This is a genomic window from Pseudoalteromonas galatheae (assembly GCF_005886105.2).
Classification (GTDB): domain Bacteria; phylum Pseudomonadota; class Gammaproteobacteria; order Enterobacterales; family Alteromonadaceae; genus Pseudoalteromonas; species Pseudoalteromonas galatheae.
The window spans coordinates 865,001-922,671 of sequence record NZ_PNCO02000001.1; the positions used below are offsets into that span (position 1 = coordinate 865,001).

Consider the following 57,671-nt stretch of genomic DNA (forward strand, 5'->3'; position numbering starts at 1 on the left):
TACTTACGGGGGTAGAGCACTGTTAAGGCTAGGGGGTCATCCCGACTTACCAACCCTTTGCAAACTCCGAATACCGTAAAGTACTATCCGGGAGACACACGGCGGGTGCTAACGTCCGTCGTGGAGAGGGAAACAACCCAGACCGTCAGCTAAGGTCCCAAAGTGTATGTTAAGTGGGAAACGATGTGGGAAGGCTAAAACAGCTAGGAGGTTGGCTTAGAAGCAGCCACCCTTTAAAGAAAGCGTAATAGCTCACTAGTCGAGTCGGCCTGCGCGGAAGATGTAACGGGGCTAAACATACCACCGAAGCTACGGCTGCGTACGTAAGTATGCGGGGTAGGGGAGCGTTCTGTAAGTGGCTGAAGGTGTGCCGGGAGGCATGCTGGACATATCAGAAGTGCGAATGCTGACATGAGTAACGACAAGAGGAGTGAAAAACTCCTCCGCCGGAAGACCAAGGGTTCCTATCCCATGTTAATCAGGGTAGGGTGAGTCGACCCCTAAGGCGAGGCTGAAGAGCGTAGTCGATGGGAAACGGGTTAATATTCCCGTACTTGGTATGAATGCGATGGGGGGACGGAGCAGGCTAGGCAAGCATGGCGTTGGTTGTCCATGTGAAAGGCTGTAGGCTGGTGACTTAGGAAAATCCGGGTTGCTAAGGCTGAGAGTCGAGACGAGCCACTAAGGTGGTGAAGTTGTTGATGCCCTACTTCCAGGAAAAGCCTCTAAGCTTCAGTTCATACTGAATCGTACCCTAAACCGACACAGGTGGTCAGGTAGAGAATACTAAGGCGCTTGAGAGAACTCGGGTGAAGGAACTAGGCAAAATTGTACCGTAACTTCGGGAGAAGGTACGCTCTTGTTTGTGAAAGACTTGCTCTGTAAGCAAACGAGAGCCGCAGTGACCAGGTGGCTGGGACTGTTTATTAAAAACACAGCACTGTGCAAAATCGTAAGATGACGTATACGGTGTGACACCTGCCCGGTGCCGGAAGGTTAATTGATGGGGTTAGCTTAGGCGAAGCTCTTGATCGAAGCCCCGGTAAACGGCGGCCGTAACTATAACGGTCCTAAGGTAGCGAAATTCCTTGTCGGGTAAGTTCCGACCTGCACGAATGGTGTAACCATGGCCACGCTGTCTCCACCCGAGACTCAGTGAAATTGAAATCGCAGTGAAGATGCTGTGTACCCGCGGCTAGACGGAAAGACCCCGTGAACCTTTACTACAGCTTGGCACTGAACATTGACCCTACATGTGTAGGATAGGTGGGAGGCTTTGAAGCAGGAACGCTAGTTTCTGTGGAGCCGACCTTGAAATACCACCCTTGTAGTGTTGATGTTCTAACTTAGGCCCCTGAACCGGGGTTGAGGACAGTGCCTGGTGGGTAGTTTGACTGGGGCGGTCTCCTCCCAAAGAGTAACGGAGGAGCACGAAGGTTTGCTAAGTACGGTCGGACATCGTACGGTTAGTGTAATGGTAGAAGCAAGCTTAACTGCGAGACAGACACGTCGAGCAGGTACGAAAGTAGGTCATAGTGATCCGGTGGTTCTGAATGGAAGGGCCATCGCTCAACGGATAAAAGGTACTCCGGGGATAACAGGCTGATACCGCCCAAGAGTTCATATCGACGGCGGTGTTTGGCACCTCGATGTCGGCTCATCACATCCTGGGGCTGAAGTCGGTCCCAAGGGTATGGCTGTTCGCCATTTAAAGTGGTACGCGAGCTGGGTTTAGAACGTCGTGAGACAGTTCGGTCCCTATCTGCCGTGGGCGTTTGAGAATTGAGAGGGGCTGCTCCTAGTACGAGAGGACCGGAGTGGACGAACCGCTGGTGTTCGGGTTGTGATGCCAATTGCATTGCCCGGTAGCTACGTTCGGAACTGATAACCGCTGAAAGCATCTAAGCGGGAAGCAGGCCTCGAGATGAGTTCTCACTTTGACTTAGAGTCAACTGAAGGGCCGTTGAAGACTACAACGTTGATAGGCGAGATGTGGAAGTGCTGTGAGGCATTAAGCTAACTCGTACTAATTACCCGAGAGGCTTAACCATACAACGCCAAAGTGGTTTATAAGCGACAGAAGTTAATAGACTGAAGTAGACAGAAGAATTTAATAGCTTTTTCCAGATTTATATTAATGAAGGATACTTCATTAATGAACAGAATTTCCTGATGACCATAGCGTTTTGGAACCACCTGACCCCATGCCGAACTCAGAAGTGAAACAAAACAGCGTCGATGATAGTGTGGGCTTCCCATGTGAAAGTAGAACATCGTCAGGGCCTTATTAGAGAAAGCCCGATTCGAGAGAGTCGGGCTTTTTTGCGTTTGAAGTAAAGTACTTCCATGAGTATCTCCCCTTCACGTATCCATGCGCTCATTTCCCCGAACTGCGAAGCGTTGCTTCGGTTTCTTGTCACCCAAACTCAGAAGTGAAACAAAACAGCTCGAAGGCGAGCCCCGCGAAGGGTCGGCCCCGGTCAATGATAGTGTGGGCTTCCCATGTGAAAGTAGAACATCCTACTTCGTAGCGAGCCAGGGCCAAATAAAAGAAACCCGTTGCAGCAATGCGACGGGTTTTTTGCTATGTGGGGCATAGAGATTTGAGATATAAAACCTCGCGAGGTAAACTCGCTCCTACCACAGCATCAGCACTGACCAGTGTGGTCGGAGGTGGTTTACCCGCCGAGCTGTTGGGCTTCCCAAACAAAGAGAGTAAAACATCCTTCTTCGTAGCGAGCCAGGGCCTTATTAAAGATCGCGAGGTGAACTCGCTCCTACCACCACATCAGTACTGAGCTGCATGGTCGGAGGTGGTTTACCCGCCGAGCTATTAGGCTTCCCAAACAAAAAGAATAAAACATCCTTCTTCGTAGCGAGCCTGGGCCCAATTAAAGGTCGATTAACAGCATTCATCCATGATTCTAATCGACATTAGTACATCCATGTACGTCAAACCCGTTGCAGAGATGCGACGGGTCTTTTGCTGTTTGGGGTTTAGAAAAGCTCGCAAAATCAACACATCGCGAGATAAACTCGCTCCTACCACAGCATCAGCACTGAGCTGCATTAACGTAGCGGTTTTTTGTTTTTCCGATTTATAGCTCAGCATAGCGACACACAACATTTATACCAATCAGCTTAAATATCTGAGCTAATATAGGTTATGTAAAATCACCGGTTAAACAACGTTGAAGCCAAACCTATCAGAACAGCTTTTAGCACTTTCTCGAAAAGTACAAAGCGCTCGAAAACGCATGCGATGACTTGCGGTGTCATTATTTTATGAGGGTAATAGCAGAACCGATACTGCTAAGTGCCTTAATACCAATTCGTTTAATGACGTGATCTATTTTGAGGCGAGAAAAGCTTGTTGATAACACCGCTACTACACCCTACTCACACTAAGGTGCCGGCGTCCATGTCGGCAAGGGCAAAAATCTTACTATTTAGTTGCTCTAAATAAGAAATTTTTAACGGCGTTAATATAATATTTCATCCTTCAAATTGGTTGGAAGATTAATAATGTTGGTATTAACTGCTCTTTGCATTCTCCCTGTCTAGGGAATGTTCCAGTCACTATGAGCCATCAGCGATCACTCTTATCTCCCGTTGCCTGTTCATAGAATTATGTGATGTAGCCCCTCGCGATGGAAGCCTATTAAAAGTAGCCAATGGTGCATTTCCTAGTGCGATCTCTACCTCAAAGTGAAATGCCTTAGGATTTTCTGGAGCATAATTCTCTTTAGAGAAGAAAAAGCAAGGATCACCACCAACACCCCAGCGGACACCCTTTTTCAAAATATATGAAGCACCTGGAATATTCTGCCACTGCCGCCCTGGTTGCCTGTATTGATAGCGCTGACGGATATCAATGGTTCTTCCCATAGTGAGTGGGCGTCTTACAATATAATCAGGGTTAAATGTTGAGTGATCGTCAGTTACGGAGGCGCTCTGAGAACCATTTGGAGGCATAAAAAAGCTTTGGGGTACCCTACTTAATAATTGGTTAAAAGGAGGATCATAAGCCCTAGCAGTAGGATACCATACATGCTCTCTAGTTAGGCAGTGTGTAAAGGTGTTTACATCGCCGTTGGTACTGTCAAATGTGAATTGATGCTTAAAAATATACCGTGCATTATCAATCCTTATCATACCATGGGTGGGATCTCGAAATTGGTACCATTGTAATTCAAAATCCTGAAAAGCCATATTGTAATTCGTTGGACGGGCAAAACTATCTATATTCAATGCGTTGCCTAAGTATACTAATGCAGTTTGATATTTTAGAAGTTTATCCACTGGCAAAGCGTGGATTTCCCCCTCTATATTTTCGGCCGTCCGATTATTGATATTTCGATTATTTGGGCTATTTTGCGCATTACCACCTAGCAATAGAATGATATTGTTAAGTGAGGAGGCACTCTGGCGAAAACCATCATTGGCGTTTCCAATGTGGTTCATAAAGTTACGCATAGAGACAATTGGCATAGTAAACTTTCCGTATTGTGTTCAATTCAATGGTGTATTTTTTTTACTTTTAGTTAAAATATAGTTTACTTGAATAGAAAGCCAGAAAATATTTACATTGAAAATATCTTGAGTAGAAGCTCAGAGTACTCGATACCAAATTGGAGTTGGTTGCTCCGAGCTTTAGTGATTTATTCATTCAAAGGCAAAACGATGGTGAATTGACAGCCTTCATTAAGTGCACTTGCTACACTGATCCGTCCTTTTAGTATTTTGATCAGCTCACTGGTAATAGCGAGACCAAGGCCTGCATTATGTTTACGATTACTATTACTATTTTTGGCTTGAAAACTCGCATCAAAGATATGTTGTAGGTCTGACGCACTGATACCAATACCTGTATCATTTACTTTGATATATGCATAACCCTCACACTCTTCTAGTACTAAACTAATTTCTCCACCAGCTTCAGTGTGTCTAATGGCGTTATCTATTAAGTTTGACAGCACTCTATCTAGTTTTCCTATGTCACTGACAATCACCAAAGTACTTTGAGGTGGGGATACGACTATCTGTAATTGGTTGGCTTCAGCCCTTAACTTGAATTTTGCTGCGACGTCATACATTAACTCCAGCAGGTTAAAGGGCTCAACATGGAGTTTGGTATGTCCGGCTTCTAAGTGAGCTAGCTCAAAAATTTGTGCGATAAGATGATTCAGTTGATTTATATTTTTGCTGGCAATTTCGATGTGTGGAACGATATTTTTGTCACTCGTTTGTTTTTCTATTAGTTCTATGTAACCTTTCAGTGAAGCAAGTGGTGTGCGAAGATCGTGGCTTAGTTGGGAAAGTAACTCTCTACGTTGTTCATCTTTGAGGTTAAGTGTTGCTAATTGCTGCTGAATTTTATCCAGCATAGCATTGACGCTGCGACCTAGCTGATGTATCTCATCATGCTCCTCGGGCCAGTTTATTTGCGCATCTTGACTTATATTAAACTGGTTTTGACTGACTTGGTCTATATATTGAGTCAATCTAGACACTGGTTTGGTGATTTTATTTAGCAGCAACAGAACGACAATCAGTAGAAAGAATAAAGTGCCGAGTAACCAGCTAACCCCAAGCATTACTTTATCTGAATTTTTTAGTTGCTCAATAATGCTATCGTATTTTGAGGAGCCAATTATGATATATAGATAACCCTGTAAAATGTCTTGATTAAATACGGGAGCAACAGAGAAAATTTTACTGCCATTCACACTTCTCGGATCATCACCAAATACAGGAAGTTGGCTATTGCTTTTTAGGAGCCTTTGTAACGGGGTAATGTCAATATACTGGCGTTTAACCTCTCCTGGAGTTGCAGAGTAAGTTAGTAGCTTCCCTTCAGGGGAGACGAAATAAAACTCGAATGAAGGACCCAAGATCATCAAGGTGTGAAACAAATTACTCAAGCCATCATAGTCATACACTCCCTTTTTTATCAGAGGATTATCGTCAACAAGATGGGTTGCGAGTGCAAGATGTAATTGTTGCTCTGCTTGAGATTTAGAAACTTGAGATAGCGCTTGAGTCCACCACACAAAAATTGCTGCGATGACGACGAAAGTGACAAATAAGGTAAGTGCAAGCTTTTTGTAAAGTGAGAGCTTCATAGGCTTTGTCCGCTAAGAGAGGCTGAATTTAATTTATAACCAACACCCCATACTGTTTCTATCACCGTATTATTTGAAATCGCTTCAAGCTTAGCCCTCAGACGATTAATATGGGAATTAACGGTATGCTCGTAACCTGAGTGTTGGTAGCCCCATACTGATTCTAATAGCTGAGTTCGTGAAAATACGTGATTTGGGTGTTTAGCAAAAAACTGCAGCAGCTCAAACTCGGTTGCGGTGAGGTCTAACCTAACATTAGCCAACGAAATTTCATGACAACAGGCATCTATAATGAGGTTCCCAACTTCAATTTTATCACTGGGGGAGTCTGCACTTTCGGTTTGAATTGGCTGCTTAAGTTGTCTGACATGGCGTAGCTGCGCTTTTACTCTCGCTTGCAATTCTCTGGTATTGAAAGGCTTACATATATAGTCATCTGCACCGACTTCCAGCCCGATGATCCTATCGACCTCGCTACTTTTCGAGGTGACGATGATTATACTACTCATAGGGTAAAGCGCCTTAAGCTCTCGACAGAGGGTTAGTCCATCCATATTGGGTAGCATTAAATCCAGTAAAATCACGGCAAAATCGTTTGCTTTAGCAACCGTTAATACTTGGCTGCCGTCGGCAACATGCGTTACCGCTAAAGCTAACTCCTCTAAATGCACTTGGAGCAATCTCGCTATGTCTAGGTCATCTTCAACTAGCAACACGTTTTCTAACATAAATAGCCCTTTATGAAAGCGCAAACGCCTATGGCAGGCGTTTGCGCATAGGCTATTTAACTCTCTCGATAGTGACTGCAAGCAGTGGGTTATCAAATTTATGGATACTAGTGAGCGTTGAACTTTGGAGTCCATCATCACTACCAACCACACCACTGTGCATCGATACTACATTGTGATTATCGTTGCGCTCTGCGTTAAAGCCTTCACCACTATCTGCTGGACCAGGTATGGTTCCCACGGCTTCGCTATTCAGCTCAGTGCCAGCATCGTAAGCAATCGTTCGATACATTTGTATCTCGCCTACGGCCAGTGCAGAGACGTCTATAGCATTTAGACCGGAGAATCCATCATTGGTATTCACCATCATGGTTAATAGCGATAATTTTAGCTCAGAAAGGTCTGTAGTTTTGATGGAGAGGTTAGTTTCTGCACCGGGGCCCAAAGGTCCATCCGTTGAGACGGATGCTAGTGTCATCTCGTCGGCTATGACGTCATTGTTATTTCCCCCCTCTGCAAGTTGTTCTAAAGCTTCACTTGCAGGCATGCCAACAGTAAAGTAATGGCCAGACTGATGAAGCAACACTGCAATTGGTGACATTGGCTGTGCATATGTAAGGTTCGTGATGTTGATGGCAAACTCATACTCAACTGGTTCTGGCTCAACCGGAGGCTCTGGCATCACCATATTATTGTCATTGTCTCCACATGCACTGAGCAGGAGCGCAGACAAGGCAATTAATGCTAATTTCGCTTTCATAGCTCCCCCTTATTTTACGGTTATTGTTACTTTAGCTACGGGATTTAACCAACGGTGCACGGTGTTATGCAGATCGCTATTACCGCCGACTTGCTCGTCGTCACCTACGTTGCCTCTGTGAATATGGACCATGGTGTTTTCTTCACTTGCTGTGACGCCAGCACCTTGAGTTCCAGGAGCCGCACCTGGCGATGCTGGGATCCCTAAAATACCGGGTGCACCAGAGCCTTCGACAACCAGTTCATTATTCGCTTCAGTACCCGCATCATATGCATTAAGGTAAACTTCGTAGGTGCCGGCAGCGCTTGGAATAGGCCAAGCATTTAATCCTACAAATCCATCATTGGTAGGAAGTAGCATCGCCACAATTGAAAGGTGCGTATTTCCTTCACTAGTGGCTATCATGGTCATTGTAGAACTTGCGGGTGCAAGTAGCCCCTCAGCTGGGTTTGCGACCATGTTGGCGTTTGAGCTTTCGAGGATTTGCCCTAAAGCTGAAATGTCTCCGCCTTCGGCCATGGCTTGCAATGCTTCGGAAGCTTGCTCACCAAGTTTAAAAAGAGCGGTATCTTGATTATGAGCAGCCACCAGTAAAGGCGTATAGTAAATACCGTGAGTGAGGTTAGTGATTTTTACTTCAAGGTCTTGTGCCAGCGCAGCGCTTGATAAACACGTTGCGACTAGGGTGGTCAGGATTTTTGCTTTCATGATGTACTCTTCTTATTAGGGTTAACAGTCTCCTTATCATGGCCGCAAGATATTGAGATAGGCTCACGGAGTTATCACGTTTTTATCACAAAAGCGTAGAATACTTATCACATGGCTCAGATCAGCGGAGCTTAGTTTAACTTGAAATATGCCAGAACGGTTTTAGTTGATCGAGAACTATCAATTCGTTCTGCAAGGTAGGGATAATGAGGAGTAAAAAACTCCTCATTACTAGAGAGGCGGGTTAGGGCTTATCGAAATAACTGAGGTTGACGCCAAACACACTATTGGCATCAGCAAGCGTTACTTTGTCTTTGGTGTTTGGTGAAAAGTTAGGATCGATATATTCCATAATCATTTCATTAGCAATTTTCCGATAGGCGATTTGTATTGCTTCTGACGAACTACAGCCTTGATCCGTTTCAAAGACTTCGCTTAGTGGCGCTAAACCAAACCCTTTTTGTAGCGCTAAATCTGTCGAACGTAACGCGCCTTCAACCCAGCCCTGATAATCAGAGTAAGCTTCACCGCAGGTAAACAGATTTGGCAACGGCTCCACTAAATCTTCGATAACGTCTTTATCATTCGCACCAATTGCCCATTGATGTACACCAAAACCAAATTGAAGATTTTCAGGCACATTGAAATTTACATTCCCTTCCCAAACTCGAGCGCTCGTGAGGGTGGGTTGTGGGACATAGTGCGTATTAAAAATGTCTTTAAAGAATTGTGTCGCTTGTCGTACAACCGCTTCCGAGGCTGGAAATATATCACTGGGAATAGATTCAACGAGTTCCGACTCACGAGGGTGATGATAAAGCTCACCTTTATTTTGCAGTGCACTCCAAAAATTAATATTCAAATAATCACAGTAAATAGTCAATGCGGCTGGGCGACTGTATTTAGCGGCTTCTATCCCTTCGAGTTTGTGTTGGGTTTCTGAGTTAGGCTCGGCATGACGCTCGTTATACATAAGCGCGGCTGCGAGTTCATCATCTAAAGCATAAAAGGGATAAACAGAACCTGTTGGTAAATCGGCAAAGTTAGGTCCAAAGCTCACCGCAGGGCGGCCTGTTATGCCGGTTCCCCACCATGCAGTGTCGTAGTATAAATTAATCTTCAGGAGCGGTTGGTTGCTTGTGCTTTGCAATGTATCCCATAACGCATCGCGCCGCTGCTTTGGTAGTTGTTTGAATACATCTGACGCTATGAACAACTTTTCAAGCGCGAGCCTTGGCAGCCCTAAAATAAGCTTTTCGGCTTTAAATGTTCCTTCGCTTATCTGTCCGTCTTGCTCGGTTTTGGTGTACTTAAGTACATATAGATTGTCTGCTTTATCAAAGGCGATGCTGTCGATGCTCGTTTGCAGGTAAATCTTCTCTTTACCTATTTTATCCACCAGCGCGTTTGGCAGGGTGCTAAAGCCATCTTTAAAGGTTCTAAATTCGACATCTGCAGGAAAGTCTTCCAAAAGCTGATAGGCAACCCCCGCATTCATTTTCGATAAGAAGGTGCCATTAAAGCCCAAAACACGATACAGCATGGTGATACATTCTTGGCTATAACCCATATCAGTGAGTAAATCCCACAAAGACCAATTATATAGCGGCTCACCTTGCCATTGACATTGCAGACGGAAATCCTGCCAAAACTCTGGACCGCGAACCTCTGGCCTTGAATCAAACTGTGGATTCACTTGCAAGATTCGATTAAAAACAACATTAATAATGTCTTTGGGGTTAACACCTTGCTCGTTTGGGTCGAGGTTATAAAGTGCTGACCAAATATGATAGTCGTCTTGTTCGGCATCGTTTACCGAAAAGCTGGTACCGCGAAAGTAGAGCCGGTTATTGCCGCCGCTATTCATAGGGAAAGGGACTATCTGATCTTCTAGGCCCAATCTAAGAAAGAGGGCCATTAGGTCATCCATACCCTCAAATAGAAACCGCATACCACCTTGTTCTTCTTTGACTGTAATGGTGCTGTCAGGCTTTGCTCCTGCGCGGTTATCTCTGAAATGGATAAGATCTGAGTCTAATCTTCCACCTGTGCGGTTGCTGCGCTCAAAAATGGCGAAGTCATCAACGTCTGTTTCGTACTGTAATCGCCAAGCGCTATACAAACCAGACATACCAGCCCCTATCACTGCGACCTTCACTGCGTCTGGAATGGGTTTTTGACTAATGTCTGTACCTATTTTGTAGTGAGTCATGTGAGTTCCTTAGTCGACTATGTCTCACACTTTTGAGGCTGACTGCTTTTATACCAGTTGGTATTACTTCCTAGCTCGCTAAGTGATCTATAACGTATCTATGCACTCCAACCTGTTGAGTGCACTTTCCAAAAGTTTGTTGCAGCAAGCCAAGTATTGCCTTCTCAGCTTGATGCAAAACCCAGATATTACTTTAGTACACTGGTTAAGTTTGTGTTAATTTTTGAGGCAGGTTTTGCCAAGTGTTTGTCTAAAAAGTGCGAATGGCATGAATTTAATAAGCTTTTATTCTTGGCTGAACACTAATTTGAGAGATGGAACATATTTGTTCCATACCGACTAAGTTATTTAGTGTTCAATGAGTTTAGCCAACAATGATATGGGGTAAGAAACGGCTAAGATCTTGGGTGATCAGACTTTTATCTTCACGAACACCAATTCCAACCGCTTTGTCACCGACAATCCATGAGCCGATGAGCGTATTGAAGCCTGCAAATTTTGGTAAAGGCGAGTAAGCTTGATAAATATAACCTTCTTCGCCATATCCACCAGCAGACCGTGCAAGCAGTTGTTGATCTTTTCGGATCTCAATATTCGCGCCTTCACGAGAAAATAGCGGCTTCTTCACATAGCCGGACTCGCTGTTTGCAATTTTATGCTTGTCCTGTTCAAAGTATGCCGGTAACAGATTTGGGTGATTGGGAAAGGTTTGCCATAGCAAAGGTAAGATTGCTTTATTAGATAAAATCGCTTTCCAAGCAGGCTCTAGCCATTGCACTTTTGCTTTTGATAACTGCTCACTATATTCATCTTGAAACATAAATTCCCACGGGTATAGCTTAAACATCCATTGAATTTTTGAATCATCAAGGTCGACAAAGTGTTGGCCATGAAATCCGATATCTTCGATAAAAACTTGTTTCGTTTTGAGTCCAGCTTCCATCGCGCAGCTGCGCATATATTGAATGGTGCCCAAGTCCTCAATGCTTTCTTTGCAGCAAGAAAAGTGTAGGGGAGCACCACGGTGGAATTTATGCAGTTGATAAAAGCGCTCTATTAGCGCTTCTTGTAGGCCATTAAATTGATCCGCATTACGAGGCAGTTTACCGGCTTTCACTTGTTCTTCAAGCCATAGCCACTGCCAATAACCTGTTTCGAATAAGCTGGTGGGCGTGTCATAATTGGCCTCCAGCAGCTTGGCTGGTGACTTACCACCGTAACTAAAATCAAAACGACCATAGAGCGCTTGGTCTCGACGACGCCATGAGCGAGTCACTAATTCCCATTGCGACTCAGGAATAGCAAACTGTTGCAGAAGTGACTCATCATTACACACTAGATCGACAAGGTGTAAGAGCATTTGGTGAAGTTCATCACTTGGGTCTTCCAAGTCTTGCTCAATTTGTTTTAACGTAAATTGATAATATGCACTTTCGTCCCAATACTTTTCACCATACATAGTATGAAATTCAAAGCCGTGAGCTTTTGCTTGTTCACGCCAGTGTGGGCGTTCATCAATAGAAATTCTTAACATAAGGATAAAATCGATCCGTCTAATATCAATTGCATAGATATCAAGTAAACTACAGAATACTCAATAAAAAGCCGAGTGAACCTCGGCTTATCTTTTATTAAGCTAAGGTTGGCTTAGCTGCCCCAACTGCCACCGCTACTACGAGTAGCACTACGACCAAACCCACCGCGACTACGTGATACGGAGCTGGCACGCGGCTTGTAATTGATGGTCGAGCTTTTGACCGACGTTGTACCAGAAGATTTTGCAGATGCGACAAACCCGTTTTGCGCATTTCGATAGCTAAAGAAGTCATCACGAGAGCGATACAGCGGTTTTGCGCCAGAATAGTAAGTGCCGCCTAAGTAAGCTGCCTTTTTCTTCTTGCGCTTTTTCATCATGTCTAAGCCTTCATCGACGCCCTCTGCAAGCGCAGCAACCATAAAGCCCGCCATAATTGGACGCCAGATCCCACCAACTGAATGCTCACAACGGTCAAAGCCAAAGTCGCTCTCGCATAACTGCTCAGAGGCATATTTGGGGGCTTCTTGACGGTGGCTGTCGAGTGCTTGTTGATATTGAAACTGGCATGCTTCTTCTTCAATACCGAATGATGTACATTCATCAACGTCTTTAAAAAGTAAGGCTGATTCGTCACTATCACCACACGCGGTCAACCCTCCTGTGGCGCCCATTAATAAAGTCAATTTTATTGTTCTACTCCTTTTCATCTTGACTCCTTAATAGGTCATGCATGCGGCATTCAAAATTCCGGTCGCAAGCGAGGCACCACCTAAGAACAGACCTGCACTGATGTGATTATTTTCGATTTTCTCAGATAACTTCGGCATATACAGCCTTACCATGAAGAAGGTAATTAATTGCATGACTCCTGCAATAATTCCCCAAACGGCAAAATCAATAAGTGATACTGCGTTTATAGCGGCACTGGCGATAGGCAACACAAAACCAATTAAGGTACCGCAAAACGCAGCTGCGGCAGCAGGATTGTTTTCTTTAACTAGTTTCCACTCACAATAAGGCGTAACTTTGGAGTAGATAAATAAAAAGGCTAAGGTAAGTAAGTAGGCAAGGCCGAAATAGGAAATAAAAGGGACAAATCCTTGTAAAGAATCCAAAATCATAATTTTCTCTTTGTTATTGTATCGAATTTGAAGTCCGATAGATATTAATCATCATCGTATGTGAGCTGCTCCAGCTCGCGATGTAGTATATCATCATCTCCAAGGTTAAGTTCAATAAGGCGCTTTAAATGCGTCACACTATCGAGGTCGATTTGGCGGCAATGTACGCCTAGGTGACCCTCTTCAACATGACGAACTTCTATCTCCATCGTAATTTGGATATCACTACCTGGTAGATAAAAGTTTAAACTTGCTGGGTCGTTTTTGAGTGGCACATAGCCATCGGGTAGGGTAAGCAACGCCCCATTGAGCGATAAATCCAATATTTCACAGCTAAAATCACCGCTTGAGGCCATAAACTGTGCTTCGTTTGAAAAAATAACTCTGGAAAAACGTCGACGTTCTTTCATTACTGATCCTAATAGTCCGTATAGGTAAATAATAGCTTATATCATTGTGCTCGCTACTAAAAATGACAATAAATTACGCCGGTTGGGAGGGAGTGGTGGTATTCGTTATTGACCTTGATCGTACTAGATAAATAAAGTAAAGCAGGTACTAAAAAACAAAAGAGGCTCCTAACGAGGAGCCTCAGATTATCATCGTCGATAGACTAATGTTTTGATTGTTAGCCAATCTTCTTATATTTGATACGTTTAGGCTCTGCCGCCTCAGCGCCAAAGGTCTTCTTCAGCCACTCTTCGTATTCGGTGTAGTTGCCGTCAAAGAAATTGATTTGGCCTTCATCACGGTAATCTAGAATGTGCGTCGCGATACGGTCTAGGAACCAACGGTCGTGCGAGATACACATAACGCAGCCTGGGAATTCCAAAATCGCATTTTCTAGCGCTCGTAACGTTTCAACGTCTAGATCGTTGGTTGGTTCATCCAGCAACAGTACGTTACCGCCTGCTTTTAGCAGTTTAGCTAAGTGCAGACGATTACGCTCACCACCGGAAAGCTCTTTTACAAACTTTTGTTGGTCATTGCCCTTAAAGTTAAAGCGGCCAACATAGGCGCGGCTCGGTACTTCAAAGTTGCCAATTTTAAGAATGTCTTGGCCGTTAGAGATCTCTTGGAATACGGTGTTATTACCGTCCATGTCATCACGGAACTGTTCAACTGTGGCGATTTCCACTGTTTCACCAATAGTGATGTTACCACTATCTGGCTGCTCTTGACCGCTTAGCATTCTAAACAGTGTTGATTTACCCGCGCCGTTTGCACCGATGATCCCAACAATTGCGCCTTTAGGTACGTTGAAGTTCAAATCGTCAATCAACAATCTGTCACCGAAGCTCTTACGTAAGTTGCTTACTTCAATCACTTGGTCGCCTAAGCGAGGGCCAGGTGGAATGAATAGCTCATTGGTTTCGTTACGCTTTTGATAGTCGTTTTGCTGAAGCTCAGTAAACTGCGCCATACGTGCTTTAGATTTAGCTTGGCGACCTTTCGGATTTGAGCGCACCCACTCAAGTTCTTTTTCAATCGACTTCTGGCGTGCTTTCTCTGACTTTTCTTCTTGCTTCAAGCGCGCATCTTTTTGCTCAAGCCATGAAGAATAGTTACCTTCCCAAGGAATGCCATGGCCACGGTCAAGCTCTAGAATCCAGCCAGCTACATTATCTAGGAAGTAGCGGTCGTGGGTGATCGCCACCACGGTGCCCTCGTAGTCATGAAGGAATCGCTCTAACCACGCAACTGACTCGGCATCTAAGTGGTTAGTTGGTTCGTCAAGAAGCAACATATCTGGTTTTTCAAGTAATAGGCGGCAGATAGCAACACGGCGCCTTTCACCACCAGAGAGATGCTCAATTTTTGCGTCCCATTCTGGTAAACGAAGCGCGTCGGCAGCGCGCTCAAGCGCATTATCTAGGTTATGACCGTCATGTGCTTGGATAATAGCTTCTAATTCGCCTTGCTCTTTGGCTAGCGCATCAAAGTCAGCATCTTCCATTGCGTACTCAGCGTACACTTCATCTAATCGACTTAGGGCGCGCTTGACTTCGCCAACCGCTTCTTCAATCGTTTCACGAACGGTTTTGCTTTCATCTAATACAGGCTCCTGCGGTAGGTAACCAATCTTAGTACCAGGTTGCGGACGTGCCTCGCCTTCGAATTCGTTATCCACACCCGCCATAATGCGAAGTAAGGTCGACTTACCTGCACCATTAAGACCTAAAACACCAATTTTAGCGCCCGGGAAAAAGCATAAAGAAATGTCTTTTAGAATAGTGCGCTTAGGTGGCACAACTTTGCTCACCCGCGACATGGTATAAATATATTGAGCCATGAGTTTCCAATCTCTCTTTTAAGTTAGATGTATTTTAGAGAAAGCCTTCCAGTGCTGCAATGTTGATAGTTCAGAACGAGGAAAAAACAATGTTTAAGCCAGTATTGGTTAACTATTGTAATTTTTTATTTACCTTTTAATAAGTTAAATAATTAATCTGTTTATTCATCCAGTATTAAATTGTAAGTGTATCATTGATAGGTCATTTTTGACCTGTTTCTAATCCGAGAAATCGCTATTATATCACTACGCTGAAGAAAGTTGTTAGATGAAAATGTTAACGAGAGACGGTGGGTTTTTACCGGAACTAAAAACTCGATGGCAAGGATGAACGACAACGTCGTTTTCGCTTTTCAGCGATCCCATTCAGCTAAGCAGAACAAATTTTCACTAGTCGTGTTTATTTTTAAGGTAAGGAGAACAATGACACTTATAAACATAGCCACATCCAGACTGGTGGGTCAAAGCAAACCAGCTCCAACCGGAGCCGAAATTCTTCGTGTTGCGCGAAAGCTTCGAGGTTACACGCAAGCCGAATCAGCCGCTCATTATGGTATTGAGGAGCGTACGTTAAGACGATGGGAAAATAGGGAATATAGCCCACGCTGGAATGATGTTATTGGCCTAGTTGAAGATGTGTACTTACTCGATATTTTAGAAGTGATAGGAAAAATCCATGACCAACAAGCAAGTGACAATTAAACAGGTACGTACTGCCCTTAAGCGCTGGGGTAAGTTTTGGTGTAGTAAAGAGCTAGGTAAGGGCTTTAGCCGTCAAGCTGCAACTGAAGCTATTGGCAGTTCATCAAGCCAATACGTCAGTGCAGAGCAGATACATGTGCCAGATGAAATTGCTCAACTTACTGCATCAATTGAGTTACTTAGACCAGAATGTAAGCGTGCAATCCGAGCTAAATACATGATGCATAACAAGGTGGTCGATGCAGCAAAAACATTGGGTTTTGACAGCAAGCGTTCAATGGAGTTTTGGTTATTGAAAGCTGAGCAAAGCTTGATGGTTAATATGTCGACACATTAGCAACAATAAAGGGGAATTGTATGTCCGTAATGAATACAGTAGAGCAACTCAAAAAACATGAGGGGTTTCGCCAATTTCCTTACCTGTGTACCGCGGGAAAACTGACTATTGGCTATGGTCGAAATCTCGATGATAAGGGAATTGATGAAGAAGAAGCAGAATCACTACTTGCTAGCGATGTGGAAAATGCCAAAGCGGCCGTGGCGCGCAGAATTGCAACCCAACACTGCAACGATGCACGGATGGCGGTGCTGGTAAATATGGCATTTAACTTAGGGATCACAGGGTTACTTAACTTTGGTCGAATGTTACAAGCGGTCGAGAAAGGTGATTTTGATACCGCCGCGCTAGAAATGTTAGATAGCCGATGGGCAAGACAAGTGCCTAATCGCGCCCAAGAGCTTGCTCAACAGATGATTTCAGGGGAATGGCAATCATGAGTCTATTAGGAAGCCTATTTTCTGCAAAAACAGTGGCTCCGATAGAAGCAATTGGCAATATTCTTGATGAATTGTTTACCAGTGAAGAAGAAGTACTTAAGCAAGAGCATTTAAAGGCGAGACTGATAGCAAAGCATGCATTAGTACAAGCGCAGATCAATCAAGTTCAAGCAGCGCATCGCAGTGTGTTTGTTGCGGGGGCGAGGCCTTTTTTGATGTGGGTGTGTGGTTTTGGCTTTTTGTTTTCGTTCGTGGTTAATCCAATTCTACAATGGTTAATGCCTGAACATGGTACGCCTGAGTTGCCGCTTGATGTGATGTTAGAGCTTACGCTTGCCATGTTAGGGCTTGCAGGGCTTAGAACCGTTGAGAAAGTAAAAGGGGTCAGCAAGTGAATCATCCTGAACAATGGCAAATGAAAAAAGAGTTTAATTTGGCCCACATTCTCACCACCATTGCGCTGTTGGTGTCTGGTGTTATTTACCTTGGCGACTTAGATAAAAGGATCACCACTAACTCCCAAGCGCTTGACCACCTCAAGCAAATTCGCCAAGAAGACCAAAAGCGCATCGAAAAGCGCTTAGATTCTATAGATAAAAAATTAGATACGTTGCTCGGTGCCCGCAGAGTGGGTTCGTAGCGCCGCTATTATCGGCCGTATTGGCTTTCTTTATCCAACCCCATTTAAAAGGAGAGTAGCATGAATAATGCTATCGATTTGACGCGCCTATCTGCACCTGATGTGTTGGAGACAGTCAGCTATGAAGCTATTTATCAGGAATTAGAAGCGCAATTGCAACAGCAGTTTCCAGATTATCCATTTCTTCCCTCTGATCCAGCAATAAAGCTGATGGAGCTTTTTGCTTATCGCGAGGTATTACTGAGACAGCGTGTGAATGACGCCGCACAATCTGTGATGGTGGCATATGCCACGGGCAGTGACTTGGATCATTTGGGTGTTTTGTTCGGTGTGGCGCGAGAAGGAGCGGAATCGGATGAACGCTATCGTTTACGGATCCCACTTTCTCTTGAAAGTCATTCAATGGGAGGCACGTCTGGTGCTTATCAGTACCACGCGTTTACCGCTTCTGCAAAAGTGAAAGACGTATTTGTTGAATCAACGTTGCCGGGTATTGTTGAAGTCCATGTGTTACCAGTTGCTGATGTGGTGACTTTGGAAGATAAAGAAGCACTGAGAACAGAGGTGTTACGTTACCTCAATGACGAAGATGTTAGACCGCTTACGGACCTTGTACGCGTGCATTTGGTAGAGCCAACGGCCTACAGGATTGAAGCCGATATTTACTTTAATGCAGGTATTAATACGGAGCAGGTTAAAGTGTCCATCCATCGTGCAATTGAAAACTTTATTCAATCGCATTACTTGCTCGGGAAAGAAGTACCTAGCTCGGGGCTTATTGATGCTTTGCATCAAGGAGGAGTAAGAAAAGTGAAGCTTCGCTCGATGCATGACGACCTCTCACCAAGTGCTAAAAATGCAGCTTACTGTCGTGATGTGCAATTACATTTTCCAACGGAGTAAGGTGATCTATGACAAGTTATCATAAATTACTGCCACCTGGCACATCACCGCTGGTTCGCACCGTTGCCGAGCTAGTCGAAGACTTACCGAGTAAGCTTGAGGTAACACCAACAATCCCAGAATATGTGGGCAAGCAATGGCACCCAGAGACCTGCCCTGAGGCTTTATTACCTTGGCTTGCATGGTCTTTATCAGTAGATGAGTGGGATGAAAGCTGGCCGGTAGATACCAAACGGGCATTTATCGCCAATTCGGTCAAAGTGCATAAGCACAAAGGCACGGTTGGCTCAGTAAAGCGAGCATTGGCAGCGCTGGGGGTAAGTGTTGAGTTTTTTGAATGGTTTCAAGAAATTGATGATATAGCACTGGCGCCTTATCAATCAAAGCAGCCGCATACCTTTATGTTTATCGCGTGGGCGAATGAAATTCCGTATACCAGTGACGCTGTGATCTTAAGTCCGGAGCTTTACCAAGCTGTTAAAGATGTTACCGATAGTACTAAACCAAAACGTGCCCATTTCGACTTTTTAGTCGGTGCCAAAATGAGCCTAAAACTGCAAACAGCCTCTATTGCCAGTGGCTTGCAAGTTGCGAGAAAGTCAGCGCAAACTGAGGCCGTAAAAGCACCCGCTGCCACCGTATCAGCGGCATTTGCATTGGCAAGCAATAAACAAATCGCAGCGACAGGCCGGTATATGAAAAGCCAGCATGTGAATGCGTATTTACAAAGCTCTGCGCGAGTAGGGCTTCACTTAAATAATCGCCGTCATGTAGTAAGCCGAATTTATTTAACCAATGAGCAAAGACTGCCTGCCGCCAAGTTTGACTTTACGACGGAACTTGCGAGCACTTTGCACTTTAATAACCGTCGTTTTCAAGTGGCTAGATTCTACTGCCACACTTATACCAATTTGTCTTAATATTTGCTCAATTTGAAGGAGTAAATCTGATGCTAACGGCGTTAAAAATTTCTCATTTAGAACAACTAAATAGCAAAATTTTCGTCTGGTTATCGACAAGATTTTCTCGCCTCAAAATAGCTCACTTAATTAAGCAAATTGGTATTAATCATCGCAGCAATTTAGCCTACAACCGCTATTGGAATAGCGAATAAACACTTCAATTGATGTCATCAGCGTTTACCCAGCGGTAGTACCTATTGGTATAAAACCCATTGCTGTCATTTCATATCAATGTGCTTAATAAACCAACTTATTAAATGAGTTGTGTATTGATGCGGGTTGATATCACTCAACAAAAGGAGACAGGTGCTGTGAGCACGATTTTACGGCCGACCATCACCACCGCGGGTTTGGAAGCAGTATTTAACGCCCAAAAAAATGGCTTTCAAGCGAAGATCAGCAAGGTAGGGCTTGGTACTGGCAATTATACGCCAGATCAAGGCCGCCGCCAGCTACAACAAGAAGTCCACCGCATTATGGTGGCAAGTGGCGAAGATAAGGGGAATGCCCAAATCCATATGAGTGTGATTGATGATACCGATCACAACTTTTGGGTCAATGAAGTGGGCTTTTATATCGAAAGCGAAGCAAATGGCCAAACACAAGAGGTGCTATTTGCGGTGTATTCTTCACCAGATAGACCTATTGCTTATAAATCGGCGGAAGTCGATTTACTTCTTGCTTTTGATTTGGTGCTAACGGGCGTGCCTGCCGACGCCGTTACCATCGTCGATAACGGCGTTAATCTAAATATTCTTATCGCCCCTGAACTTGCCAAGCTAGGCGCTGCGCAAATTAACAATATGACTCGTCATCTTAAACAGAAGTTTGAGTTGATGGACAAAGGAATTTTATAGGAGCAACTCATGGCATTAGAACAAGATATTGCTAATCTCATTCAGTCTACGGATGCTTTAACGGCGGTGGTGGATAACAAGGCGCAGCAGCTCGATAACCAAATGGCTGCCTTTGACACGCGTATTGCGAAAAAAGAGCAAGATGTCGACAAATTTATTCAAGAGGCGATGCCAGAAACACGCTATGTTCAGGATATTTTTATCGGTGGTTCAAAGGATTATTTTTATCCGGTGTGGTGGACTATGCCCGGTAATGCTGCGGGAGTGAGTAAGTTAACGATTGCTCGTCAGTATTCTTGGAATAGTGACACACAACCCTTAAACACCACAAGCCCTCACCAAGCGGCACTTTTACTTGAATTGGAAGGGAATGCAACGGCTTGGCACGGTGATTCAAATTTTCTACACGTTAAACGCTTTCATGAGCGTTATAACCCAACCGTAAGCCATGCCAGTTTTTCTATGTACTGCAAACGCGAAAAAGCGGATTCAAGTTTAGATCTATATGGGGGCGGTGAAGAAGGTGCCTTTGGTGCATTCTGTGCTACTCATAGCGGGGTTTATTTAAGAGGTGGCGGTCTGAAATATCGAATTATTAAAAACTGGAAAGGCGACGTATGGTTCCATGACGGTAGCGATCAAGAAAGACGGAATCTATATGCAAGAAGCTGGGATAATTGGACAGTTCGTTGGTACGCAGAGCCAATTCCATTTGCCGAGCGCTTAGCCCCAACACTAAGCTCTATTCCATACGCAAACCATCCATATACACCACCAACAGCTTAAAGGAGTCACAATGGAAATTAAAACCTTAAAAATCGGTGATGATGAACTGATTAATGTACCAGCAGATGAAAAAACATTGGCAGATTTGGGAGTCGCCAGTGCTGATATTCCAGGCATTCTAGCTGAGGCAAAGCATGCTCAGCTTGCAGCGCAATGTATGCATGCTAGAAGTTTTGCTTACCAGTGCGAGTCAGATGGTCTTGCCTTCGATTACTTAGCGGCAATGGCCGAATTTGGTGAAGCGAGTGAAGCCGCACAAGCGGCAAAAACTGCGTGGCTGCAAGCGCGAAGCACCATTAAAAACCGCTATCCAAAACCGCAATAACACCAATCTACAACGACTTTAGGCTATTAAGCCCACCATTCGGTGGGCTTTTTTTTGCCTGATTTACCGCTGAGATAACACTCAGTATTCCTTTTATAAATTGTATTAACCATATGGAGAAAAAAACATGGCATTAGAACAAGATATTGCCAAATTGATTGAGGCGTCAAACGACCTCACCGCAACCGTCGATAATAAAATTCAAGATATTACGGCGAAATTAGATGCGAAAAGAGCAGAGGTCGATGCGCGCTTGCAAGCTAAAGAGCAGGCTGTGGACGCAAAAATTACGAGTTTCCAACGAGCTTTGCCTTTAGCACCTAATGCACTTTCTGATACTAAGCATTTCAATAATATTTGTGCCGATGTACCTAACGGCACGGCTGTTGATGTGATTGCGGCGCATGTCGCACCGTGGAGCAGTTTTTATCATCGTGGTACCGAGGGAACAGGAACAATCACTAAGTTATCACTAGCTCAGTTGGCGGAATTCGGTCTCACTCCAAATGAAGAGTTTCTAAGGCGAGGTTTGGGAGCGAAAGATTCCGATGGTGACAACTATTATGGAAGCGATTATAGAGTCCTTCTGCTGGATGTTGTTGTGAATAAAGGACGAGATGATAACCCCGCTGAAGGTAATCTATTTGTACTGAATCAGGGATGTGAAAGATATATTGGTTGGGGTAAGGGGGAGTTTTTAACACAAGCAAGTTGCTGGATTAATGTGTTGGAACAAACCGGTACATTACGATTCTACCCATCCCAAAATCGCTCAGCATCAATTTCTGTTGATAGCTCAGATGCAGGTAAAGGTTGGCAATACAAGTCGAATAGAAGAACAGGCTGGGGTGGATGTCATCAACAATGCTTTGTAGGACTCGGTAGTATGAAGGTGGCCATTGCGTTGCCTTATGTTGGTACGGGCGATCATGGTGACAACATGATCTGGGCTGATAGTGTCGGCTACCCATACACTCACGTAGGTCCAACTTTAAGCGAAGGAGTATAAACATGGCGATTTTAAAATTAAAAACAACAGGTAAAGCGATTGCTGGTGGTATTGTTGATGATGCACACGCGGCACATCTTGCAAAAGAAGCTGAAGTTGATTTCGCTTTATGTGAAATAGAATACAGCCCTAAAGAAATCAGCGAGTTAAGACGCAAACATTACAGCGCCAACACCGACTTCTTATTCTTTGACTATATGGCTGCGGTTACTGAATATGGTGAAACCTCAGAAAAAGCTGTGGCAGCAAAGCAGACTTGGATGAATAAACGCGCCGAAATTAAGTCAACATTGCCAAACCTTTAAACATCAAATTACACGGCTCCTGAAGGGAGTCGTGTTACAACAGGCCCCATTATGTCTTTAACTAACTTCAGTGCGGTCAGTCTTAGTCAATTACCCGCATCCGATTTACTTGAACCCGTTGAATTTAAATCGCTTTATAACGAACTAAAGCAAGCCGTAGAACACGCCTGCCCAGAACTTTCTGAGCTGCTACCTAGCGACCCCATCGTCAAGCTGATGGAAGTCTTTGCTTATCGAGAGCTGTTATTACGTCAACAGATTAATGAAGGCGCGCAGCAGGTATTGCTGGCAAAAGCCACGAGCAGTGAACTCGATTATTTGGGGAATCGTTTTGCGGTGATACGAGAAGCTGGGGAGAGTGACGAGCGCTTTCGAGCGCGTATTCAATTGGCACTAGAAGGGTTTAGTACGGCAGGGCCAATTGGTGCTTATTGTTTTCACACGCTTAAAGCCTTACCTCAAGTTAAGGATGTTTTTGTTGAGTCTCCCGAATTTGAGCAGCTTCAGGTCGAGCCACCATTATCAGACTTAGTACCAGAGCATACGAAATTGCTGCATTGTAGCCATGCCGCTAGGCTTCTAGATGCCGCACCGGGGGATGTTGCGATAACGGTGCTGACAGATAGAGGCAATGGCATACCAAATCACGACGAAATCACTGCAATTACAGAGCATTTGTTTCAAGAAGACATTAGGCCTTTGACGGATAGACCACGAGTGCTCTCAGCTGAGGTAAAAGAATTTACCCTCCGCGCCACGCTTTATTTATATCCAGGCCCCGATGAAGAAAACGTGAAATCTACGGTAGAGCAAAGCGTGCAGCAATGGTTAAAAACACATCATAAACTCAATCATGATATTCGTTTATCTGGGCTTTACAGTGCGCTACACCAAGCAGGTGTGCAACGTGTTGAGCTTCTCTCACCTACCGCCGACATTATCAATACCCCTTGGCAGGCTGCGTTTTGTACACAAGTGGAGATAAACATTGCAGGAAGAGATATTTAATACACTATTACCGCACTCAAGCACTAAGCTTGAGCATGCGTTGGCAAAGGCGCTAAGTAAAGTTTCTGCGACTCCTGTTCCACTTGGTAGTCTTTGGGATCCCTGGCGATGTCCCGAGCATTTTTTACCTTGGCTTGCGGATGCACTCAGCGTGGACTTTTGGGATAGCGCTTGGCCAATTGAAGTGAAGCGCAAGATTATAGCGAATAGCGTGCCCGATCATCGAATAAAAGGGACGGTTACTGCAATAAAAAGCGCGCTCTCCACTCTAGCTGCAAAAGTTGAGCTTAAAGAGTGGTGGCAACAAGAAAATCCTCACGCGTTTACGCCGCATTCTGCACAGATCATTGCGTTGGCCGCTCAGAACCTAGATCCAGCAGGTAGCACGCTACTGACTCCTAAGCTGCAAGCACAACTTTGGCAAGCTGTGGTGATGACAAAACCATGTCGCAGCCAAATTAGTTTGCGTGTAGGTGTACAGCAAAGTACAGGCTTATCGCTCAATACCGTCAGTCAGTCTGCGAGTCTCCAGCGAACGTGGATGCCTCAACACACAGATAATGTTGCAAATGTAAGCCTGTTGTATCTTGCTGGTACTTCTGTCTTGCAAGGGGTGGGCAAAATATCCGGTGAAGTGCGCTCTGATCTAAAAAGTGCTTCTAGCCTTTATGTTCACGCAGCGCCCTTTGCTATCCAAATCCAGCGACAGTCGTTTTATTGCTACTAATACCTAAACAAAGCTGCTGCAAAAACAAACTTGAAGATTAACAGACTCTAAAGGAATGACTCATGGAACAATTTACGCCGCTTATTACGCAGGCGGGATTAAACGCGGCCGTTAATGCCAAAGCTAATGGTTTTACCATTGATATTAGCGCGATTGCGGTAGGCACTTCTGGCTATACGCCGTCTCGTAGCCAAACCAGGCTGCGAGGCGAAAAAAATCGAGTGGCGATTGCCGGCGGGCAAGTTGTTGGTGACGGGCAATTTCATATTACCGGACATTTTATTGACGATGCTGAGTACGCGGTGCGCGAAGTGGGTTTTTATCTTGCCGATGGCACTTTGTTTGCCGTTTGGTCTCACCCGCAAAATGTACTTTTTTATCAAACACCCATTGCACAAATCGTACAAGGGTTTGATCTGCTGTTAAGTGCTGCACCGGTAGACGCTATCACGATTAATACCACAGGCGATTTAACGCTTTTCTATGCCGCTGAATTTCTCGACATGCTGGTGGCACAAACCCAACAACTGAGTGCGCAAATTCAAGCGAATCACCGACAGATTCAATTCAACAACAGACTACTACAGCTAGGAGTGTAATATGGCGGATTATCAGCCAATGACATTAGAGCAGCGCATCGCCGCACTGCAAGCCGAGAACGGCAGATTAATCGATTCAAATAATGCCCTCACACAAACCGTGATCGGCAAAATGGGAGAAATTAATCATGCGCTGAGTGATGCACAGCAAGATATTAGCGAAGCGGTTGTTTTGGCAGGAGCAAAAACAGATCAAGCGATCCTTAATTTTGCAGATAGCCACTCTGATTTGCGAATTAATTATTATGATAGGGCAGATCATTCTAAGAGCTCGTTAAATATAGAAGCTGAACCTGAAGCTCCACATATTTCAAAATGGGTAAAAGTACCTATCGCTACGCAGGGTTACTACACTTATCCAGCTCCTCAGGCGCTGACCAAAATACATCTGACTCGTAGTTATAGCTATGCACCTGGTCACAGTGAAGAAGATCAATATAGTCATGATTGGTCTAGAAGCTTTCCTCAATTTGTATTAGCGAATTATGAAGCAACAAGTGATCAGATTAACGCTGAGGTTGAGCGTTTAGGCCTTCAGCCAAAAATTACTGGTGGATGGAATGCATGTGCAACCACCCAGACTATTGACACAATTAAGCTTCATGGTCTGCACCCTTATTCAATGCTATTTGTTCGCTTTGTTAATATGCTCCCATCGCCCGTTGGCAGTGACAAAACACCACAAAATATCGTTGAATTTGGTGGTAACGCCACTTTTGCTGTTGACCGTGTTATTAACTATCCAAGAATCGAGGTGTAATTATGCAAGAACAAATTCCTTCACAACAAGATCATTTAGCTTTACTCGCGTATCTAGACAAGCAAGTAAAGCGCGGGCAAATAAGCCGAGAAGTGGCGGATGTAGAATCTATTATTGGTACTACTGCAGATACAGGTCACCTGGTATTAGTTGAGTTTATTAAGCTGCTTGATGGTCTCAGCAAAGCAACAACACTTGCCGAGATGCGTGCAGCGGCATCACAGAGGCGTGACAGCTTAGGTACATTAACCACAAAAGTGCTGAATAATGAGATTCAGTTTCCCTACCAAGGTAAAGGCGCTGAAAGTGTTTACCAAGAAATTGAATCTCGCGCCACTGGTGTTGCAAGCATTTTAACTTCCTCAGAATAAGGCGCTCCATGGCAAATCAATCAATTGATCTTTCCACTTTGCCAGCGCCAAACATCCTTGAACCACTTGATTTCGAAAGCCTGTTCCAAGCACGTAAACAACGTTTTATTGAACTTGCACCTGAATATGCCGAAGCGCTAGCGCTTGAAAGCTCGCCGCTTGCGATTTGTTTGCAAGTTGAAAGCTATCGCGAGCTGTTATTACGACAGCGCGTCAATGAAGCCGCGGCGGCTAATTTGTTAGCTACCAGCCAAGGCGCTGATCTTGAGCATCTTGGCGCTTTTTATGGGGTGGCTCGGTTGCCCGATGAGCATGACGAAACCCTACGAATGCGTATTCGCAACAGCACCATAGCCTCTAGTACGGCAGGTAGTGCGGCGCATTATCGTCATCAAGCCATTGAAGCTGCACCGGGATTAATCAAGGATGTGTCGGTGCAAAGCCCAGGGGATGGGCTGGTGGTGGTAACGGTACTTGCAAAGTTTGACACTGATGCAGAACAGGTTTTAGCACAAGTGAAAGAGCGGCTATTTGACGACTCAGTGAAAATGCTAACGGACACGTTAGAGGTCAAGCTTGCACAGCCCATTTGGGTAGATGTTGAAGCTGAGCTTTATCTCAATACTCATGCTTCTGAACTTATTATCAATAAGCTGGAGCAAACGTTGCAAGACAACTGGCTCAATATCACGACACTTGGTTGGGACTTAACGCCAAGCTGGCTGCATGCACAATTACATAGTACGGGAATTAGGCATATCGAACTGCTTGCTCCAACACAGTTAATTGATGTGGCGGCCCATCAGTACGTTATGCCCAAGTCAATCTCGCTGACATTAAAGCGAGGCTAAGATGACGTTATTACCTCCTAATCACACTTTGCTGCAACGGCGATTGCAGCAAAGTGTTGCCGTGAGTGACGATATTCATACGGGTATCTCAAGGTTATCTGGGTTCAAGGCCGAGCCGCACGACAACTTGCTGATGTGGCTCGTTTGGGAGTATGGCTTAGAGGCTATTTTGCCCTACAGCCAAGATCTTCGCGAAACCCTCAAAGAAGGTCTGGTTTGGCAGCGACTTCGTGGTACACCAAAAAGTGTAGACATCGCGCTCAATTGGCTCAACTTTGACGAGGCTGAGCTTGAGGTTGATAAACCCGGACGCCACTTTTATCGCTATCAATTGGCATCTGGCAAAATTCCAGGGAACAAGGCGCTTAAAGATATACATCAGCTGCTTGGACTATCTGCCCCAGTAAGAGCCAAACTCTCACGTATTTATCATGGTTATGATGTGCGTGAACTGAAGTTGTCTCAAAGTGGTTTTGGAGCGCTTCTATCTGATGTTTCTGGCGTACCATTTCATGATGGCGATAACACGCTATGCAAAGTCAGCTTTGGCCGCAGCCATCAGCACGGTGTGAGTCATAACGTGACGAATGCCGCTGCACACCTCAGTAGAACACATAGTCAGCGCAGTCATTACCTCACCACAAAACGCTTGAGTGAATACAAGCTCAGCGACAAAGAGCCTTCACAACTGCCCGTGAGCTCAGCCAGAATTAGGCTGCTTTCACAGCATCGGGTGTGGTCAACACGCTCGTGGCAGGGCGAGTGGCAACAAAGCTGGACTAAAGCCGACGCGTTTATCGGTGATCCGCTTCATGCAACGACTGTACATTGGCAACATCGTCAAATGATGCCGCTCTCAGCTGCGCTCGCGACCACTGGACGGCTTAATGTTCATTGTAGTCGTTTCCAAGTGGTACTCCCAGAATAGCACTCCTCAAATAAATGGAATTCTCAATGCAATCATCACAATTTGCCTCTGTTGTATGGACAACACAGGGGCTTGCCAAATTGACGCAGGCGCTAGAGCAAGGACAAGCTTTTGCGTTGACGCATTTGTCCGCAGGAAGCGCAGGTTATATCGCGTCTCACTTGCAAACGCAGTTACGACAAGAGCGCCAAAAGGTCCCGATATTACAGGCGGAGCAACTCACTGCAACACAAGTGCGTTTTAGTGCAGTGTTTGAGGGGGAAGCTGATTACCCAGTTAAAGAATTAGGAATTTGGTCTGGCAGCACTTTAGTTGCGGTATATAGCGCAGGGGGTGAAGTGCTGAATCATAAAAGCAAAGACGTAGCCTGGTTAGAGGTTATTTCGCTTAACCTAGCAGCGCTGCCTTCACAGCAAGTCAGTTTTGAAACTGGCGTGCTTAACACCAATATTTTTATGGCAGAAGAGCTGGCTACATCTGTTTATGCACATCTTAGACAAGGTAAAAGTCTAATTCAGCAAGCTAACCAAACCATGCAACTGGCGATGCGCCTTCGCAAAGCAAACATAGGATAATACATGACCATAGAATCACAACTTGCTCAGTTGCAACAAGCTGCAACAGAGCAAACCGAAGCAAGTGTTCAACTTGCCAATAATATCACCGAAGGCTTACAGGAAATTGATCAAGTTAAGCAAGATATTGCCCAAACCTATCAAACGGTTAATCAGAACAATCAAGCGCTGAATGATTGGCAAACTCAGTCTGGCAGCGTCAACCTCAAAGATTTAAACGGCAACAGCCATACATTGCCAACACTTAAATCACTGATTGCAGATGCGCAAAGCATTAACCCGCATCCCCATGTAATGACCAAAGCCCAGTTTGATGCACTACGCGACATGCGTAAACAGCAGTATGCGGGGTCAGGGTTTATTGAGTGGGGTAAGCATAATTACCATTCAAACAATGTAAAAGTGAATGAAGGAATTTGGCAGTATGTGGCGCCCTCAGCAAAAAATAAGCTGATTATGGGTGAAGCTGCATCAAATAGAATTGCAGGCATCTCTAACACAATATATCCGGTTGTGAATATCGACGGGGTTACACATCATGTGTCTAAAGTCGCGCACACTAGCACTCAATCTATTTTGAAATTTCCCTTTGCACCCGACGGCACCAAAACCTATGACTCAGCGTCTGGCACCGTAACCCAGCATAATAATGCTGAAGCCGCATTTGCAGCAGAAACCGAGACCAATAAGGTTATCACCTCTCGTAAAGACTTAGTATTCCTGGAGTCTTGGCATGAGAAAATTGCTGATAAAGACGTCGTGTATCCACTCGGTAATGTGCAATATGGTGCAAATAACTATAAGGGCATTGCCCTTCGCAATAACCTCGTTGCTCAGGGGTACTCCGCATTTGGTGAATGGGATACTGGTACAAAGGGATATGGCGTTAAATGGTCATCGCTAACGGAGCCGCAAAAGGCTATTTTCCTTGGAGAGCCTGAGCATAATATTTATTACGACCCAGAAGCCAAAGCGTATATTCAGGTTAGGTATCGTGTGAGGGTTGTTGAGGGTATGGGGACTATATGGAGCTACGAAGGGCGAAGTATAACTCCACAAATCGAGAGCTTCCTTGGCTATTTAGGGGAAGGTAACAGAGCTCTTTCGCGTATACAGACTCGAGGGAAATTAGATGATGTTATCGATTGGGGAACGGTTAGTTCGGGAGAATATGTTAATGGTTATGTTAGTAAAAATTCGCAATATGAAATATTCAATGATAGAGACAGTTCTCAATGGGTACCGCGGTACAATCAAAATAGAGAATGTGCTTATAACAATTTATGCTTTGCAATACCGATAGCCCTTGTACAGCGTTTAAACCAAGGGGCATATCATCCTAGTTTCAATCCAATGGGATGTGGTAATTTTACGCGTCCAGATGGTAATGGTATAACGCGTTGGTATAGGCCCAAGTTTTCAAATGTAGAGCCTACGTCTACTGTAGAATGCTTTACGCTGGATTACGGAAATCCAGACCACATGGCTGGCGCGCCAGCTCGAGGCAGCTGGAAATCCTTTGGTTCTATAGTGGGGGGGAGCGTTAATTCAGGCCGGCCTGATCAGTACAAATATCATGACGCCATCTACGCAGGCCAAGTGGAAGATTTGCGTCTCAGTGCTAAGAAGTTGAATGTAAATGTTCTTCGTGAAAATGAAATGTACAAAGCGATTGCTGGTAAATTTCGAGGAAAAGGCAAAACTTTATTTACAAAGTTCAAAGCGCTTCATAAAGGTTACTACAGAGGTTCAAACCCGCAAAATGCAGTCTTTCGGAAAGGAGCAGATGGTTCGGCGATAGATTTTTACGGAAATGATTTTCCAAAAAATACTCCTGTTATGGTTTGGCAACCGGCCACAGGAACAACACTTTATGGCCGTATCTCTACATCTAACTCACATATGATGTTAGCAAGTGGGTCGCATAATCTTGAGAGTGGCAAACATATTCATCCCCTCGAAAGAGTAGGTCTAAATCAATCTGATATTTGTTATTTTGCCGAAGTATCAATGCTACCTGCTGAGTTCGACTCTCTCTCTTGGATTGATATTGTTGGCAGCCCTGAAAATATCGCTGCAACCTTCCCTAATGGTGTGGTTGGACAGTGGATCCCTGAAACTCCGGATGGAACATCAAAGAGCTATTCATTCAACAAAAAATTGATTGCTCCATATCATCGTTGTTTGACTGGAGATTTTGGTCAAACATGGACGTCTGAAAGTTTCACAATTGAGTATATTCCAAATAGTATTCGTAAACCTCATAACACAGAAGACGTCGCACTATATTGTTATGCCGCTAACGCTTCAGTTTCAGAGCCAGAGGCTAATTCTAAAATACGAGGAAATGTTGGGGGGGTATACGCATCAACGCACTCTAGTCCACGAGAAGGTAATAAGTTGACGAGCTCCTTAACAGAGTTAGTAGGAAAAGCAACGCTAGACCCTGCTCAAGAGTTTGCTGGAGAGATTAAAGGCTATAGGTTGGTAGAAGGCAAGCTAAACGCCAGTTATAAATACCAGCCTAAACACGATGAGATCAATATCCCTGCTCAAGAAAACCAATCGCCTCTCGTTAAAGCGCTTTATTCTGTTACAGAAAAAAATGGCTTACTTTACCTTCAATTCCACGGTGCAGAGTTAAAGCATAATGGCACTGACTGGGGCGATGACCAAACGATCCCAATTATCGATGGCGAAAACACCAAAACCGATCTCAATGGCAATACCGTCAAAGTGTTCTGCCATCACACCCTATTCCCAATAGGAATTGCACATAATGGATAAGGAGATTGTAATGAATACTGAGGCTGAGAACCTCACGGCTGATGCAGTAGAGGCCTTAACGCTGAGCTATACGGACGTGCAAACAAAAATAATGCTGCGTCACCCTCAAAAGCAGATTGACGAAGCGCTACAACTTGCCATTGAGCAAGAAGAAGCAGCATATCGCGAGGCGCATGCCGCGTGGCAGACTGAAACGACAGAAGTGCAAGCACAGATAGCAGAGGCGCAAGCGCATAATGCCGCTAATCCAGATGAACTAATGCCTTTGCCGCAGCTACCAGCGGAGCCTATACTGGACTTGCAAGCGAGAAGAGCTTGTTATTGTGTTGAGCATGTGGAGGTGGATTTAGCATTAACCACTGAAACTGTTGAATCGCGCATAGAGTACGACGATGAAGCGCGAGTGGCTTATCACCATCCAGCGACCATTTCGCATACTGAACAACAAATTGCAGACACCAAACGTGAGCGCTTTAAAAGTCAGCGTGCAGCGAATGTGGCGTCAATCGCCGTTGAGGTTGACGGTCTGGTGTTTGATGGTGATGAACAAAGTCAGCAACGTATGGTTCGAGCCATACTGCTGATGACAGACAGTGACATGCAGCGTTGGGTACTTGCCAATAACACTGTGGCCAATGTGACCAAAGCACAACTTACCCAAGCTTGCTTACTTGCCGCAGAGCAACAATCCGACCTTTGGATTGAATCTTACTAAACCTCTACTTTCTCACCGAGCTTAATTTTTAGCTCGGTTTCATTTCTTTAAGGAGCAGTCCTTGGCCACTTTAACACTTCAAGGCCGAAAGGCGCTTGCACGGCTAATGCAGCAGCAGGCTATTTATTTGGCATGGGGAAACGGTGAATCAAGTTGGGATAATACTTTACCGCCGACCCCTACCAATACCACACAACTCACCAATCTCATAGGTTATCGCAAGGCAAAGCAAATTCGCTTTTGTGAGCCGGATGAACAAGGCGAAATTCAGGTACCAACCGGAAAGTTCCGCTTAAGCGATACCGCCAGCCAACATCTATATTGCCAATTCACCTACGACTTCGAAGATGGCTTAGGTGAGCATATTCGCGAGCTTGGCTTAATGCTTGGTACTACACTGAAAACAGGCGTTCCAGCTGGAAAATATTACCTCTTACCAGACGAGGTTGCAGAGGCTGGTGAGCTTATTTTGCTTGAGCATCGCACGGCGCTATTTCGTGACCAAGGGGTACGCGAAACATTTGAGTTTGTGATCAGTTTTTAAGAAGAAAGCAATGATAAAAGATTATTACCAGCAGTTTGATCCTGCAAAGCGTTACAGCCAGCTATTGTTTCGAGCGAGTAAAGGGTTGCAAAGTCGTGAACTTAACGACCTACAACTGCAGTCTCAGCACCATGTAAAAGGCATCGCTGATGTATTGATGAAAGATGGGGATGTGGTTAAGGGGGGCGAGGTGGTTATTGACCAAGCTCATGCCGTTGCAACCATTGGCGCATCCTCAGTATATTTACAGGGCGCGGTACATGAGGTCGACACCAAACAGCTAGCGATTGCGCTAAATAAACTCGAAATTGTCGGGGTGTGGTTAGCAAAGGAAGTGGTGACAGAGCTTGAAGATTCAACACTTAGAGATCCAGCCATTGGTGCACACAATTTTGACGAAGCGGGTGCCGCGCGACTGAAAATCTCGGGCCGTTGGGGATTGAGCGACAGCCTTGACTATCCCAATAGCGACTTTTTTCCCGTTTACCAAATCGATCATGGCACGCTTATAGTTAAACAGCCGCCGCCACAACTAGACTCAATTACCAGCGCACTTGCGCGTTACGACCGCGAGTCAAACGGCGGGAGTTATGTGGTGAGCGGGCTCAATGTTAGCTATCGAGAGAGCACGGCAAGCCACCAGCACTTTAATGTGCAAGAGGGAAAAGCGCATATCAATGGCTATGAAATAGCGTTTAACACCGCACTGCCCGTTACGCTGCCGAACGATCCCGATGTACGAGAGGTGATCAATGAGCCGAGCCGATTTAGCGCCAATGCCCAAGGCGCTATGCGAGTCGATTTAGACTTTGCACCGGTGCAGCGCATTGATCAGGTGACCGCAGAGGTGAAAAAGCGAACCTCTCTGACTCGAGGCCACGCGCAAACCGGCCAAAACACCGATCCCTTTGATGATGACTCTGTGATTGAAATTTTGCAGATCTCGCAAGGTGGCATTGAATATCAGCAAGGTATCGACTTTATCTTTACCCGTAACCATATTAGCTGGCGCGATGGTGGCAATAAGCCAGCTTCAGGCACGTCGTATGACGTGGTTTATACCTATCGCCGACTTATTGAAGTTGATGCCGACGAAACCGGATTTTGGCTCGAGCAACAGTTAAGCGAGGCTGAGGAAATGCTCGAAAATGGCCTTGTGGTTGTCGATTATCACTGGTTTATGCCACGTATCGACCTGCTCATGCTTACCCCCAATGGCCAGATTGAGCGGATCAAAGGTGCACCCGACAGAATCAACCCGCAAGCGCCTTTAGTGCCTCATCAACATCTGGGGCTTGCCCAAGTGCAGCAACACTGGGGGAGTGCGCCACCGCATATCCAAAATATTGCGATTGAAGCGGTACAAATGACAGATCTTGCGTTGATGCAACAGCAGATCTCTGATTTATACCAATTGTTGGCCATTGAACGCCTACGTAACGATACCAATGCCCAGTCACCTGCGAGCAAATACGGCGTGTTTGTTGACCCGTTTTTAGATGACGATATGCGCGATATTGGACTTGGACAAAGCGCAGCTATTGTGGATGGCGAACTCATGCTGCCAATGGCCGCAGAAATAACTCAGTTTTCACAACCACAAGTCCAAACATTACCTTACGAACTCGAGGACGTCTTAGTACAAGAAAGCCGTACTGGGGAGATGAAAATTAATCCTTATATGGCATTTGAACCACTGCCTGCGGATGTCACGTTAACCCCAAGTGTTGACCATTGGACACAAACCCAGACTCAGTGGACAAGCCCTATTACACGCCGCTTAACCCGTGGTGGTGGGCGCGTGCGTCGTGTTGTTGAACATACCACGACAGAACGAGTTGGTGTGCGCCGTCAGCAAGCCGAGTTCTTGCGCACTCGTTGGGTCAACTTTGCTATTTCTGGGTTTGATTCAGGTGAGCAATTGGACTCACTATTATTCGATGGCATTGAAATTATTTCAGAGGTGCAAGCATGATCCAAGCAAATACACGCGGTGAATTAGCAGGTCGATTTAAAGTGCCAAATAATGTTCCCGCTGGAACTAAACTGGTGCGATTTATTGGTAAGCAAGGTTCGGCAGGAAGCGCTAGTTATACAGGTAGTGGCGTGATTGAAGTGGAAACATTGAGGCGTGTAAATAACATTATTACTCAGCGTTTTGATCCACTCGCACAAACCTTTATTTTGGAGCAATCGCGATTTATTGCCGGTGTTGAATTATGGTTTACCGCCAAAGGACAGGAAACGGTTGAAGTACAAATTCGAGAAGTTGTACAAGGTATTCCTACGCAAACTGTGCTGGCAAGTAGCAAAATAAGCAGCGATGAGATAAAGCTAAATGACCAATCGACACTGTTTACCTTTACTCCAACCTTCTTAAATGCCGATCAGGAATATGCGTTGGTTGTGTTAACTGATGGGGCCGAGCACAGTGTTGCTATTGCAGAGCTCGGTAAGCTTGATCAGGCGCACAACTGGGTTACCTCTCAGCCGTATCAAGTAGGGGTGTTGTTATCATCAAGCAACGCTAGCACCTGGACGCCACATCAGGATAAAGATCTCACATTTAGGTTAAAAGCCGCCAAATTCACAGAGCAAAGTAGGCGGATTGAACTCGGCGAGGTAGAGGTTGAACAAGTAACGGATTTAATGCTCTTAGCTGTAGTCCAGCGCCCAAGTGCAGATACCCAAGTTACCTTTGAACTCACGTATCCTACTGGCAGTAAAGAAAAAGTACTAAGCGTTCAAGAATGGCAACCAAGCACGCTTGGGGAAACCATAACAGGCAAGGTGAAGGTCGCTGCTGTATTGACGGGAACACCAAGCTTAACGCCAGTACTTTTTGCGGGCAGCCAGTGCGTTCATGGGCAAGTCGCGCAAACCGGAGACTATATTTCTCGCGAGCTGCGCTGCCGTTTAGGCGGTGATTTAACGGTGAGCTTTGAAGCGAATATTCAAAGCCACTCAGAAGTACAAGCCTTGATGCAAAAAGGGGATGTTTGGCTACCACTTGCACTAGATAGCAGTTCAGTGCTGAATGATGGTTGGCAGCAGTTCAACTACACCTTTAACGGTGTTGATACCGCCACGACACGCGTAAAATTAGTACTGAAGGGGACTCCGGCACAGCGCCCTAGAGTACGAAATCTACGTACATTTACCTTGTAGGAGAAATTGTGGACATCAACCAATTTACTCCATTTCAGCAATATCCACTCCCTCACCCAGATAATCTACTTGAACAAGACGTACAGCGATTGATCAATGCGCTTAAGGCAATTGATGCAGATATCCACCAGCAGCAATTGGTACATCAACAAGCTCAAGTAGATATCGACAAGCGCTTCAGACGGCTTCGGCTAAATCAAGTGTTGGGTGAAACCCTGCTACCAATTTAAAGGATTTATAAGAGGAAATTATGGCAACAATTCAACAAGCCGTTCAAGTAATGGTCGACAAACTGGTCGCCGATATGAACGGCAGCACTCCGCTGAGTGCAGAGGAGCAAACCTTAGTCACGAATGCAATTGCGCGGCTTGCAGATAACGCCAAGCTTGAGCAAGCCGTAGTGGCCGTTGCACAGGAACATTTGGATGACTCAACCCAGCTATTACAGCAGGTTGCAACCTCTGCGATTAATAGTATTGATTCTGCCAAAGCTGACTTAACCGCGTCGACCGCAGAGCTGGTTACCAGAGCTGCAAAACTAGCGCTTCTGGATCAAATAGGTCCTTTGACGCAACAAATTAATAAAGTGGTCGCGAACAACACGGCAGCTACGCCAAAAACCTTATTCGCGATAAAAAATATTGATACGGCGAATAATCATGCTAATTTTCGCCGCTCCACATCGGTTTTGGCTATCTATAATAGTGATGGTACTTCCTACCTCACTCGGCCAAGTGTCAACGCAAATGCAGCAACAGAAACATGCCGTTTGGATCATTTAAAAATTAGCCAAGATGGCACATTTACGACGATTTTAAAGTCGAGTTTTGTGTACAACAATGCCTTTGAGCAAAACCCAGCAACTAAGGTGTATCAATATGGTTCAAGTACTATCGTACCACTGGGTTTAAAAGCACAACCTAATGACATTAGTTTTGAAATCGTTTATAGCACTCAAGAGTCTCAGTCCACAAATGCAACAGAGTATGGTGGTATTTTTGTTTCAGGACAGGGGTTTACATCGCGAACTTTGCCTAAGCAAGATCTCAATGCCCGAGATAAATTTGGTATTCCAACTAGGTCTAGTTACAACCATAATGAGGTAGCTGTGTTGTACAATAACCAAAAGCACTGCTTGGTGATTATCGACTCGGGTACTAACTTGGTAGTGGAAAAATATCGTGATGGCAATCACATTACTAACATCGCCATTGCGAATGAAGCTGAATATCAGAATTATGTGGATAGCGGTGATTTTACAACGATGGTATTTATCACAAATACCCTCGCACAGCCGCACGGAATAAATCGCTATAACCACAGCGAATCGGAAATTTCTAGTTATTCATCTAACTATTACGGTTATTTTGGCTTACTCGGAAATGAGCTCAAAATGGCAGGTGATAAATTCAACGCACATTATCTCTTCACTGAAGAGCTGAAGCTTCAGCCTATCAATTATATTTTTACCAGTAATAGTGAACCGTATCGTACACAAAGTTCAAATGGTACTGAGAATAGTGAAGGTGAAGTGAATGTGGTAATGGAAACACTAGATGGCGAGTTACTGAGTTCATACTGCTATCGCTCTAAGGCCGATAGCTTAGGATACGATGGAGGGATAATAGCCACAGCCATTCAAGCGATGAATCCATACTCACATATAGGCGTTATTAATGAGCACTATCTATATAACCAGTACGGCCTTGCTAGAACCTGTCGCGCGATTTAAGGAGTGAAAATGAATACTTACTACGACAATAACAAAGGGATGTCTATTGCGGGTAACTTTTGGCTGGTACACCCGCAAACAGGCGAGCAATGGAGTAAAGAGTCCGTAGCACAATTTATAGCTGAAGCTCAGTTAGAGACTGAAGAAAACTCTGAAGTTGAGTATTTAAAACAGCAAGTCATTTCGCGCATAAAGCAACTCGCCTATGGCAAATTGCAATCGGAGCAGTGGCGAGTAGAGCGCGCAAAAGAGCGCGAGTTGAGTGAGCAGTTGAACGGTAATGAGGAAGGTGCGGCAACAGAGCGTGCAAACCTACTAGCCATTTTGCAGCAAAGAGAAGTGGTGCGTGAAAAAAGCGGTGAGTTAGAAGCCGAGGTGCTTAGCCTTACCACTCAAGCTGAATTACTACAGTTTGAGGTTGCGTTCTAATAACTTCGCAGCAGGTCAGGATTGACCTGTTTTACTCCCTAAAAATCAGTAAGATAGACCTATGCTTGAGAAAGTTAACAAGCACACAGGTTTTCAATCTCCAAGGCCCACAAGCAAGTGTTTGCTGTGGGCTTTTTTTGTTGGTGAGGGTTATTACTGTCAAGGTAAAAGCTCTTAGCCTGAGTTCTAGTCAATTAGGAATTTCTAAATAATACACAAGTAATGCAAAAGTTAATTTAAGGAGTGAGTATGAAAGAAGACAAAACCTTTATAGCTGAGAGCAAAGCTAAAGCTAACCCTGAAACATTTGGTGTTAAATATGGGATAGATATGAGCAGGGCAGATCAGGAAAATAACCTGAAGTTCCTGAATGAATGTCTTGCACAATGTGGAGAAATTGAAATAACTGGCGATATCGAAATATATGGCAGTGCAAAGGTGAGATCTGGACATCGTATTTCTGGCCAATCAAGGTCAACATGTAGCATTAGGGGGAAACACCCTACGGCACCGACGATTATTGACAACACAGTAGGTAAAACCCCGAATCAGAATAATAACTCTAGAGATGTTGTTATTCGCCACCTCAAGGTTGAGTCTGAACATTCTCATTGCTTTCACGTGACGCCCTATCAATGGACTTGGGATTCTTGTCGCTTCTCTTGCGCTAAGTCCGCAATTAAGTTTTATGATGGCGGCTATCAAGTTGAGAACTATATTATCAACAATTATTTTATCCATTGCGGTCGAGGTATAGATTCATTTCTTGAGAAGAACGCAAGTGGTGACTACATCCAAAGAACATTTAAAGCGACAGATCAATATGTTTTAAATAACGTTTTCTTTCGTGCGGGTGAAATTGACTCCGCTATCAAGATGTTCATACCGTCAGGTTCTCGGTTTGATGGTAACCATTACTATGGAGGTGCGGCAGCTGAGTTTGTTTACTTTAGCGGTGGCTCAAATGTCAGGGTGGCGAACGAGTACTTTGAGAATATGAAAAACGCGAGAATGAGAATTAACTTTGGTGCACCTCATTCAGAGTATAACATTGTTGGTTGTTCGTTCTTTGGCGGAAATGGTTCTCAGCGAGACCATAATGGTAATCAAAGTCACTTGGTTACTTTGTCTTTTAATCCAGACAACTACTGTTCTGTGACTTTTGTCGGAAACTCATTCTCAGGAGCAAGTAGTAAAATCCCAGTTTTTGGTTTACTAAATGGACGTTATAGTAACTTAGGTGGAGCCAATGTTCAGTTTGATAAGTCCAACTTGATAAACTCACCTAATTACTCCAAGGCTGTAGCGCTCGATACAGGTGACAACGAAACGAGGAACGTGATCCAGTCTAATCATCCAAACTTTATTATTATGTCATCGGATGGAAAGACAGACTTTACTAAAGGAGATGGAAGTGAATATATCTTCACATACTCAGGTGTGGCTGAAAAGGAAGTAAAATTGCCTGCGAGTCCTAGATGGAGTAAAAATAAACCTCTCATTATTCGAAATATGTCAGGTACAACGACTTTGAAGTTGGCTCAAGGCAGGGTATTTGGAATGAAAGAGATCCCGACTGGTTGTTCAGCGAGTATTATGCAAAAACCAGATGAACCAAATTCGTACTTATGTGTCAAGTTAAGTTAATTCTTAGGTAAGTCAGCTTATGGCAAACCGGTCAGGATTGACCTGTTTTACACCCTAAAAACCAGTAAGATAGACCTATGCTTGAGAAAGTTAACAAGCACACAGGTTTCCAATCTCCAAGGCCCACAAGCAAGTGTTTGCTGTGGGTTTTTTTATGGCGCAAAGCGAGGAGGTGATGATGGCATTTGAGCGGTTGGACTTATCGCAGTTGCCCATTCCTAAAGTGTTAAAACCCTTAAACTTTGAGCAGCGTCTAGAAGCATTAAAGCAAGCATTGCTGCAAAAGGATAGCGCACTCCAAGAGGTAGTAAACTTGGAAAGTGAACCTCTGACTAAACTGTTAGAAGTCATGGCATATCAAGGGCTGACTCAGCAAAGTATGCTAAATGATGCAATAGAAGCGAACTTGCTCGCGAGTGCTTCAGGGAGTGACTTAGACGCAATCGCAGCGAGGTTTAATGTTGCAAGGCTTGGGAATGAGGATGATGAGCGCTTAAGAGCGAGAGCGCAACTGGCGTTTGATGGACTGAATACCGCAGGGAGCGCGGCCTCTTATCGCTTTCATGCATTGTCGGTGAGTAATGAGATTTGCGACGTGCAAGTTCATAGTCCGAGGCCATGTGAAATAGAACTAACCGCCTTGAGTCGAATAGGGAAAGGTACACTAAGCGCGGAGCTGCTGAATAAATTACACGTTGCCTTTACCCCTGAATCGTCAACTCAGCCTGAAGTCTCTAAAGTGAGACCGCTTGGCGATAGAGTTACAATCAAGCAGCCACAGATATTGACGTTTAACATTGCAGCGGAACTTGAAATTTTACCTGGCCCGTCGCCTGAGGTGATTGTGGACAGTGCCTCAACCGCGCTCGACGCTTACTTAACAGAAAGACGTCAGCTTGGTAGGCAGATCACGCGAGCGGGCATTAGCAACGCTTTGTTTTTGTCCGGTGTCGAGAACATCAGGTTGGAGTCGCCAAGTGAAGACATAATACCTCTAGATATTGAGGTGGCGTATTGTCAGCAAATGGATTTGCGGGTAAAGGTGAGGGGGCAGGATGACTAAGCTTTTACCTCATAATGCGTCAACGTTGGAGCAGTGGTTAGCAGAGCTGCAAGCCAAGCCTCGAACTATCCGAGCAGGCTTATTAGCGGCCTTAAAAATTGATCAGCGCAGCGATGATGAGCTAGTGGAAATTGCGCGTTATCTCTCGTTGACGGAGGCCGATTGTCTTGATTTACGCAGCGCACTTAAACGCTTATCAAGTAATAAGCTGCTGCCAATTATTAACTCTCAAGTGTTTTTCCCAAGAGATGCACTTGAGCGGCTAGCGATAAATGTCGGACTAAGTGGGCTCTCCCTCAAGGATGATGAAGCACGAACCCAATTGCGTGATGCCTGTGTACTGAACGACACACGGCTGCTCTTAACGAGTCTTTGGCAACCCGAGCTTTGCCCTGAGCCTTTATTGCCTTTTTTGGCGTGGAACTACTCAGTGGATGAGTGGGATGAGCATTGGCCCGTGGCGATTAAACGCCAAGTCATTACTGATGCGTTCACGGTTCATCAGTGCAAGGGAACCCCATTTGCGCTGCAAAAAGCGCTCGATAGTCTCAATATTGAAACCGAGATCAAGGAATGGTGGCAGCAGACAGATGGTTTGCCTGGCACTGTGCAGATCTGGGCGCTTATTAATCAGAATTTGGACGACCGACAACAAGGATTGTTGACCTCCCAGATGCTCAAACGTATTCGCCGTGTGGTAAACGCAGTGAAACGCGGTGCTATCCATGTTGATTTACAATTGGGTATTGCGCTTAAAGAGCAAATTGGTGCTGCAGGTCTTGGTAAAGCGCCTTTGGGTTTGAGCAATACCCAAGTGTTGGGGTTAGGGGTAAAACCTAAGCAAGGCAAAGCCGCATTAGGGGCATGTGGCCATATAAATCACTATGGCTATCAAATGCTAAATACCGAAGGCACAGGCGTTTTACCAAATGAAACGCAGGTAAGTTTAGGTGTGCTTGCGGTTGCAAAACAGCTGAATGCACAAATGCATACCGGCCAAGGATTGGGCGTTCACCCTGATGAGTTAATGCAAGGAGTGGTACTCGCCAGTGGTATGCACCGACTTCAATATCAACATTATCATTTACAAGGAGCGACTTAATGTCTGCACTAACGCTGCAGTTTACCCATGCGGGACTTGATGCCCTACTCAGCGCTCAAGCGCGAGGCTTTAAGGGGCAAATCAGCCATATGGCGTTTGGCGATGCCGCTTATACGCCATCACAAAATCAAACTGAGCTACGCAGCCTAAAAGAGCGTGTAGCGATTGCCGACAGCGACTATCAAGACGGTGAAAGTACGAGCCTTAAAATTGCAGGCAAATTCGACGCACCACTTGAATATGCCATCAGAGAAATTGGTGTTTATTTAGATAGCGGCGAAGTAGATGCAAATGGTGAGCCGGAGCTGGTTTTGCTGGGGGTTTACTCAAAAGCCAACACCACACTTGGCTACCGTACACCTGACGTTAAAGTACTACAGTGGTTAACGTTAAGTTTGGCTCAACTGCCTAGTGAGAGTATTGAGGTAAAGCTAGGGGTCGACAATCTTAATCTGATTGTTGACAAAGAGCTGGCCGAAATGACGCTAACGCAGCTAGATACGATGCATCGGCAAATCAAACAGGAATTTCGTTTGCAACAACAGGAAACCGCGCTAAGTGAGCTGCAACAATTGCTCACCAGTGAAGTGACACGATTAGATACAACACATGCCGCTCGACTAGATAATCGCGTATCAGCATTCCATGGCTTATTTAACGCAGAACTTGCCAACGTAACAACGGTACAGCTAGACACCATGAACCGCCAAACCAATCAAGAAATTAGATTAACCAATCTTGAGCATCAATAAGGAAACACTATGTCAAATGACAATTTAACCATGACGGAGCGCCTGAGCCAGGTTGCCACACGTGCCAATGCACTGTGCCAAACTGTTGAAGATCAGGTTGGGATTATTCAAAGTACTTTATCGGAAACGGTGACAGATGTTAAAAGCCAAACTTCTCAAGCTATTAACACGGCACAGACGCAGTTTTCAGAATTTAGAGAAAACGCAGATGATAGGTTTAACAAACGTCTAGAAGGCGATTCATCGAAAGAAGTCATTGATCTCAAACACCTAGATGAAAACACATTTTATGCTCTTAGCTTTCATCACCCAAAAATGCTTGATGTACGCCTAGAACGGTACGTTCATTTAGATGGAAATGGCAAGGGTTTACTAGAGTTTCAGGTTCAGCTTCAAAATTGGTCTAGTGGTGGAGATTTCCATTTCGCAATCCAAAAGGCACATGCATACTCTTCTCATCCTTTTGTTGCGAAAGTACTAGGTGCGTCTACACCTTATACATCTTCTATTTGGCTGAGAGGTGGTTTTTCATATGTACTTTATACGTCAGGCCATTACTCGAAGCGTTCCATTATTGAATCTAATACACAAGTGGTTGAAAAGATCAGCGACACTGACTATTACTTGCCGCCGATAACGGAAGTGCATAACAGCGTTGTTCCTAATAGATATATTCGAGGTAATTAATTATGGAAAATGAACTATTTACACAAAAGCAATGGAATGAAATTAGGGATATTCGAAATCGACTACTCGTTGAAACAGATTGGACACAAGTATCAGATTCTCCACTTAGTGAAAGTAAACGTGCAGAGTTCAACGATTATCGAGCACAATTAAGAAATTTGCCTAACCAGTCTGAATCTCCGGATCAGGTCGTTTGGCCGGCAAAACCTGAACTCTAAAATCCCTAACCTTCTTTCGGGCGTTTCGTCCATCTTCGGCTTTTTAATCTAGCCAATTTATAATTTGAGAGCACAACTATGCATCGACAAACCTTGATAGCTAAGGTGTTGGCGTGCCTGAGTGCCGGTCTGTCTGAGCTTGCTCAAGTTGATTTACTCAAAGCAAGCCAGCCACAACCGGATTTAACAGAGCGTGCACAGCTTACCCTAATCCCAATCGCTGAGCGACAAGCCAGTGAACTGCAAACGAAAGGCGCCGACAAAGGCGTGACTTATGGGCCTGCGTACAATAAAAACCTGAGTCCAAATGCACTCGACAGACGAGTGATGACGTTGCAGCTTGAACTGGCGCTTGAAGAGGCTGAACCCTCGGCGTTGATAGCGCGGTTGGATAACTTGGTCAGTGCCGCTGAGGCTTCGATTATAAAGGACGAAACGCCCGTCCCTTGGCAACACTTTATTTGCGAAAAAAGCAGTTTTAGTTATAGCAACCAAGTCAATTCAATGCTCGCTAAGGCAACGCTAACTTGGCAGTTTTACTACCAAGTTGAGTACCCTGAGGAGTCCGGTGTTGAGGTAACAGAAGTGTACCTTGGCCCGCATGGTGGCGAGCATCGCTTAATTTATAAAACTCCAGCAGAAGGACCGATAGCGTGATAGCCAATCAACATTTTTCAGACTTAGCCATGTCCGACTTACAGCAGCGTCTTACTAAGCTAATTAGCCTAGGAACGGTGCATGAAGTGGACTACGAAACGGCGACCGTCAAGGTCAAAATGGGTGATTGGATCACGGCAAAGTTACCTTGGCTAACGGCGCAAGCTGCTCATGATATGACTTGGCAAGCACCTGAAGTTGGTGAGCAAGTGATGGTGTTATCTCCCTGTGGAGATACTTCCCAGGGAGTGGTACTTGGCAGCTTGTATTCCAACTCGCAACCACATCATCATCAAGATCATGTTCTTGGTGCTGGTGAGGCATATGAGCAGGTGTCAGACAGGGAAGGGGTGAGTCGCACTAAGTATAAGGATGGTGCGATGGTGGAATACGACCGAGAGCAACACATTTACCATTTGTATGTGCCTAACACCAGTGGCAATGAGGTAGCGCAAATTAAAGTGCACTCGGCGCGCGATATCCACATTGAGTGTGGTAACGATGCCACTGTGATCGTTGGCAATGATGCTAACGTGCAAGTTGCAAACAATCTAACAGCGCAAATTGGTAATGATGCAGTGGTAAATGCTGATAACAATATCAGTGTGGCGGCAGCGAATGAGTTATCGCTTGAAGGGAGTAACATAACAATGAGCTCAACCTCAGGCAATATTGAAATTGCGGCCAGCGCGACGCTGAAATTAAACGGCGCAAACATCAGTGCACAGGAGTGATTGGGTATGCCAGTGATAGCAGTGGATGGCGATATGACAAATGTTCACGCGCAATTTGTACCAGGGACGGCTAGTGCCACACAGTCGAGTTTTACCGTCGCAGGTAAGCCGGTACTTAGGGTTGGAGATCCCATCAGTGACCATGTATTTTCACCCGATCCAAAAGTAAAACACGTTGGCGTCACGATAGCTGCTGGTGCTGGTAGCTTCACCATTGCAGGGAAAGCGGTCGCGAGGATCAGTGATGCAGCCAGTTGTGGTGGCAAGCTTGCAGTTGCGGGCGTCGCGTCATTTAGTGTAGGAGGGTAACTCAGCATGATAGGAATGAATGCCAAAACGGGCAAGCCGCTAGGTGGTGTTGAGCATCTAAAACAGAGTATTCGCGATATTGTGACCACACCACTTGGGAGTCGAGTGATGCGGCGCGATTATGGCTGCGGCTTATATGAGCTTGTAGATAGGCCTTTTTCTCACTCTTTGGTAGGGGATATCACTATGACCATCGCCAATGCACTTGAGAAGTGGGAGCCACGTTTTCAACTTGATGGTGTTGCAGTACACCCAGCAGGAGAGGGCAAGTTGTCTATCGAAATAAAAGGATTGTATTTAATCAACGGGGAGCCTGTCACCATCGAGGGTATCCAAATCTAAGTCACTTTTTATTCACCTTATCCGTTAGGTATAAGGTCAACAAACTCTAATTTATATGAAGTTATTAGGGCCATACAAGGCAGCTTGTATGGCCTTTTTTATTCTCTAACTGACATGTCTTTAAAGGAGATAACTATGTCAAAATTTCTACACGGTGTAGAAGTCATTGAGGCGCAATCCGGCACGCGTCCAATCAAAACAGTAAAAAGCTCAGTAATTGGTGTGATTGGTACTGCACCTAGTGCAGATCCAGAAAAGTTTCCACTTAACACACCTGTATTGGTTGCTGGTAAACGTGCTGAAGCTGCACCGTTGGGTACAGAAGGAACACTGCCTGCGGCAATGGACGGTATTTTTGACCAAGCTGGTGCGGTAGTCGTTGTGGTTCGTGTCGATGGTGATGATGAAGCGGCAATCATGTCAAACATGGTTGGCGGTGTGGCAGCAGACGGTTCTTATGAAGGTGTACAAGCTTTCCTTGGTGCTGAGTCTGTACTTGGCGTAACACCACGTATTCTTGTGGCGCCAGGTTATGCGCATCAACGCCCTGAAGGTAATCGTAACCCAGTTATCACAGAACTTGTGAACGTGGCTGAGCGTCTTCGTGCGGTGATCATTGCAGATGGTCCAAATACAAACGATGAGGATGCAAAAACATATCGTGCTGACTTTGGTTCGCGCCGTGTGTTCGTTGTTGACCCTCATGTCAAAGTATTCCGCGATGGTAAAGCAGAAGTTGAACCTGCAAGTGCACGTGTTGCGGGCATGATTGCTAAGTCGGACAACGACCGAGGCTTTTGGTGGAGCCCAAGTAATACCAATATGAACGGTATTGTGGCAACTGCACGTCCAATCGACTTCCAGCTGGGCGATGCCAACGCGCGTGCGAATATGCTGAACGAAAAAGAAGTGTCGACCATCATTCGTCAAAACGGCTTTAAGTTGTGGGGTAACCGTACTTGTTCTGACGACCCTAAATGGGCATTCCTGTCAGTGGTACGTACCGCAGATATGATCAATGACTCACTACTGCGTGCGCACATGTGGGCGGTTGACCGCAATATCACCAAAACTTACATCGAAGATGTTACGCAAAGTGTTCAGTCATACCTAGATAGCTTAAAAGCACAAGGTGCAATTCTTGGCGGTCAAATTTGGGCTGATGAAGAGTTAAACACACCGGCCAATATTCAAGCGGGTAAAGTGTATTTTAGCTTTGACTTCACGCCGCCAACACCGGCTGAGCACATCACCTTCAAGAGTATTCTAACTAACAACTACCTAGAGGAAATCGTATAATGGCAATCTCTCCAAAAATTCTTAAAAAATTCAAGCTGTTTGTAGACGGTAAAGGCTATCTAGGTATCGCTGATGAAATCCAGCTACCAAAAGTAACCGTAAAAACTCGCGAAGTTACGTCGGGTTTCCAGGCGCCAGTTGAGCTTGATGTTGGCCAACTTGAAAAGCTAGAAGGCACAATCACGTTACTTGAATACAACGCTGACATGATGAAGCTACTTGGCGATTGGAGCGGTGCAACAACGCCATTAACGGCTCGTGGTGCTATCCAAGCGCAAGGCGAAGCGCCAGTGCCCGTAGTGGTAACGCTTGAAGGCTTCTTCAAAGAAGTGGATATGGGCAGCTGGAAAGATGGCGAGGAAGCTAAGCTAACGCTGCAATATGCAATTCAGAAGTACAAGCTACAGATCGGTCAAGATGTGATTTACGAAATTGACCTATACAACGACGTTCGTACCGTTAATGGTAAGGACCAAATGGCAGCACTTCGCGCAGCAATCGGAGCTTAATCCATGAAAGAAATCATTACCTTAGCATTCCCAATTACGGTCGATGGGCATGAGTATGCAGAACTGACAATGAGACGACCAAAAGTACGCGATCGGTTAATGGTGGATAGAGCGGATATCAGCGAGTCAGAAAGCGAAATTCGTTATTTCTCGCACTTATGCGAAGTTTCTCCAGATATCATCGAAGAGCTTGATTGGAGTGATTTTGTGAAGCTGCGAGAAACGCTACAAGCTTTTCTCGTGTCCCGCCAAAGCGCTTAAAAGCCATGGTTATCGCTCTGGCCAAATATACTGGCTGGGGCTTGGCCGAACTCAACGCGCTGACCGAAGACGAACTCATCGAGTGGTTTGAAGCAGCGCTTGATTACAAACAAGCGACAGAAGCGGGCTAAACCGATGACCGCAACCGCCCCTTAATCCTTTAGGGGGCGCATTTCCATACTTTTAGACGCTTTAGCTTAGGCCTCAGCTTAAGCTAAAGCGTTTCACTTTTCTCTATTTTCCTCAGGTAACGCCATGACAAAACAAGGTAAACAGGTTCGTTCACGAGAGGCGAACAAAGTCAAAAATAAGTTGCCACAGGTAACTTCGCTTGCTAACCAAGTTGCACATTTAGGTAGTCTAGTTGCAAAGCTCAATGCCAATTCAGCGACTAGTGCGCAGATCCAGCAATTAATCTCCATCATGACTCAACTTAATGCCAGCGCGGTGTTAAGTCCGGAGGCTTCGTTCTCAGTACCTGAGTTTCAGGCACCTGCCACTGGTGAAAATGCTGTGCCTAGTAGCCAGCTGTTTCAGCAGGCTGAGCAGGTCATGTTGGCGTTGCCCGATTCTTTACAGCATGCGATAAGCGGCTTGTCTGAACGGGTTGCAGAACTGGATTTCAGCGCCGCAAGCCAAACCGTACAAGTTGAGTTGGCGGCATTAGCCGAACACGTTCCTTCACTTTTTAACGCAATTTCCGTTGCACCAGCCGTGACTGCCGCGACAAATGCATCCAAACAAAGCCAATCTGTAATCGATGCTCAGCAGCAATTTTGCCTAGATGCAGCGTCATTGGGTCAAGCTTTGCCGGACTTTGCATCGAGTTTAGATTTGGCTGCTTTGCCAAAGCAACTGCTCGAAACAGGCAATTTGTTGAGCAATATTGAGTTTGCAGAGGTACTCAAAGGAGAGCTTGGTTCGTTAACAGAAGCAGCTCCTGCGTTATTGACTCAATTTGGCTTTGACGATGCGGCAAACGTGGTAACGCAGTTTGCGCCAGCTGTGAACCAATTGGATATTCCAGGACTTTTTCAAGGCGATTTACAAAGTTTGCAGCAGGCTTTGCCAAGCTTGCTAGAAGCCGTTGATCTTAAGGCATTGAACCAAACTCTCGCACAAGAAATTCCGGCGCTTGCACAACTTGATTTAGCCGGGCTTGCTAATGGTGAGCTGGGGTCGTTGGCCGCAACATTACCAAACTTACTTGAGGCGGCTGGACTTGATGGTGCTGCAAACTCAGTATCTGCGGCTTTGCCAGCACTACAACAATTGGACTTAGGAGCAATTGCGGATGGTGATATCCAGTCGTTGCTACAAAGTGCTCCGGCATTATTAGATGCATTGGATATGCAAGGTGCGTCACAGGCTTTTGGTTCAGTTCTTCCTATCGCTGAAAAACTCGATTTTAAGGGCTTAATGGATGGTGAGCTAAGCAGCTTAGTGGATGCCGCACCTGAAGTGCTTAGAGCATTTGAACTTGGCGATGCAGCGGATAAGCTACAAGCTGCGATTCCTGGCTTAAAACAACTGAATCTCAAGCAAATTGCCAGCGGTGACGTATCGAGCCTTATGGCGGCAGGTCCTTCATTACTAAAGGCATTTGAATTAGACGGTGCAGCTGGCGTACTCGAAGGCGCATTACCGGCATTAGAAAAACTGGATGTCGACGCGATTTTGGGGGGCGACATCAAGTCCCTTGTAAGTGCAGGGCCTGAACTGTTAAGTGCATTTGGGCTAAACGATGCGGCAAGTGTACTAGAGCAACACGCTGATCTACTCTCCAATATTGATTTAAAAGGCGTTCTCAAGGGAGATCTATCTTCTCTTACCAACAGCTTACCAGATTTATTTGGTGAGTTTGGATTAGACGGTATTAGCGATGATTTATCCGAGTCGTTTGCTGAGTTAGAAGGTGATGTTGAAGAGAAGAAATCTACGCGTAAAAAAGGACGCAAGAAGCGAGGCAGAAAGCGTAACAAGCGAGCTAAGTCTTCTAATCTAGCGGATAAACAAGAAACGTCGGCGGATCGCGAGCACAAGCCGCGCAAAGTCAACAAACGAAGCGCCAATAAACCCGCTTTGAAACTGTTAGACGGCGGGAAAGCCCCTAGCGTAAAAACACAGTTAGATAATCAAGCATCGCAACCAAAGTCCAAAGCAAAAGCCAAAAAAGTCAAAATGATGGCTGCCGCAAATGATGCTAGTTATCAAAAGCTTGGTAGTTTCTCTCCAGCTAAAGGTGGCAAACTTGGTCAGTTATTCAAGGGGTCTAAAAAGTTACTTGGGCGTGCGGCTGCACCGCTTAGCGTGGCGTTAGGTGCATTCGATGCATTCACGGCATTAACTGATGACACGTTAACGACGAAAGAAAAAACCACTCAGGTTGGAGCGGCTGCGGGTGGCGCTGGCGGCGCACTCGCGGGCGCCGCAGCAGGCGCGGCAATTGGCTCGGTTGTTCCTGTGGTTGGCACTGCAATTGGCGGCTTAGTCGGTGGTGCACTCGGCGCGATGGGCGGTGAGTCAATTGGTGGTTGGTTTGGTGACAAACTTGGTGGTTGGTTCTCTGACGATGCTCAGGACTCAGCTTCAGGTACCTCGAGCCCTTCGGTGACAGAGCGCTTGCTCGATAGCGCAACGAGTTTTGCCACCATGGGACCACTGGGCTTAATTAGTGACACCCTCGGCGGTTGGTTATCAAAAGGCGATGAAAACGTTGCGCAAACGGACAACAAAACGGCTGCGATTAGTACGCCTCAAAGTGGTGAAGCAACTAAAAACAATGCGCTCGACTTTGTTAAAAATAATGTCATTAATGAGCTGAATTTGGCCACCGGCACGGCTGCTGCGTTTGCTGCTAATCAAGGGATGACAACCGGCAAAATACACGGCGTCAGCAAGGCGGGTGATTTGGCTGGTAGAGCGCTAAACGCACACACAGTATGGGAAACGCTCAATAATGATGGGCTTTCTGTTAAAGAAAAAGCGGCTGGCATTGGTAGCACGCTGGGCGGTATGTTTTCTGCTGATGCGGTATCAGGTGCACTTTCAAAAAGCAAAAATCCCTATGTGAGAATGGCGGCCCCTATGGCGGGTTACCTTACCAACAACATGGTTGGTGATGCCATTAAAAGCTGGTTTAGCGAGGACAAAACATCAGCTACCAATGAGTCTAAAGCACCGGATCTAAATAGTTTAAATCAACTGAATGTGAGTGCGAATAAAGCATCTGAATATTCATCGGCGTCGCAGCCGAGCGCAGCATCGGTAACGGTAAACGCCAATATTACTGTCAATGCAAAAGATGGCCAACAGGCTTATGAGGTTGCGCAGCAAGTGAAGCAAATGTTGGATCAGCAGCAACAACAAGCAGAGCAAGAGCTTAGTGCTAGATATTACAATCAAGTGGCATAACGATAGAGGACTAAATGAGCAAAGTTAATCATGCTAAACATATGATGCAACTGGGAGACTACAAGTTCTCAGTAAGCACCGCAGCGTTTAATAAGCTCCAGTACGATTCTCAATATCGCTGGGAAGCCCACAAATCTCAGACTGATAAGGATTCTCCGCCGATGCAATTTATTGGCGTAGGAGAGCAAACCTTAAACATTGAAGGGGTGATCTTCCCGCAAATTGTGGATAACGGCTTGAAGCAGTTAGACATGATGAGAGATGAAGCCGCCAAAGGGGAGCCGATGACGCTGGGCTATGTTGAAGAAAGTGGGAAATCTAGTCCAAGCGTAGGGCGCGTGATGGGTAAGTGGGTCATCAAACGGATAAGTGAAACGCGGACCTTATTTTTTAATGATGGGATCCCACGAGAAATCCAATTTTCAATGGAGCTCAGCCGCTATTAAGCGCGCTGGGTGCTAAGGAGTCGTTATGAGCAAAGGGGTAACTTATATTACGCGAGATGGCGATTGTCTCGATCTCATCTGTTTTAAGCACTATGGCCGCAGTAGTGGCATGGTAGAAAAGGTGCTAGAAGCCAATCATGGCTTGGCAGAGCTTGGGCCAATTTATTCGGAGCAGATCAGTATTTTTCTTCCCGAAATCGCAAAACCTACTGCGTCTAAAGTGATCAATATTTGGGATTAATATGGACTTACAACCGCATTATTCTATTAAAGCAAATGGCAATGAGGTATCAAAAACACTGAAGAACCGCTTGGCTGAGCTTAGTGTTACAACACGCACGGGACTGGCGAGTGATACCTGCTATGTACGATTTGACAATTTGGCTGACGCGCCCATTGCCTTACCCGCACCAACGGATCAACTAGAAATTGCGATGGGATATAAAGAAGGCACCAAAGATCAGAGTGCTCCTTCAACCAAATTAGGTATTTTCGAAGTGGGCGCTTATGAGTTGACTGGCCCCAATCGCTCGTTGACATTTTATGGTAATAAAGTGCTGTGGGATCAAGATTTTAAAGCGTTAAAAATACGCTCATGGCCAGAGCAGGGGAAGGATGAGCCGCTGATGCTGGACAAGCTTATTCAAGACATTGCTGGTGAGTATGGGCTACAGGCAAAAATAGGCGATGCTTTTCAGGGCCGAGAAATACCGCACATTGAGCAAAGTGAAAGCGATATGCAATTGCTAAGCAAGCTTGCTGTGCAGTTTGATGCAATCATGAAGATTGCGGATGACAAGCTTATCTTTATGGCTAAAGGCACCGGAAAGTCGTTAACTGGCAAAGCTTTACCTAGCGTGACGGTAAGTAAAAAGCAGCTGGTTTCATGGCAGCTTAATGCTAACCACAACAAGTTAGTTAAAGGGGTGCAGGCGTATTTTTACGATAAAGCGTTAGCGCAAAAAACATTGGTAAGTGTCGGTGGCGGTTCACCTAATACTACACTCTCTTACGTTTATCCTAATGAAGCCGAAGCACAAACCGCGGCGACGGCCATGTTACAGCGTTTAAATCGAGCGCATACCAGTGTGCAGCTTTGTGTGGTTGGCGACCCTAATTTATTAGCAGGTGGCGTGATAACTATCGAAGAGGTTGATGATAACCTCAACGGCGACTGGTTTGTCTGTGAGGTCAAACATGTAATTAATCACGCCGGCTTTAAAAGCTATTTAGTATGCGAAGCATTAGGTTAAGTTAAATCCCACACTTTTTATATTAGGCGTCAGCGATTATCGCGTTGAGCGCTTCCTTCCTTAATTTTTTCCTTTCTCCCTGTGTCCCGCATAGGGTGTACTTCTATCTCATCCATCATAGGTGAGATATACCCTTTCTCCATGTGGGCCATCCTCATTTTGAGGCTCTGGCCTCTTTCCTACCTGTAATTTGATGTAATGGTGTAAGTCAGAAATAGCTTCTACACTGCAGTAATGCTTCATGAATTGAACCACTGCAAAAAGGATTACAACATGTCACATCACTGCAATCAAAATCCCATTGTTTCAGCTGCGATATACCCACCCATTGGAGTAATGCGGGTTGGTAACAGCCCAGATGAATTTTTTATTGGTCCTGAGGTCGATACCGCCATTCCAAGAGATATGAATTACTATCGCGATAGCACGGGGGCGTTGAAGCGCCAAGCTGCGCGTTTTCGTATTTATGGATTGGACGCCGAGGGCAACATCGTTAAAGAGCTCACTTGCGACGACGGTGCTTCTATCATTTGGCATGCTCGCTTGGCTAATCAAAAAGCATCTTGGTATGAGTTTCAATTAGCGTTGGATATTCCAGAGGCGGCTGAAGCCGAGCCGAGTTTACTACGCAACCTCAATGTAAACGACCGTAACAGCTTGCTCATTGATGGTGGGGCGCAGCAGATCAGTGGTATTGCTTCTGGGTGCGGTTGTAGTCGCTTTGAAGGATGTTTTGCCGGTAAAAAAGTGTACTTAGGCGAAATGCGTACCGATGATAAGGGCCGCTTACTGATGCTTGGTGGGCACGGGGTGTCAGAAAATCCTCAAGGCCACGAAGCGATCACGTTCGGTAATAATGAAGGCTGGTACGACGATACTTCGGACGGCCCGGTAACTGCTGAGGTGAAATATCAAGGCAAAGCACTTGATGTGAAACCTGCATGGGTTATTTGTGCGCCACCAGATTACGCACCAATGCAAAAATCTCCGCGAACCATGTGGGATTTAATGCGTCAGGTTGCAGTTGACGCCAAGATGCTACCTGCACCTAAGGGTAAGCCTTCCTTTAGTAAAGACATTCTGCCGATTTTCCAAAGGTTAACCGATTTACAATGGGTTAATGCGGGATTTGCCGCAGGATTTGGCTGGAATAGCCCCTTTGATTTTACTTCAGAGACTTGGATCAGCCGTTTAAATGACAACTCACGCACATGGCAAGAAGTAAGACGTAATCTCTTTAATAACTTTAGACAGATAGAAAAAGTCACCACAGCGGATGAAAAACATAGTTGGAACCCTAAATTTGCCGCTACCGCTCCGCAGTTGTGGCCTTGGTTGTACGGCGATGCGATGAGTGTAGATGCCGATGACTCGCCAAGGCAGTTTGTCACCCTGACAGAAATTCAGTTGAATATGTTACAGCAGTGGTCGAATGGCGAATTTGATTCTGATTACGACCCTTGTTATCGCCCCCCAGCCAGCATTGATGAAATACCAGTTGCTGAGCAGCCTGATATGTTAACCAAGGCGGCGATGGAGTTCTGTTTAGCGGATGCTTTCCACCCTGGATGTGAAATGACTTGGCCAATGCGTACAGCAGGCATGTATAGCGAGGCTTTCCGTCTTAAGCATTCAGAGGATACTGCACCGACCCACGGCACCAATTATGGCGTGGAAATGACATCAGAAATCGCGCTGCATTCGAGCGGGCCGTTAAAAACGGGGCAGGTTGCTGGTGGCATTACACGTTGGATGGCCATTCCTTGGCAAACAGACACCGCGAGTTGTCGTGATGGCTACAATGAAGCGTACGACCCTTATTTACCGACCTTTTGGCCTGCACGAGTGCCAAATAATATGCTTAGCGAGCAAAATTATCACCGAGTAGTCGATGAAACAAAGCCATTTGCAGAGCGACAAGCAGCATTTAATGACCGGGAGCTGTGGCTAAACGATTTGCCGATAGGCCCTTCAACCAACTATATCGAGCAGATCAACAGTATGATCACTGGGTTTGGTCAATTGGCGGTGGTATTACCGAAGACAGAAAAAGGCGTAACTGGTTTTCCAACCACCATGCAAGTAGGGTTAACACCAGTCAAAGCGGAAAAACTGCTGGCTGCGGATAATAACGAAAGCATGCGAGATTGTCGTCCTGATTTGTCACAAACCGACAAAGCACATCGTCGGAATCGCAAATAATAAGGGCTAATATGGCTGAAAGGAAATCGGATATTGTCATTGTAGGTGCAGGCATTGCAGGATGCATTGCTGCACTTGCTTTGCACCCTCACTACCAGGTGATAGTAGTCGATAAGCTCGCCGCAGCCAAAGACAAAGTAGGCGAGTGTTTACCGCCAGCGGCGTCTAGAATTCTCAAAAAGCTTAACTTGTTGCACTTACTACAAAGCCCGGAACATCTCACTTGTCACGGTATGATTTCGTTTTGGGGTAGTGAATCGCCTACTATAGTGGATAACGTTAAAAACCCCGATGGTTTGGGGTGGCACATTCATCGGCAGCATTTTGAACAGCAGCTTCGTGATCAATTAGTGCTTCGTGGTATCCCTTTGTTATCTTCTACAAAGCTTACTGATGTGGTGCAAACACAATCAAGTTGGCAAGTTAGGGTTGAAGGCCGCGACACTGACATGTCTATCACGACAACACTGCTTATTGATGCTACCGGTCGCGCCTGTCATCTGGCGAGGCGACTCGGTGCAAAACTACAACAGTTTGATAAGCAAATGGCACTGTGGCTTACCGCAGAGGTTGCCACGACGAAACAGTTTGCGGTGATAAGCGATGAAGAAAATGGCTGGTGGTATAGTGCGCCGAGCGCGGCATGCTCTTCACTCGATCCTAATATGCAGCCTCGGGTGTTTTCTTGGCAGGCTTGCGCTGATGCGATCAAAAAGTACAACATCACCAACGCTCGAGATTTTTTAGCCAAAGTAAAGCAGGTGAGGGGATTTAACACCTTAGTGGACTTGGTGAATATAGAAACAGCACACCTGCACCCAATGGTAAGTGCAAATTCGGCCCGTTTGGATAGTTGCGCAGCAAAAGGCTGGTATGCGGTGGGTGATGCGAGCATGAGCTTCGATCCGCTCTCTTCGCAAGGTATGTTGCATGCCATGACCAGCAGCATGCAACTTGCGGATATGCTGCTGTTGCACGGTACGGATTACAAACATGGCGCAAAATTATATCAGTCGCAAATGGATAGAGTGTGGATGCGCTACCTTGAGCATCGGCAGCACTTTTATGAGGGATCAAAGTTGATCAGTTAACACGTATTATTACTATGTTTTGGTGCTAAAAAAGTAGCAGGTAATAATAATTGAGCTACTGTTTAAATACGTGTTAATAAGCCTCGCAAGGCTTAGGGAAGCAAAATGTCTATCCAGCAAAACAACATAGAAGAAACCTTGTTTTTCAGCCAGTTACTAAAGCAAACCTCAGCAATAGAATTATTAAAACAAGTACTTATGCATTCTCACCATGCGGTGGTTGTCACCGATGCAGATAGGAAAAATGGCTACCGCATCGTCTACGCTAATAAAAATTTTTGCAAACATACCGGTTATGATCTCGCGGAACTTATAGGTAGTTCTCCTGCGATTTTACAAGGTCCTAAAAGCAATAAAAACGTCATTGCTAAATTAAGTGATGCCCTTGAACGCGACGGCTTTTTCTACGGCTCCTCAATCAACTATCGTAAAGATGGCAGTATGTATCCGGTAGAGTGGAATATATCGGCTATTCGAAATGAGCAAGGGGAGGTGACACATTATATTTCCATGCAAAAAGACTTAACTAATCTGCGCCGACTCGCTGAGCAAATCCAAGAGTCAACGGAGGTTTTTAAGAAGTTTTACTTTAAAATCTCGCATAATCAGGAATTTGTAGGACCGGAGGCCCGCCGTCAAAGAGACAAAAGAAAAGCATCGTCAGAAGCAATAGAATTGTTCGATGAAACCCTCGAAGAGCTTAAGAAAAATGAAAAAATACTTAATGGCAATTTGCGCTCAGAAGAAGCGAATGACTTATTTGATGATGCTTTTTTTGATATGGGTCCAGACGACCTCGGAGCGTTTTCAAGTAAATTGCAAAAAGAGCCTGAATCCGCAAGCGAGTTTTGGCTTGAGTGTCCAATAGAGCTCGATGATGTAGCTTGTCTACTCGAAGCGATGGATGAAGTGGATGCTGAAGTTGGGCTTGTCCAAGCAAATGGCTATTCGCAGCAACGTATTGAACTTATCGTTAAATTGTATAAAGAACTGGCCAATAGCTTATATTTTTGTGTTGAGTTTAACGATGGCGCGTTATTAATTGATGAGGTTGCAGAATGTTTAACGGCACATTTGCATGATAAAGATATTCCTGTCGAAATGCTGGTAATGTTTAATAAAGATTTGTTTGGATTAAAGAAGTGTTTGAATCGAAAGAATGCGACAACATCTATAGTGGTGAAACCAATACCATTGCCGCTGGTCGTCAGTTGATTGCGATGCTTAAAATGTCTCAATAAATGTCGCCTAGAGGTGGCAGTGAACACTCACGTACTTACTGCCATCAGTGGAAGCTGAATATGAGCAATTGCACCTTGCGCATCTTTACGATTGGTTAAGCTCAGTTTTCCGTTATGTTGTTCAACAATGTTTTTAGCTAAGATGAGCCCAATCCCTTTACCTGCTGCTTTAGTGGTGTAAAAAGGTACAAATAGGTTGTCGGCGTTTTTTATTCCATGCCCTTCGTCGAGTACTTCAATACCTGCGAATTTATGATTGTGATACGCTTTGACGTAAACAGCATTGTTCTCCCCCCCAGCTTCTAAGGCATTTTTAATCAGGTTTACAAGCGCTTGCTCAAGTAAGCTTTGATCAATTTGCAGCGTAAAGTCCTGTTCAATGGTTAATCTCACGCGATTGTCGAAGAGCCCTACTAGCGGCGTTAGTAAGTCATTTATGGATATCGTCTCTATATCAAGTTGATGTTGTTTTGCAACGCTTGCATAGCGATTAACAAATG

62 protein-coding genes and 2 rRNA genes (2 of these 64 running past the window's edge) are annotated in these 57,671 nt (G+C 45.2%); 51 read left to right on the forward strand and 13 right to left on the reverse strand.

What is annotated here, in order from left to right:
* Positions 1 to 2,051: ribosomal RNA gene (locus tag CWC29_RS03735) — 23S ribosomal RNA — on the forward strand; it begins 943 nt to the left of the window's first position.
* Positions 2,052 to 2,168: 117 nt separating this feature from the next.
* Positions 2,169 to 2,282 (forward strand): 5S ribosomal RNA (gene rrf / locus CWC29_RS03740).
* Positions 2,283 to 2,902: 620 nt separating this feature from the next.
* Here rrf and CWC29_RS03745 read toward each other — a convergent pair.
* From CWC29_RS03745 to ettA, 12 genes are all read right to left on the reverse strand, one after another.
* Positions 2,903 to 3,112: a hypothetical protein gene (locus tag CWC29_RS03745; RefSeq protein ID WP_128728048.1), complete on the reverse strand. Its 210-nt coding sequence runs from the start codon at positions 3,110 to 3,112 to the stop codon at positions 2,903 to 2,905.
* 467 nt (positions 3,113 to 3,579) lie between these two features.
* Positions 3,580 to 4,491: a hypothetical protein gene (locus CWC29_RS03750; protein WP_138523506.1), complete on the reverse strand. Its 912-nt coding sequence runs from the start codon at positions 4,489 to 4,491 to the stop codon at positions 3,580 to 3,582.
* A 170-nt stretch (positions 4,492 to 4,661) separates the two neighbouring features.
* Positions 4,662 to 6,125 (reverse strand): HAMP domain-containing sensor histidine kinase, encoded by a 1,464-nt coding sequence (locus CWC29_RS03755; protein ID WP_138523504.1) that lies wholly within the window; start codon positions 6,123 to 6,125, stop codon positions 4,662 to 4,664.
* Complete coding sequence (locus CWC29_RS03760; RefSeq protein ID WP_128728045.1) at positions 6,122 to 6,853, reverse strand: response regulator transcription factor; 732 nt, start codon at positions 6,851 to 6,853, stop codon at positions 6,122 to 6,124. Before CWC29_RS03760 ends, CWC29_RS03755 begins: the two co-directional genes overlap by 4 nt.
* A gap of 52 nt (positions 6,854 to 6,905) precedes the next feature.
* A complete protein-coding gene (locus CWC29_RS03765) occupies positions 6,906 to 7,613 on the reverse strand; it encodes a spondin domain-containing protein (RefSeq protein ID WP_128728044.1) in 708 nt (235 codons plus the stop codon).
* Between the two features lie 9 nt (positions 7,614 to 7,622).
* Positions 7,623 to 8,321: a spondin domain-containing protein gene (locus CWC29_RS03770; protein ID WP_128728043.1), complete on the reverse strand. Its 699-nt coding sequence runs from the start codon at positions 8,319 to 8,321 to the stop codon at positions 7,623 to 7,625.
* A gap of 244 nt (positions 8,322 to 8,565) precedes the next feature.
* A complete protein-coding gene (locus tag CWC29_RS03775; RefSeq protein ID WP_128728042.1) occupies positions 8,566 to 10,533 on the reverse strand; it encodes an FAD-dependent L-amino acid oxidase in 1,968 nt (655 codons plus the stop codon).
* 364 nt (positions 10,534 to 10,897) lie between these two features.
* Entirely contained in the window at positions 10,898 to 12,067 is a 1,170-nt protein-coding gene (locus tag CWC29_RS03780; protein ID WP_138523502.1) for a glutathionylspermidine synthase family protein, read from the reverse strand.
* Positions 12,068 to 12,180: 113 nt separating this feature from the next.
* Positions 12,181 to 12,777 (reverse strand): DUF1190 domain-containing protein, encoded by a 597-nt coding sequence (locus CWC29_RS03785; protein WP_138523500.1) that lies wholly within the window; start codon positions 12,775 to 12,777, stop codon positions 12,181 to 12,183.
* Between the two features lie 9 nt (positions 12,778 to 12,786).
* Complete coding sequence (locus CWC29_RS03790) at positions 12,787 to 13,191, reverse strand: DUF350 domain-containing protein (RefSeq protein WP_138523498.1); 405 nt, start codon at positions 13,189 to 13,191, stop codon at positions 12,787 to 12,789.
* 44 nt (positions 13,192 to 13,235) lie between these two features.
* The gene (locus tag CWC29_RS03795; RefSeq protein ID WP_128728038.1) at positions 13,236 to 13,601 is read right to left on the reverse strand and encodes a PilZ domain-containing protein; all 366 of its coding nucleotides are present in this window, start codon (positions 13,599 to 13,601) and stop codon (positions 13,236 to 13,238) included.
* A 218-nt stretch (positions 13,602 to 13,819) separates the two neighbouring features.
* A complete protein-coding gene (gene ettA / locus CWC29_RS03800; RefSeq protein ID WP_138523496.1) occupies positions 13,820 to 15,484 on the reverse strand; it encodes an energy-dependent translational throttle protein EttA in 1,665 nt (554 codons plus the stop codon).
* 423 nt (positions 15,485 to 15,907) lie between these two features.
* Between ettA and CWC29_RS03805 the strand changes: the two genes are divergently transcribed.
* From CWC29_RS03805 to CWC29_RS04040, 49 genes are all read left to right on the forward strand, one after another.
* Complete coding sequence (locus CWC29_RS03805; protein ID WP_138523494.1) at positions 15,908 to 16,186, forward strand: helix-turn-helix domain-containing protein; 279 nt, start codon at positions 15,908 to 15,910, stop codon at positions 16,184 to 16,186.
* Positions 16,161 to 16,523, forward strand: coding sequence for a hypothetical protein (locus CWC29_RS03810; RefSeq protein WP_138523492.1), 363 nt, complete (start codon positions 16,161 to 16,163; stop codon positions 16,521 to 16,523). Before CWC29_RS03805 ends, CWC29_RS03810 begins: the two co-directional genes overlap by 26 nt.
* A gap of 20 nt (positions 16,524 to 16,543) precedes the next feature.
* Positions 16,544 to 16,963, forward strand: coding sequence for a glycoside hydrolase family protein (locus tag CWC29_RS03815; RefSeq protein ID WP_138523490.1), 420 nt, complete (start codon positions 16,544 to 16,546; stop codon positions 16,961 to 16,963).
* A complete protein-coding gene (locus CWC29_RS03820; RefSeq protein WP_128728036.1) occupies positions 16,951 to 17,358 on the forward strand; it encodes a 3TM-type holin in 408 nt (135 codons plus the stop codon). The genes CWC29_RS03815 and CWC29_RS03820 overlap by 13 nt, the downstream gene beginning before the upstream one ends.
* Positions 17,355 to 17,603, forward strand: a complete 249-nt coding sequence (locus CWC29_RS03825) for a hypothetical protein (RefSeq protein WP_099031760.1) — start codon at positions 17,355 to 17,357, stop codon at positions 17,601 to 17,603. Before CWC29_RS03820 ends, CWC29_RS03825 begins: the two co-directional genes overlap by 4 nt.
* 60 nt (positions 17,604 to 17,663) lie before the next feature.
* Positions 17,664 to 18,506, forward strand: coding sequence for a baseplate assembly protein (locus tag CWC29_RS03830; protein ID WP_128728035.1), 843 nt, complete (start codon positions 17,664 to 17,666; stop codon positions 18,504 to 18,506).
* An 8-nt stretch (positions 18,507 to 18,514) separates the two neighbouring features.
* Entirely contained in the window at positions 18,515 to 19,426 is a 912-nt protein-coding gene (locus tag CWC29_RS03835; protein WP_128728034.1) for a phage tail protein I, read from the forward strand.
* A 353-nt stretch (positions 19,427 to 19,779) separates the two neighbouring features.
* On the forward strand, positions 19,780 to 20,325 hold the full coding sequence (locus CWC29_RS03840; RefSeq protein ID WP_019647288.1) for a phage tail-collar fiber domain-containing protein: 546 nt from the start codon (positions 19,780 to 19,782) through the stop codon (positions 20,323 to 20,325).
* A 9-nt stretch (positions 20,326 to 20,334) separates the two neighbouring features.
* Positions 20,335 to 21,111, forward strand: a complete 777-nt coding sequence (locus CWC29_RS03845; protein ID WP_128728033.1) for a phage tail protein — start codon at positions 20,335 to 20,337, stop codon at positions 21,109 to 21,111.
* Positions 21,112 to 21,121: 10 nt separating this feature from the next.
* Complete coding sequence (locus tag CWC29_RS03850) at positions 21,122 to 21,436, forward strand: hypothetical protein (RefSeq protein WP_128728032.1); 315 nt, start codon at positions 21,122 to 21,124, stop codon at positions 21,434 to 21,436.
* A gap of 127 nt (positions 21,437 to 21,563) precedes the next feature.
* Entirely contained in the window at positions 21,564 to 22,445 is an 882-nt protein-coding gene (locus tag CWC29_RS03855; protein ID WP_128728031.1) for a hypothetical protein, read from the forward strand.
* Positions 22,446 to 22,447: 2 nt separating this feature from the next.
* Complete coding sequence (locus CWC29_RS03860) at positions 22,448 to 22,750, forward strand: hypothetical protein (protein ID WP_128728030.1); 303 nt, start codon at positions 22,448 to 22,450, stop codon at positions 22,748 to 22,750.
* A 51-nt stretch (positions 22,751 to 22,801) separates the two neighbouring features.
* Complete coding sequence (locus CWC29_RS03865) at positions 22,802 to 23,758, forward strand: baseplate assembly protein (RefSeq protein WP_128728029.1); 957 nt, start codon at positions 22,802 to 22,804, stop codon at positions 23,756 to 23,758.
* A complete protein-coding gene (locus CWC29_RS03870; protein ID WP_138521746.1) occupies positions 23,739 to 24,485 on the forward strand; it encodes a phage tail protein I in 747 nt (248 codons plus the stop codon). Before CWC29_RS03865 ends, CWC29_RS03870 begins: the two co-directional genes overlap by 20 nt.
* Positions 24,486 to 24,547: 62 nt before the next feature.
* Positions 24,548 to 25,084, forward strand: coding sequence for a phage tail-collar fiber domain-containing protein (locus CWC29_RS03875; RefSeq protein WP_119231690.1), 537 nt, complete (start codon positions 24,548 to 24,550; stop codon positions 25,082 to 25,084).
* Position 25,085: 1 nt separating this feature from the next.
* Complete coding sequence (locus CWC29_RS03880) at positions 25,086 to 25,844, forward strand: hypothetical protein (protein WP_138521744.1); 759 nt, start codon at positions 25,086 to 25,088, stop codon at positions 25,842 to 25,844.
* Between the two features lie 2 nt (positions 25,845 to 25,846).
* Positions 25,847 to 26,215, forward strand: a complete 369-nt coding sequence (locus tag CWC29_RS03885; protein WP_138521742.1) for a hypothetical protein — start codon at positions 25,847 to 25,849, stop codon at positions 26,213 to 26,215.
* An 8-nt stretch (positions 26,216 to 26,223) separates the two neighbouring features.
* Positions 26,224 to 27,066 carry a baseplate assembly protein gene (locus CWC29_RS03890; RefSeq protein WP_138521740.1) on the forward strand — a complete coding sequence of 281 codons (843 nt, stop codon included), beginning with the start codon at positions 26,224 to 26,226 and terminating at the stop codon, positions 27,064 to 27,066.
* A 1-nt stretch (position 27,067) separates the two neighbouring features.
* A complete protein-coding gene (locus tag CWC29_RS03895) occupies positions 27,068 to 27,994 on the forward strand; it encodes a phage tail protein (protein ID WP_138521738.1) in 927 nt (308 codons plus the stop codon).
* 26 nt (positions 27,995 to 28,020) lie between these two features.
* Positions 28,021 to 28,569: a phage tail protein gene (locus CWC29_RS03900; RefSeq protein ID WP_138521736.1), complete on the forward strand. Its 549-nt coding sequence runs from the start codon at positions 28,021 to 28,023 to the stop codon at positions 28,567 to 28,569.
* A gap of 3 nt (positions 28,570 to 28,572) precedes the next feature.
* Complete coding sequence (locus CWC29_RS03905) at positions 28,573 to 31,356, forward strand: coiled-coil domain-containing protein (protein WP_138521734.1); 2,784 nt, start codon at positions 28,573 to 28,575, stop codon at positions 31,354 to 31,356.
* 10 nt (positions 31,357 to 31,366) lie between these two features.
* A complete protein-coding gene (locus CWC29_RS03910) occupies positions 31,367 to 32,071 on the forward strand; it encodes a DUF4376 domain-containing protein (protein WP_235956517.1) in 705 nt (234 codons plus the stop codon).
* Positions 32,072 to 32,132: 61 nt separating this feature from the next.
* On the forward strand, positions 32,133 to 32,615 hold the full coding sequence (locus CWC29_RS03915; RefSeq protein WP_128728019.1) for a hypothetical protein: 483 nt from the start codon (positions 32,133 to 32,135) through the stop codon (positions 32,613 to 32,615).
* A 10-nt stretch (positions 32,616 to 32,625) separates the two neighbouring features.
* Complete coding sequence (locus tag CWC29_RS03920; RefSeq protein ID WP_138521730.1) at positions 32,626 to 34,590, forward strand: DUF4815 domain-containing protein; 1,965 nt, start codon at positions 32,626 to 32,628, stop codon at positions 34,588 to 34,590.
* Complete coding sequence (locus tag CWC29_RS03925; RefSeq protein WP_128728017.1) at positions 34,587 to 35,783, forward strand: hypothetical protein; 1,197 nt, start codon at positions 34,587 to 34,589, stop codon at positions 35,781 to 35,783. Before CWC29_RS03920 ends, CWC29_RS03925 begins: the two co-directional genes overlap by 4 nt.
* An 8-nt stretch (positions 35,784 to 35,791) precedes the next feature.
* Positions 35,792 to 36,013 carry a hypothetical protein gene (locus tag CWC29_RS03930; RefSeq protein WP_138521728.1) on the forward strand — a complete coding sequence of 74 codons (222 nt, stop codon included), beginning with the start codon at positions 35,792 to 35,794 and terminating at the stop codon, positions 36,011 to 36,013.
* Between the two features lie 20 nt (positions 36,014 to 36,033).
* Positions 36,034 to 37,515, forward strand: coding sequence for a hypothetical protein (locus CWC29_RS03935; protein WP_128728015.1), 1,482 nt, complete (start codon positions 36,034 to 36,036; stop codon positions 37,513 to 37,515).
* A 9-nt stretch (positions 37,516 to 37,524) separates the two neighbouring features.
* On the forward strand, positions 37,525 to 37,944 hold the full coding sequence (locus CWC29_RS03940; RefSeq protein ID WP_138521726.1) for a hypothetical protein: 420 nt from the start codon (positions 37,525 to 37,527) through the stop codon (positions 37,942 to 37,944).
* Positions 37,945 to 38,193: 249 nt separating this feature from the next.
* Positions 38,194 to 39,591, forward strand: coding sequence for a hypothetical protein (locus tag CWC29_RS03945; protein WP_138521724.1), 1,398 nt, complete (start codon positions 38,194 to 38,196; stop codon positions 39,589 to 39,591).
* A 154-nt stretch (positions 39,592 to 39,745) separates the two neighbouring features.
* Positions 39,746 to 40,654, forward strand: coding sequence for a baseplate assembly protein (locus CWC29_RS03950; protein ID WP_235956518.1), 909 nt, complete (start codon positions 39,746 to 39,748; stop codon positions 40,652 to 40,654).
* Positions 40,647 to 41,756, forward strand: a complete 1,110-nt coding sequence (locus CWC29_RS03955; protein ID WP_138521722.1) for a phage tail protein I — start codon at positions 40,647 to 40,649, stop codon at positions 41,754 to 41,756. Before CWC29_RS03950 ends, CWC29_RS03955 begins: the two co-directional genes overlap by 8 nt.
* The gene (locus tag CWC29_RS03960; protein WP_138521720.1) at positions 41,756 to 42,508 is read left to right on the forward strand and encodes a phage tail-collar fiber domain-containing protein; all 753 of its coding nucleotides are present in this window, start codon (positions 41,756 to 41,758) and stop codon (positions 42,506 to 42,508) included. The genes CWC29_RS03955 and CWC29_RS03960 overlap by 1 nt, the downstream gene beginning before the upstream one ends.
* A 9-nt stretch (positions 42,509 to 42,517) precedes the next feature.
* Positions 42,518 to 43,195 carry a hypothetical protein gene (locus CWC29_RS03965; protein WP_138521718.1) on the forward strand — a complete coding sequence of 226 codons (678 nt, stop codon included), beginning with the start codon at positions 42,518 to 42,520 and terminating at the stop codon, positions 43,193 to 43,195.
* A 2-nt stretch (positions 43,196 to 43,197) separates the two neighbouring features.
* Complete coding sequence (locus CWC29_RS03970) at positions 43,198 to 43,413, forward strand: tail fiber assembly protein (RefSeq protein ID WP_128728009.1); 216 nt, start codon at positions 43,198 to 43,200, stop codon at positions 43,411 to 43,413.
* A 78-nt stretch (positions 43,414 to 43,491) separates the two neighbouring features.
* Entirely contained in the window at positions 43,492 to 44,070 is a 579-nt protein-coding gene (locus CWC29_RS03975; RefSeq protein WP_138521716.1) for a hypothetical protein, read from the forward strand.
* A complete protein-coding gene (locus CWC29_RS03980) occupies positions 44,067 to 44,804 on the forward strand; it encodes a phage baseplate assembly protein V (protein WP_128728007.1) in 738 nt (245 codons plus the stop codon). The genes CWC29_RS03975 and CWC29_RS03980 overlap by 4 nt, the downstream gene beginning before the upstream one ends.
* A 6-nt stretch (positions 44,805 to 44,810) precedes the next feature.
* Positions 44,811 to 45,113, forward strand: a complete 303-nt coding sequence (locus CWC29_RS03985; protein WP_052258317.1) for a PAAR domain-containing protein — start codon at positions 44,811 to 44,813, stop codon at positions 45,111 to 45,113.
* 6 nt (positions 45,114 to 45,119) lie between these two features.
* Positions 45,120 to 45,455, forward strand: a complete 336-nt coding sequence (locus CWC29_RS03990; protein ID WP_017218947.1) for a GPW/gp25 family protein — start codon at positions 45,120 to 45,122, stop codon at positions 45,453 to 45,455.
* A gap of 135 nt (positions 45,456 to 45,590) precedes the next feature.
* Positions 45,591 to 46,754, forward strand: coding sequence for a phage tail sheath subtilisin-like domain-containing protein (locus tag CWC29_RS03995; RefSeq protein WP_138521714.1), 1,164 nt, complete (start codon positions 45,591 to 45,593; stop codon positions 46,752 to 46,754).
* Positions 46,754 to 47,263: a phage major tail tube protein gene (locus CWC29_RS04000; protein WP_010378397.1), complete on the forward strand. Its 510-nt coding sequence runs from the start codon at positions 46,754 to 46,756 to the stop codon at positions 47,261 to 47,263. Before CWC29_RS03995 ends, CWC29_RS04000 begins: the two co-directional genes overlap by 1 nt.
* Before the next feature lie 3 nt (positions 47,264 to 47,266).
* Positions 47,267 to 47,524 carry a phage tail assembly protein gene (locus CWC29_RS04005; RefSeq protein WP_010378399.1) on the forward strand — a complete coding sequence of 86 codons (258 nt, stop codon included), beginning with the start codon at positions 47,267 to 47,269 and terminating at the stop codon, positions 47,522 to 47,524.
* Positions 47,525 to 47,529: 5 nt separating this feature from the next.
* Complete coding sequence (locus tag CWC29_RS23930) at positions 47,530 to 47,655, forward strand: hypothetical protein (RefSeq protein ID WP_017218950.1); 126 nt, start codon at positions 47,530 to 47,532, stop codon at positions 47,653 to 47,655.
* A gap of 124 nt (positions 47,656 to 47,779) precedes the next feature.
* Complete coding sequence (locus CWC29_RS04010; protein ID WP_138521712.1) at positions 47,780 to 50,938, forward strand: phage tail protein; 3,159 nt, start codon at positions 47,780 to 47,782, stop codon at positions 50,936 to 50,938.
* A 14-nt stretch (positions 50,939 to 50,952) separates the two neighbouring features.
* Entirely contained in the window at positions 50,953 to 51,384 is a 432-nt protein-coding gene (locus CWC29_RS04015) for a phage tail protein (protein WP_010378403.1), read from the forward strand.
* 25 nt (positions 51,385 to 51,409) lie between these two features.
* Positions 51,410 to 51,625 carry a tail protein X gene (locus CWC29_RS04020; RefSeq protein ID WP_128728003.1) on the forward strand — a complete coding sequence of 72 codons (216 nt, stop codon included), beginning with the start codon at positions 51,410 to 51,412 and terminating at the stop codon, positions 51,623 to 51,625.
* A gap of 1 nt (position 51,626) precedes the next feature.
* A complete protein-coding gene (locus CWC29_RS04025; protein WP_128728002.1) occupies positions 51,627 to 52,637 on the forward strand; it encodes a phage late control D family protein in 1,011 nt (336 codons plus the stop codon).
* A gap of 273 nt (positions 52,638 to 52,910) precedes the next feature.
* Entirely contained in the window at positions 52,911 to 54,839 is a 1,929-nt protein-coding gene (locus tag CWC29_RS04030) for a LodA/GoxA family CTQ-dependent oxidase (RefSeq protein WP_128728001.1), read from the forward strand.
* An 11-nt stretch (positions 54,840 to 54,850) separates the two neighbouring features.
* Complete coding sequence (locus CWC29_RS04035; protein ID WP_128728000.1) at positions 54,851 to 55,930, forward strand: NAD(P)/FAD-dependent oxidoreductase; 1,080 nt, start codon at positions 54,851 to 54,853, stop codon at positions 55,928 to 55,930.
* Positions 55,931 to 56,035: 105 nt separating this feature from the next.
* Positions 56,036 to 57,145 carry a PAS domain-containing protein gene (locus CWC29_RS04040; protein ID WP_235956519.1) on the forward strand — a complete coding sequence of 370 codons (1,110 nt, stop codon included), beginning with the start codon at positions 56,036 to 56,038 and terminating at the stop codon, positions 57,143 to 57,145.
* Between the two features lie 53 nt (positions 57,146 to 57,198).
* On the opposite strand, the gene CWC29_RS04045 is transcribed toward CWC29_RS04040, so the two are convergent.
* On the reverse strand, positions 57,199 to 57,671 hold the final stretch of the coding sequence (locus CWC29_RS04045; protein ID WP_235956520.1) for a sensor histidine kinase. It continues 823 nt past the right edge of the window; only the last 473 of its 1,296 coding nucleotides appear in the window; its start codon lies off the right edge, out of view; its stop codon occupies positions 57,199 to 57,201.

Bases quoted from the DNA above. Each gene is read 5' to 3' on its own strand.
- CWC29_RS03750 (WP_138523506.1), bottom strand. From the start codon at position 4,491: ATGCCAATTGTCTCTATGCGTAACTTTATGAACCACATTGGAAACGCC.
- CWC29_RS03965 (WP_138521718.1), top strand. From the start codon at position 42,518: ATGTCAAATGACAATTTAACCATGACGGAGCGCCTGAGCCAGGTTGCC.
- CWC29_RS03805 (WP_138523494.1), top strand. From the start codon at position 15,908: ATGACACTTATAAACATAGCCACATCCAGACTGGTGGGTCAAAGCAAA.
- CWC29_RS04000 (WP_010378397.1), top strand. From the start codon at position 46,754: ATGGCAATCTCTCCAAAAATTCTTAAAAAATTCAAGCTGTTTGTAGAC.
- CWC29_RS03790 (WP_138523498.1), bottom strand. From the start codon at position 13,191: ATGATTTTGGATTCTTTACAAGGATTTGTCCCTTTTATTTCCTATTTC.
- CWC29_RS03875 (WP_119231690.1), top strand. From the start codon at position 24,548: ATGGAACAATTTACGCCGCTTATTACGCAGGCGGGATTAAACGCGGCC.
- CWC29_RS03900 (WP_138521736.1), top strand. From the start codon at position 28,021: ATGCAATCATCACAATTTGCCTCTGTTGTATGGACAACACAGGGGCTT.
- CWC29_RS23930 (WP_017218950.1), top strand. From the start codon at position 47,530: ATGGTTATCGCTCTGGCCAAATATACTGGCTGGGGCTTGGCCGAACTC.
- CWC29_RS03830 (WP_128728035.1), top strand. From the start codon at position 17,664: ATGAATAATGCTATCGATTTGACGCGCCTATCTGCACCTGATGTGTTG.
- CWC29_RS03795 (WP_128728038.1), bottom strand. From the start codon at position 13,601: ATGAAAGAACGTCGACGTTTTTCCAGAGTTATTTTTTCAAACGAAGCA.
- CWC29_RS03895 (WP_138521738.1), top strand. From the start codon at position 27,068: ATGACGTTATTACCTCCTAATCACACTTTGCTGCAACGGCGATTGCAG.
- CWC29_RS03820 (WP_128728036.1), top strand. From the start codon at position 16,951: ATGGCAATCATGAGTCTATTAGGAAGCCTATTTTCTGCAAAAACAGTG.
- CWC29_RS03970 (WP_128728009.1), top strand. From the start codon at position 43,198: ATGGAAAATGAACTATTTACACAAAAGCAATGGAATGAAATTAGGGAT.
- CWC29_RS03770 (WP_128728043.1), bottom strand. From the start codon at position 8,321: ATGAAAGCAAAAATCCTGACCACCCTAGTCGCAACGTGTTTATCAAGC.
- CWC29_RS03880 (WP_138521744.1), top strand. From the start codon at position 25,086: ATGGCGGATTATCAGCCAATGACATTAGAGCAGCGCATCGCCGCACTG.
- CWC29_RS03765 (WP_128728044.1), bottom strand. From the start codon at position 7,613: ATGAAAGCGAAATTAGCATTAATTGCCTTGTCTGCGCTCCTGCTCAGT.
- CWC29_RS03920 (WP_138521730.1), top strand. From the start codon at position 32,626: ATGATAAAAGATTATTACCAGCAGTTTGATCCTGCAAAGCGTTACAGC.
- CWC29_RS03945 (WP_138521724.1), top strand. From the start codon at position 38,194: ATGAAAGAAGACAAAACCTTTATAGCTGAGAGCAAAGCTAAAGCTAAC.
- CWC29_RS03810 (WP_138523492.1), top strand. From the start codon at position 16,161: ATGACCAACAAGCAAGTGACAATTAAACAGGTACGTACTGCCCTTAAG.
- CWC29_RS03780 (WP_138523502.1), bottom strand. From the start codon at position 12,067: ATGTTAAGAATTTCTATTGATGAACGCCCACACTGGCGTGAACAAGCA.
- CWC29_RS04010 (WP_138521712.1), top strand. From the start codon at position 47,780: ATGACAAAACAAGGTAAACAGGTTCGTTCACGAGAGGCGAACAAAGTC.
- ettA (WP_138523496.1), bottom strand. From the start codon at position 15,484: ATGGCTCAATATATTTATACCATGTCGCGGGTGAGCAAAGTTGTGCCA.
- CWC29_RS03960 (WP_138521720.1), top strand. From the start codon at position 41,756: ATGTCTGCACTAACGCTGCAGTTTACCCATGCGGGACTTGATGCCCTA.
- CWC29_RS03855 (WP_128728031.1), top strand. From the start codon at position 21,564: ATGGCATTAGAACAAGATATTGCCAAATTGATTGAGGCGTCAAACGAC.
- CWC29_RS03865 (WP_128728029.1), top strand. From the start codon at position 22,802: ATGTCTTTAACTAACTTCAGTGCGGTCAGTCTTAGTCAATTACCCGCA.
- CWC29_RS04005 (WP_010378399.1), top strand. From the start codon at position 47,267: ATGAAAGAAATCATTACCTTAGCATTCCCAATTACGGTCGATGGGCAT.
- CWC29_RS04025 (WP_128728002.1), top strand. From the start codon at position 51,627: ATGGACTTACAACCGCATTATTCTATTAAAGCAAATGGCAATGAGGTA.
- CWC29_RS03760 (WP_128728045.1), bottom strand. From the start codon at position 6,853: ATGTTAGAAAACGTGTTGCTAGTTGAAGATGACCTAGACATAGCGAGA.
- CWC29_RS03850 (WP_128728032.1), top strand. From the start codon at position 21,122: ATGGAAATTAAAACCTTAAAAATCGGTGATGATGAACTGATTAATGTA.
- CWC29_RS04035 (WP_128728000.1), top strand. From the start codon at position 54,851: ATGGCTGAAAGGAAATCGGATATTGTCATTGTAGGTGCAGGCATTGCA.
- CWC29_RS03955 (WP_138521722.1), top strand. From the start codon at position 40,647: ATGACTAAGCTTTTACCTCATAATGCGTCAACGTTGGAGCAGTGGTTA.
- CWC29_RS03975 (WP_138521716.1), top strand. From the start codon at position 43,492: ATGCATCGACAAACCTTGATAGCTAAGGTGTTGGCGTGCCTGAGTGCC.
- CWC29_RS03890 (WP_138521740.1), top strand. From the start codon at position 26,224: ATGGCAAATCAATCAATTGATCTTTCCACTTTGCCAGCGCCAAACATC.
- CWC29_RS03990 (WP_017218947.1), top strand. From the start codon at position 45,120: ATGATAGGAATGAATGCCAAAACGGGCAAGCCGCTAGGTGGTGTTGAG.
- CWC29_RS03845 (WP_128728033.1), top strand. From the start codon at position 20,335: ATGGCATTAGAACAAGATATTGCTAATCTCATTCAGTCTACGGATGCT.
- CWC29_RS03985 (WP_052258317.1), top strand. From the start codon at position 44,811: ATGCCAGTGATAGCAGTGGATGGCGATATGACAAATGTTCACGCGCAA.
- CWC29_RS03925 (WP_128728017.1), top strand. From the start codon at position 34,587: ATGATCCAAGCAAATACACGCGGTGAATTAGCAGGTCGATTTAAAGTG.
- CWC29_RS03745 (WP_128728048.1), bottom strand. From the start codon at position 3,112: ATGCTGAGCTATAAATCGGAAAAACAAAAAACCGCTACGTTAATGCAG.
- CWC29_RS03860 (WP_128728030.1), top strand. From the start codon at position 22,448: ATGGCGATTTTAAAATTAAAAACAACAGGTAAAGCGATTGCTGGTGGT.
- CWC29_RS03775 (WP_128728042.1), bottom strand. From the start codon at position 10,533: ATGACTCACTACAAAATAGGTACAGACATTAGTCAAAAACCCATTCCA.
- CWC29_RS03905 (WP_138521734.1), top strand. From the start codon at position 28,573: ATGACCATAGAATCACAACTTGCTCAGTTGCAACAAGCTGCAACAGAG.
- CWC29_RS04020 (WP_128728003.1), top strand. From the start codon at position 51,410: ATGAGCAAAGGGGTAACTTATATTACGCGAGATGGCGATTGTCTCGAT.
- CWC29_RS03885 (WP_138521742.1), top strand. From the start codon at position 25,847: ATGCAAGAACAAATTCCTTCACAACAAGATCATTTAGCTTTACTCGCG.
- CWC29_RS03940 (WP_138521726.1), top strand. From the start codon at position 37,525: ATGAATACTTACTACGACAATAACAAAGGGATGTCTATTGCGGGTAAC.
- CWC29_RS03835 (WP_128728034.1), top strand. From the start codon at position 18,515: ATGACAAGTTATCATAAATTACTGCCACCTGGCACATCACCGCTGGTT.
- CWC29_RS03995 (WP_138521714.1), top strand. From the start codon at position 45,591: ATGTCAAAATTTCTACACGGTGTAGAAGTCATTGAGGCGCAATCCGGC.
- CWC29_RS03815 (WP_138523490.1), top strand. From the start codon at position 16,544: ATGTCCGTAATGAATACAGTAGAGCAACTCAAAAAACATGAGGGGTTT.
- CWC29_RS03950 (WP_235956518.1), top strand. From the start codon at position 39,746: ATGGCGCAAAGCGAGGAGGTGATGATGGCATTTGAGCGGTTGGACTTA.
- CWC29_RS04040 (WP_235956519.1), top strand. From the start codon at position 56,036: ATGTCTATCCAGCAAAACAACATAGAAGAAACCTTGTTTTTCAGCCAG.
- CWC29_RS03755 (WP_138523504.1), bottom strand. From the start codon at position 6,125: ATGAAGCTCTCACTTTACAAAAAGCTTGCACTTACCTTATTTGTCACT.
- CWC29_RS04030 (WP_128728001.1), top strand. From the start codon at position 52,911: ATGTCACATCACTGCAATCAAAATCCCATTGTTTCAGCTGCGATATAC.
- CWC29_RS04015 (WP_010378403.1), top strand. From the start codon at position 50,953: ATGAGCAAAGTTAATCATGCTAAACATATGATGCAACTGGGAGACTAC.
- CWC29_RS03935 (WP_128728015.1), top strand. From the start codon at position 36,034: ATGGCAACAATTCAACAAGCCGTTCAAGTAATGGTCGACAAACTGGTC.
- CWC29_RS03785 (WP_138523500.1), bottom strand. From the start codon at position 12,777: ATGAAAAGGAGTAGAACAATAAAATTGACTTTATTAATGGGCGCCACA.
- CWC29_RS03910 (WP_235956517.1), top strand. From the start codon at position 31,367: ATGAATACTGAGGCTGAGAACCTCACGGCTGATGCAGTAGAGGCCTTA.